The organism is Marinobacter sp. SS5-14b (genome assembly GCF_030541005.1).
In the GTDB taxonomy this organism is placed as follows: Bacteria; Pseudomonadota; Gammaproteobacteria; order Pseudomonadales; family Oleiphilaceae; genus Marinobacter.
This window is the reverse complement of the sequence record NZ_JASSVM010000001.1, coordinates 576249-633919: the sequence shown is the minus strand read 5'-3', so window position 1 is coordinate 633919 and position 57671 is coordinate 576249. Positions and strand designations below refer to the sequence as shown.

The 57671-nt window shown below is 56.4% G+C and carries 47 protein-coding genes and 1 other RNA gene (2 of these 48 cut by a window edge); 14 read left to right on the top strand and 34 right to left on the bottom strand.

From position 1 onward, the window contains the following. On the top strand, positions 1-762 hold the 3' portion of the coding sequence (pabB, locus tag QPL95_RS02915) for an aminodeoxychorismate synthase component I (RefSeq protein ID WP_303289497.1). Its footprint begins 600 nt before the window's first position; only the last 762 of its 1362 coding nucleotides appear in the window; its start codon lies beyond the left edge, outside the window; the stop codon is at positions 760-762. Positions 763-811: 49 nt separating this feature from the next. Here pabB and thrH read toward each other — a convergent pair whose 3' ends face one another. Next, positions 812-1426 carry a bifunctional phosphoserine phosphatase/homoserine phosphotransferase ThrH gene (thrH, locus tag QPL95_RS02910; protein WP_303289496.1) on the bottom strand — a complete coding sequence of 205 codons (615 nt, stop codon included), beginning with the start codon at positions 1424-1426 and terminating at the stop codon, positions 812-814. Positions 1427-1636: 210 nt separating this feature from the next. Here thrH and QPL95_RS02905 point away from each other — a divergent pair, with 210 nt between their 5' ends. After that, a complete protein-coding gene (locus QPL95_RS02905) occupies positions 1637-2362 on the top strand; it encodes a phosphoadenylyl-sulfate reductase (RefSeq protein WP_303289495.1) in 726 nt (241 codons plus the stop codon). A gap of 62 nt (positions 2363-2424) precedes the next feature. On the opposite strand, the gene cysB is transcribed toward QPL95_RS02905, so the two are convergent. Continuing rightward, the gene (gene cysB / locus QPL95_RS02900) at positions 2425-3402 is read right to left on the bottom strand and encodes an HTH-type transcriptional regulator CysB (protein ID WP_303289494.1); all 978 of its coding nucleotides are present in this window, start codon (positions 3400-3402) and stop codon (positions 2425-2427) included. 214 nt (positions 3403-3616) lie between these two features. Here cysB and QPL95_RS02895 point away from each other — a divergent pair, with 214 nt between their 5' ends. After that, entirely contained in the window at positions 3617-6361 is a 2745-nt protein-coding gene (locus QPL95_RS02895; RefSeq protein WP_303289493.1) for a LuxR C-terminal-related transcriptional regulator, read from the top strand. 242 nt (positions 6362-6603) lie between these two features. Here the strand turns inward: QPL95_RS02895 and dinG are convergent, their stop codons facing one another. From dinG to QPL95_RS02870, 5 genes are read right to left on the bottom strand one after another with little or no spacing between them, the layout of a single operon-like run. Continuing rightward, on the bottom strand, positions 6604-8781 hold the full coding sequence (gene dinG, locus QPL95_RS02890) for an ATP-dependent DNA helicase DinG (RefSeq protein WP_303289492.1): 2178 nt from the start codon (positions 8779-8781) through the stop codon (positions 6604-6606). Next, a complete protein-coding gene (locus QPL95_RS02885; protein ID WP_303289491.1) occupies positions 8781-9473 on the bottom strand; it encodes a general secretion pathway protein GspB in 693 nt (230 codons plus the stop codon). The genes dinG and QPL95_RS02885 overlap by 1 nt, the downstream gene beginning before the upstream one ends. 3 nt (positions 9474-9476) lie before the next feature. After that, positions 9477-11165: an ExeA family protein gene (locus QPL95_RS02880; protein WP_303289490.1), complete on the bottom strand. Its 1689-nt coding sequence runs from the start codon at positions 11163-11165 to the stop codon at positions 9477-9479. Between the two features lie 6 nt (positions 11166-11171). Further along, a complete protein-coding gene (locus QPL95_RS02875) occupies positions 11172-12659 on the bottom strand; it encodes a DUF3336 domain-containing protein (RefSeq protein WP_303289489.1) in 1488 nt (495 codons plus the stop codon). Positions 12660-12682: 23 nt separating this feature from the next. Then, complete coding sequence (locus QPL95_RS02870; protein ID WP_303289488.1) at positions 12683-13474, bottom strand: VacJ family lipoprotein; 792 nt, start codon at positions 13472-13474, stop codon at positions 12683-12685. Between the two features lie 83 nt (positions 13475-13557). On the opposite strand from QPL95_RS02870, the gene QPL95_RS02865 reads away from it, so the two are divergent. Next, positions 13558-13965 (top strand): thioesterase family protein, encoded by a 408-nt coding sequence (locus QPL95_RS02865; RefSeq protein WP_303289487.1) that lies wholly within the window; start codon positions 13558-13560, stop codon positions 13963-13965. 6 nt (positions 13966-13971) lie between these two features. Here the strand turns inward: QPL95_RS02865 and QPL95_RS02860 are convergent, their stop codons facing one another. The 3 genes from QPL95_RS02860 to QPL95_RS02850 form a co-directional block, all read right to left on the bottom strand. Further along, entirely contained in the window at positions 13972-15093 is a 1122-nt protein-coding gene (locus tag QPL95_RS02860; RefSeq protein ID WP_303289486.1) for a beta-ketoacyl-ACP synthase III, read from the bottom strand. Between the two features lie 139 nt (positions 15094-15232). Next, a complete protein-coding gene (gene hrpA, locus QPL95_RS02855; RefSeq protein WP_303289485.1) occupies positions 15233-19093 on the bottom strand; it encodes an ATP-dependent RNA helicase HrpA in 3861 nt (1286 codons plus the stop codon). Positions 19094-19300: 207 nt separating this feature from the next. Then, positions 19301-20977: a long-chain fatty acid--CoA ligase gene (locus tag QPL95_RS02850; RefSeq protein ID WP_303289484.1), complete on the bottom strand. Its 1677-nt coding sequence runs from the start codon at positions 20975-20977 to the stop codon at positions 19301-19303. Between the two features lie 166 nt (positions 20978-21143). On the opposite strand from QPL95_RS02850, the gene QPL95_RS02845 reads away from it, so the two are divergent. Next, complete coding sequence (locus QPL95_RS02845; protein WP_303289483.1) at positions 21144-21629, top strand: MaoC/PaaZ C-terminal domain-containing protein; 486 nt, start codon at positions 21144-21146, stop codon at positions 21627-21629. A 4-nt stretch (positions 21630-21633) separates the two neighbouring features. Here QPL95_RS02845 and QPL95_RS02840 read toward each other — a convergent pair whose 3' ends face one another. The 22 genes from QPL95_RS02840 to QPL95_RS02735 form a co-directional block, all read right to left on the bottom strand. Further along, positions 21634-22599: an AgmX/PglI C-terminal domain-containing protein gene (locus QPL95_RS02840; protein ID WP_303289482.1), complete on the bottom strand. Its 966-nt coding sequence runs from the start codon at positions 22597-22599 to the stop codon at positions 21634-21636. Further along, a complete protein-coding gene (locus tag QPL95_RS02835; protein ID WP_303289481.1) occupies positions 22592-23080 on the bottom strand; it encodes a biopolymer transporter ExbD in 489 nt (162 codons plus the stop codon). Before QPL95_RS02835 ends, QPL95_RS02840 begins: the two co-directional genes overlap by 8 nt. Further along, a complete protein-coding gene (locus tag QPL95_RS02830) occupies positions 23077-23607 on the bottom strand; it encodes a biopolymer transporter ExbD (RefSeq protein WP_303289480.1) in 531 nt (176 codons plus the stop codon). The genes QPL95_RS02835 and QPL95_RS02830 overlap by 4 nt, the downstream gene beginning before the upstream one ends. A 42-nt stretch (positions 23608-23649) precedes the next feature. Beyond that, positions 23650-24297 (bottom strand): MotA/TolQ/ExbB proton channel family protein, encoded by a 648-nt coding sequence (locus QPL95_RS02825; RefSeq protein WP_303289479.1) that lies wholly within the window; start codon positions 24295-24297, stop codon positions 23650-23652. 28 nt (positions 24298-24325) lie between these two features. Beyond that, complete coding sequence (locus QPL95_RS02820) at positions 24326-24682, bottom strand: hypothetical protein (RefSeq protein WP_303289478.1); 357 nt, start codon at positions 24680-24682, stop codon at positions 24326-24328. Then, a complete protein-coding gene (locus QPL95_RS02815; protein WP_303289477.1) occupies positions 24679-25173 on the bottom strand; it encodes a tetratricopeptide repeat protein in 495 nt (164 codons plus the stop codon). The genes QPL95_RS02820 and QPL95_RS02815 overlap by 4 nt, the downstream gene beginning before the upstream one ends. Then, positions 25166-27988: an outer membrane protein assembly factor BamD gene (gene bamD / locus QPL95_RS02810; protein ID WP_303289476.1), complete on the bottom strand. Its 2823-nt coding sequence runs from the start codon at positions 27986-27988 to the stop codon at positions 25166-25168. Before bamD ends, QPL95_RS02815 begins: the two co-directional genes overlap by 8 nt. Further along, positions 27985-29724, bottom strand: coding sequence for a lipopolysaccharide assembly protein LapB (locus QPL95_RS02805; protein WP_303289475.1), 1740 nt, complete (start codon positions 29722-29724; stop codon positions 27985-27987). Before QPL95_RS02805 ends, bamD begins: the two co-directional genes overlap by 4 nt. 361 nt (positions 29725-30085) lie before the next feature. Continuing rightward, a complete protein-coding gene (locus tag QPL95_RS02800; RefSeq protein WP_303289474.1) occupies positions 30086-31264 on the bottom strand; it encodes a VWA domain-containing protein in 1179 nt (392 codons plus the stop codon). 22 nt (positions 31265-31286) lie between these two features. Next, positions 31287-32129: a MoxR family ATPase gene (locus tag QPL95_RS02795; protein ID WP_303289473.1), complete on the bottom strand. Its 843-nt coding sequence runs from the start codon at positions 32127-32129 to the stop codon at positions 31287-31289. An 18-nt stretch (positions 32130-32147) separates the two neighbouring features. Beyond that, a complete protein-coding gene (locus QPL95_RS02790) occupies positions 32148-34229 on the bottom strand; it encodes a VWA domain-containing protein (protein WP_303289472.1) in 2082 nt (693 codons plus the stop codon). A 44-nt stretch (positions 34230-34273) separates the two neighbouring features. Continuing rightward, positions 34274-34618 carry a hypothetical protein gene (locus QPL95_RS02785; protein WP_303289471.1) on the bottom strand — a complete coding sequence of 115 codons (345 nt, stop codon included), beginning with the start codon at positions 34616-34618 and terminating at the stop codon, positions 34274-34276. Next, positions 34618-35064 (bottom strand): YcgN family cysteine cluster protein, encoded by a 447-nt coding sequence (locus QPL95_RS02780; RefSeq protein ID WP_303289470.1) that lies wholly within the window; start codon positions 35062-35064, stop codon positions 34618-34620. Before QPL95_RS02780 ends, QPL95_RS02785 begins: the two co-directional genes overlap by 1 nt. Next, positions 35061-35354, bottom strand: a complete 294-nt coding sequence (locus tag QPL95_RS02775) for a YcgL domain-containing protein (RefSeq protein WP_303289469.1) — start codon at positions 35352-35354, stop codon at positions 35061-35063. Before QPL95_RS02775 ends, QPL95_RS02780 begins: the two co-directional genes overlap by 4 nt. Then, a complete protein-coding gene (locus QPL95_RS02770; protein ID WP_303289468.1) occupies positions 35351-36502 on the bottom strand; it encodes an HRDC domain-containing protein in 1152 nt (383 codons plus the stop codon). The genes QPL95_RS02775 and QPL95_RS02770 overlap by 4 nt, the downstream gene beginning before the upstream one ends. Positions 36503-36517: 15 nt before the next feature. After that, positions 36518-37120 carry a recombination mediator RecR gene (gene recR / locus QPL95_RS02765; protein ID WP_303289467.1) on the bottom strand — a complete coding sequence of 201 codons (603 nt, stop codon included), beginning with the start codon at positions 37118-37120 and terminating at the stop codon, positions 36518-36520. Between the two features lie 37 nt (positions 37121-37157). Further along, positions 37158-37481: a YbaB/EbfC family nucleoid-associated protein gene (locus tag QPL95_RS02760; RefSeq protein WP_303289466.1), complete on the bottom strand. Its 324-nt coding sequence runs from the start codon at positions 37479-37481 to the stop codon at positions 37158-37160. Between the two features lie 4 nt (positions 37482-37485). Next, complete coding sequence (dnaX, locus tag QPL95_RS02755) at positions 37486-39366, bottom strand: DNA polymerase III subunit gamma/tau (protein ID WP_303289465.1); 1881 nt, start codon at positions 39364-39366, stop codon at positions 37486-37488. A gap of 63 nt (positions 39367-39429) precedes the next feature. After that, on the bottom strand, positions 39430-40488 hold the full coding sequence (locus tag QPL95_RS02750) for a lipase secretion chaperone (protein ID WP_303289464.1): 1059 nt from the start codon (positions 40486-40488) through the stop codon (positions 39430-39432). Positions 40489-40539: 51 nt separating this feature from the next. Continuing rightward, complete coding sequence (locus tag QPL95_RS02745; protein WP_303289463.1) at positions 40540-41484, bottom strand: triacylglycerol lipase; 945 nt, start codon at positions 41482-41484, stop codon at positions 40540-40542. 191 nt (positions 41485-41675) lie between these two features. After that, an RNA gene (gene ffs, locus QPL95_RS02740) (signal recognition particle sRNA small type) lies at positions 41676-41772 on the bottom strand. 80 nt (positions 41773-41852) lie between these two features. Further along, positions 41853-42611 carry a 2OG-Fe(II) oxygenase gene (locus tag QPL95_RS02735; protein WP_303289462.1) on the bottom strand — a complete coding sequence of 253 codons (759 nt, stop codon included), beginning with the start codon at positions 42609-42611 and terminating at the stop codon, positions 41853-41855. Between the two features lie 109 nt (positions 42612-42720). On the opposite strand from QPL95_RS02735, the gene QPL95_RS02730 reads away from it, so the two are divergent. The 9 genes from QPL95_RS02730 to QPL95_RS02690 all read left to right on the top strand — a co-directional run bounded on the left by QPL95_RS02730 (position 42721) and on the right by QPL95_RS02690 (position 56009). Then, entirely contained in the window at positions 42721-43641 is a 921-nt protein-coding gene (locus QPL95_RS02730) for a D-hexose-6-phosphate mutarotase (protein ID WP_303289461.1), read from the top strand. Between the two features lie 54 nt (positions 43642-43695). After that, on the top strand, positions 43696-44511 hold the full coding sequence (locus QPL95_RS02725; protein WP_303289460.1) for a lysophospholipid acyltransferase family protein: 816 nt from the start codon (positions 43696-43698) through the stop codon (positions 44509-44511). Further along, positions 44511-45458: an SDR family oxidoreductase gene (locus QPL95_RS02720; RefSeq protein ID WP_303289459.1), complete on the top strand. Its 948-nt coding sequence runs from the start codon at positions 44511-44513 to the stop codon at positions 45456-45458. The genes QPL95_RS02725 and QPL95_RS02720 overlap by 1 nt, the downstream gene beginning before the upstream one ends. A gap of 99 nt (positions 45459-45557) precedes the next feature. Next, on the top strand, positions 45558-47693 hold the full coding sequence (prsK, locus tag QPL95_RS02715; protein ID WP_303289458.1) for an XrtA/PEP-CTERM system histidine kinase PrsK: 2136 nt from the start codon (positions 45558-45560) through the stop codon (positions 47691-47693). A gap of 134 nt (positions 47694-47827) precedes the next feature. Then, positions 47828-49201: a PEP-CTERM-box response regulator transcription factor gene (gene prsR / locus QPL95_RS02710; RefSeq protein WP_303289457.1), complete on the top strand. Its 1374-nt coding sequence runs from the start codon at positions 47828-47830 to the stop codon at positions 49199-49201. Positions 49202-49250: 49 nt separating this feature from the next. After that, a complete protein-coding gene (locus QPL95_RS02705) occupies positions 49251-51953 on the top strand; it encodes a tetratricopeptide repeat protein (protein ID WP_303289456.1) in 2703 nt (900 codons plus the stop codon). A 112-nt stretch (positions 51954-52065) separates the two neighbouring features. Beyond that, positions 52066-54030, top strand: coding sequence for a PA14 domain-containing protein (locus tag QPL95_RS02700; RefSeq protein WP_303289455.1), 1965 nt, complete (start codon positions 52066-52068; stop codon positions 54028-54030). Positions 54031-54174: 144 nt separating this feature from the next. Next, the gene (locus QPL95_RS02695) at positions 54175-54843 is read left to right on the top strand and encodes a PEP-CTERM sorting domain-containing protein (protein WP_303289454.1); all 669 of its coding nucleotides are present in this window, start codon (positions 54175-54177) and stop codon (positions 54841-54843) included. 65 nt (positions 54844-54908) lie between these two features. Next, entirely contained in the window at positions 54909-56009 is a 1101-nt protein-coding gene (locus tag QPL95_RS02690; protein WP_303289453.1) for a glycosyltransferase, read from the top strand. On the opposite strand, the gene QPL95_RS02685 is transcribed toward QPL95_RS02690, so the two are convergent. Continuing rightward, positions 55927-57474 carry an exosortase/archaeosortase family protein gene (locus QPL95_RS02685; RefSeq protein WP_303289452.1) on the bottom strand — a complete coding sequence of 516 codons (1548 nt, stop codon included), beginning with the start codon at positions 57472-57474 and terminating at the stop codon, positions 55927-55929. The genes QPL95_RS02690 and QPL95_RS02685 overlap by 83 nt on opposite strands. Positions 57475-57486: 12 nt before the next feature. Beyond that, positions 57487-57671: the 3' end of a GNAT family N-acetyltransferase gene (locus tag QPL95_RS02680; RefSeq protein ID WP_303289451.1), read on the bottom strand. Its footprint extends 892 nt past the window's final position; the window shows 185 of its 1077 coding nt (coding positions 893-1077); its start codon lies beyond the right edge, outside the window; it ends in the stop codon at positions 57487-57489.

Here is a 57671-nt window from a genome sequence, read left to right as displayed (position 1 = left end):
CAGGCTGGCGATTGTTATCAGGCGAACCTGTCTCAGGCGTTTGAAGGTCACTTTAAAGGGGAACCATGGGAGGCCTTCACGGCATTAACCCGGGCCAACCCCACACCCTACGCAGCCTTCCTCAAGTTCGAAGGCCGCGCCGTTATGTCAGTCTCTCCGGAGCGTTTTCTGGATATCCGCAATGGTGAGATCCGCACTAGCCCCATCAAGGGCACCCGGCGCCGGGGCATGAATCCGGAGCAGGATTCTGCACTGGCTGATGAATTGCTGGGATCAGAGAAAGACCGCGCGGAAAACCTGATGATCGTTGACCTGCTTCGAAACGATCTCAGCGTTAACGCCAAGCCCGGCTCGGTTCAGGTTGAGGCGCTTTTTGCACTGGAATCCTATGAGAACGTTCACCATCTGGTAAGCCACATCCGCGCCCAATTGAAACCGGATGTAAGCCCGCTACAAGCCCTGTTTGACGCTTTCCCGGGAGGGTCCATTACCGGCGCCCCGAAAATCCGGGCCATGGAGATTATCAACGAACTGGAACCCCACTGGCGCGGACCCTATTGCGGGTCGGTATTCTATTACGGGCTGGATGGTCGGCTGGATAGCAATATCGCCATTCGCACCCTGCTCTGCGAGGCGGACGGCAGCATTCGGTGCTGGGGTGGCGGTGGGATTGTGGCGGATTCGGATCCCGAAGCGGAGTATCAGGAAACCCTGACCAAGGTAAAGCCGCTGATGGACTTTCTGGAGCAGCTGAAGGTGTAGTCTGTGCCGCTGGATTTAGAGCAGCGGCACAGACCGGAAAGCCTAAAAATCAGACGCTGTGAATGGCGCTGGCTTTCAGGAATTCCTGCCTCAGGTCATCAAAGGTGTGCACCGCCGGGAACTGCGGGAATTCATCGATCACGTTCTGGGGCGCGTGGAACAGTATACCGGCTTCGGCCTGGCCCAGCATGGTGGTGTCGTTATAGGAATCACCGGCCGCAATCACACGGTAGTTCAGCAACTGGAACGCGCGGACAGACTGGCGCTTGGGGTCGCGTTGGCGCAGCAGGTAGTTGGTGATCTGGCCGTTTTCGGCCACTTCAAGCTTGTGACACAGCAAGGCCGGGTAGCCCAGTTTCTTCATCAGCGGCATGGCGAATTCATAGAAAGTGTCAGACAGGATAACCACCTGAAAACGCTCACGCAGCCAGTCCAGAAACTCTCGGGCGCCAGGCAGCGGGTCCAGGGTGCCAATCACTTCCTGTATTTCCGGCAAACCGTAGCCATGCTCATCCAGAATGCGCAGGCGCTGCTTCATCAGCACGTCGTAGTCAGGAATATCCCGGGTGGTCGCCTTGAGCTCTTCAATGCCGGTTTTTTCTGCAAATGCGATCCAGATTTCCGGGATCAATACGCCCTCAAGGTCAAGACATGCGAGTTCCACAACGGTCTCCTGATAACTGTAAAATGGTAACGGCGCAACAAGTGGCCGGATGATCTGCCGCGTATGATATGAAAAACCGCGCGGGAATGCATCGTGAATCCCCCAGTAATTCCAGCCAACGAGGCATAAACATATAGTTGGTCATTCCTTCAGGTTATGAACAATTTGGTGTTAGCCTACCGGTAAATAGACAAGCCATACTGGAACAACATGACTGATATTGATGCCCTGCGCACTGAACTGGATGGCCAAAGCCCCCGAGCCATTATCAAGGCGGCCCTGGCGAAGTATGACAACATTGCCATTTCGTTCAGCGGTGCTGAAGACGTTGTGCTGATCGAGCTGGCCCACAAGCTGACGGACAACCTGCGGGTGTTCACCCTGGATACCGGAAGGCTGCACCCGGAAACCTACGAATTCATTGAGAAAGTCCGCCAGCATTACGGTATCACCATAGAAGTGCTGTTTCCGGAATCCGAGGCCGTGCAAAATCTGGTCAATCAAAAGGGCCTATTCAGCTTTTACGAAGACGGTCATTCCGAATGCTGTGGCATACGAAAGGTTGCGCCGCTTCGGAAGAAACTGGCCACCGTGGATGCCTGGATTACCGGCCAGCGGCGGGATCAAAGCCCTGGCACCCGCAACGACGTGCCGGTTGTTCAGGTCGATTCCGCCTTCTCAGGCGCTGACCACACCCTGGTAAAGTTCAATCCGCTGGCCAACTGGAGCTCAAAGGACGTCTGGGATTACATCCGAATGTCGGAAGCGCCATACAACAAGCTCCATGAGCAAGGCTTTATCAGCATTGGCTGCCAGCCTTGCACCCGGCCGGTTCTGCCAGGTCAGCATGAACGCGAAGGCCGCTGGTGGTGGGAAGAAGCTACCCACAAAGAATGTGGTTTGCATGCCGGAAACCTGATTGGCAAATCCGGTTGACCGGTTCAGAAGGTAAAAAGCCCGCCTGTCATCGCTGACGGCGGGCTTTTCTGTAGGCGGACTCAGTAAGTTGGCAGTTCGATATCCTTGAACAACGCCTGAATCTCACTGCGGCTGCCCTGATGCGCCACCACCCGATCAACCATTTCCTTGGTCAGGTGTGGAGCAAACCGGCGCATAAAGTCGTACATGTAACCCCGCAGGAAGGTTCCTTTACGGAAGCCAAGCCTCGTCACCGAGGCCCGGAACAGCTTGCTGGCATCCAACGCAACAAGGTCTGTATCGACTTTCGGGTCATAAGCCATGCTGGCAATGATCCCGACACCCAGGCCCAGCCTGACGTAGGTTTTGATGACATCCGCATCGGCTGCGGTAAACACCACTTTCGGCGTCAACCCACGGGACTGGAACGCTTCATCCAACTTGGAGCGGCCAGTGAAGCCAAACACATACGTGACCAGCTGGTACTCGGCCAGCTCTTCCAGCGTCAGGGGCTGGCCCTTGGCCAAAGGGTGATCTTTCGGGACCACCACACAGCGGTTCCATTTATAACAAGGCATCATGATCAGATCATTGAACAGATCCATGCCTTCCGTTGCAATGGCGAAGTCGACAGCACCGTTCGCCGCCATTTCCGAAATCTGCATGGGCGTACCCTGGTGCATGTGTAGGGAAACGTCCGGGTATTCCTCAATAAAGCCCTGAATCACCGGGGGCAACGCATAGCGTGCCTGAGTGTGGGTTGTCGCAATGCTCAGGTCGCCCTTGCGCTGGTTGCTGAATTCCTGAGCGATCTTCTTGATACCTTCCACCCGACGCAGAATTTCGCCCGCTTCGCGAATAATGATTTCTCCGCCGGGGGTAATACGGGTCAGGTGCTTGCCACTTCGGGCGAACACCTCCAGCCCAAGCTCATCTTCCAGCAAACGAATCTGTTTGGAGATCCCCGGCTGAGAGGTAAAAAGGCTCTGGGCAGTAGCGGACACGTTAAGATCATGGTGCGCAACTTCCCAGATATAACGCAGCTGTTGTAGTTTCATTAAATCTGTCGCTCCCTGAGTAAGCCTATAGCCGGATAATACGCATAAAAAACGTAATTTTCATTCTTTTAGGGCATACATCGATATATGTAATCAGTGTAGACCAAATCCTTGCTTTCGCTGCCAGGCCAAAGCGTTGCGTCACCACAGCCCTTGACTTGAGCGTGACAAAGCACACAATCGCTTATCTATATTGCTCCGAATCTGTGAAACCATGCTGTTAACCACAAAATTCCTCAGGCCCTCCCCCGACCCGCGAGCGGTCCGGCGCGAACGACTGGATACGTTGCTTGAGCCAGAAGCAAGCAAACGGCTCAACCTGGTGATTGCTCCGGCCGGCTTCGGCAAAACCACGCTGGTTAGCCAATGGTGCGCGCGCAACAGTACCCGCACAGCCTGGTTGTCACTTGACGAACACGATGACCAGCCCCGGCAATTCTGGCAGTACCTGATCGGGGCGTTTGAACATTCCGGGTTGATGGGCCTTGAGGATGCAAAAAAACATCTTTCCCGGGAAGCGGGTGATGACCTGACCGCAGCCATCACCAGCCTGATCAACGCGCTTACGGAAGAAGGCTCGCCCTGGTTCCTGGTTCTGGATGACTACCATGTTATCGCCAACGACACCATTCACCGGCAACTGGCCTGGTTTATGGATTATCTGCCGCCCGGCATGCTGGTAACCCTCGCCTCCCGTACTGAGCCCCCTTTGCCTCTGGCCCGATGGCGTGTTCGACGGCAGGTACAGGATGTGCACCCGGGCCTGCTCGCGTTTTCAGAAGACGAATGTCGATCGTTTTTCCGGGAAACCATGGCGATGGATCTGCCGGAACAGGAAATCCGCGCCATATGCCGGCGCACCGAGGGTTGGGTCGCAGCCATGCAGTTATCGGCCCTGTCAGGCAAAACCGTTGCCGGGCAACAGGGTCAGAGCACGCTGACACATCCCGTAGCGCCTGAAGGCAAACTGATCAGCGACTACGTACTGACGGAAGTGCTTCAGCAATTACCGGATGAGCTGACCGGATTCCTGCTGGAGACCGCCTGCTGCCCTCGGCTTTGCGCCTCCCTGTGCAATTCGATACGCGAGCGGGAAGACAGTCAGGACATGCTCACTACCCTGCTGGCCCAGAACCTGTTTCTGATCCCACTGGACAATCGCAATGAGTGGTTCCGCTATCACGATCTGTTCCGGGAAGCACTGCTGCAGCGCATGCGCACCCTTGACCCCGACAGGGCAGCAGTACTTCAGTCCAGAACCATTGACTGGCTGCTGAAACACGGCCATTTGCAGGAAGCCATTGCACAGATCGTCAGCAGCAAAGAGACCGACAAACTGGCGCGGGTGCTGGCTGAGCATGGCAATCACCTGATCCACGGGGGCTTTCATCTGCCGGTTCTGGAGTGGCTGAACGCCATTCCTGCAGACCGTGTTCAGGAAAGCCCCCAATTGATGATGCTGCGGATCTGGGGCCTGTACTTTGCCAACCGTGTCGACGGGCTTGAGCCACTGCTCACCGAAGTAGAGGATCTGCTGGATCGTCGCGTAGCAGACTCCCACCCGGATGCCGAGGGTGCCCTGGCGATACACAGCGAACTGTCCCTTGTCCGCTCCTACCTGGCTCGCACCCGAAACGATGAAAAGAATGCCTCAGATCTGACGCGCCAGGTTCTCAAAGACATTGACCAGATTCAGATCCCACTGAAATCGGTAACCTACTACGGCCTGGGCCTGGATTATTTTGGCAAAGGCGAACTGAACGAAGCCCAGGAAGCCCTGGAAACCGCGGTTCATTATGGCCAGATTGAACGCAAGCCAAGTACCGTACTGTCGTCGGGCGGGCTGCTGTCGTGGATTCAGTACAACCGGGGCGACACCGAGCTGGCGCTGGAAACCACGACGCGAATTCGGCGCTGGGTGGATGAACACTATTCCGATCCCAGCCAACCCCGGTTGATTTCCTGCTGGCAGAATTCGGCTCTTACACAGATTTACCGGGAGCGAAATGAGCCAGAGGTTGCCGCCGGTTACCTCTCCCCCTTACTTGAGCATGTCGAAAATGGCACAGAGCCCGGCCAGCATGTCGTAATCCAGTATGTGCGGGGACATCTGGCCTTCAGCGAGGGGCGGTACGAGGAAGCTATCGAAGCACTGGAAGATGCTGTCGCCGTGGGCCGCAAGCGGCGGGAACATATTGTCTTCGAGCCACCGGCTGTTTCAGCTTTGCTTGCGCGTTGTTATCTGGCCACGGGCCACCAGGGCAAAGCGATGCACAGCCTGCAGCCAGAGCTTGAACAACCGGCAACCAATCCGTTGAACCGCGAACAGAACCAGATTGCCCTGGCCAGAGTGCAGATGGCCAACGGGCACTATCGGCAGGCTCAGGATACGCTCTCAGCGCTGATTCCTGTCGCTGAGCGCAACGCCCATAACCGTCATCTGGTTGAGATTTTGCTGGTTTATGCCGAAGCACTTGCCGCGGAAGATCGTTGTGACGAATCCGCAGCCATGCTGGAGCGGGCTCTGGACAAAGCCGAGAGCGCCGGTTTCCTGCGTTTGTTTGCCGAGGAAAGCGAAGCCATCCGGGACACACTGCTCGATTTGCCCCGGCTCAGAACCCCCGGCCGCTGGAATCGTGAGCTTCTGACGATGTTAAGGCACAAGCGAGCCGGAAACCCGAACCCAAAGGTCGCTGTTGCCGCACCTACGCCCGACGCCTTGGTTGAAAAAACGAACGCTCCTGAAGCAGATACTTTGCTGGAACCCCTGAGCCTCAGGGAGCAGGAAGTGTTGCAACTGATTAATCAGGGGCTGGCGAACAAAGATATTGCCGCGCAGATGTCGGTTGCGCCCGCCACGGTGAAAGCCCACATTCGTAATCTCTATGGCAAGCTGGGCGTGGGTCGCCGAACCGAGGCTCTGGCAAGGGCCCGGGAGCTTGGGCTGCTGGCAGACTGACCATAAATGTGACGGCGGTCTCATTTTTCCTGAATTAAGCCTTCCCTCTACGCCCTTTGGACGATCCGCTTACGCCCCCTTAAGCCCTATTATTTAACCATCGTGAGGTTAACGCCTTACGCGAATTCTGAAATTCAGGCCTTCAGACTTCTTGTTCCGCGTTGTTTCGACGCCCGGGTTCGATTAGAACCCTTTCTACAAGAGCCACCCCTCTGGGGCTGGCTCTTTTTTTTGGGCCAGGATCAATGTTCGATGAGTCTTCGGAACGGCGGCAGTGCATCCAGCAGCAGCTGGCCATAACGGCGGGCAACAATACGACGATCCAGAATGGTCACCCTGCCGGTGTCTTCCTCCGTTCTCAGCAGCCTGCCCACCGCCTGCACCAGCTTCACCGAGGCATCCGGCACCGTTATTTCCATAAACGGATTACCCCCGCGCTGGGTCACCCACTCCGCCAGACTGGCCTCAATGGGATCGTCCGGCACCGAGAAGGGCAAGCGGGTGATCACCACGTGGTGCAGATACTTACCGGGCAGATCGATACCCTCGGCAAAGCTGGCGACGCCGAACAGAACACTCGGCCGGCCCGCATCAACCCGGCTGCAATGGGTGCGCAACACCTCATTCTTCGCCATGTCATCCTGTGTCAGTATCAACTCCGGGTAGTCGGGAGCCAGCGCGTCACGTACCAGCTGCATCTGCCGGCGGGAGGTAAACAACACCAGGGTGGCTATTTCACCGGCCCACAAGCCAGGAAGTCTTTCGATCAAGGCATCCCCGAAGCCGTCGTCTGAGGGCATGGCGGCCATCGCCGGCACTTCCACAGTGGCCATGTCCGCATAACGGAACGAACTGGGCACCACCAGATAGCGACTGGCCTCCGGCAGCCCCGCCCGGGACCGAAGGCGGTCAAACCGCCCAAGTGCGGTCAGGGTGGCACTGGTCAGCACGGCACCGTAAACCCGGGACCACAAACGCGAGTACAGCAGGTTATCCGCCAGTACCGGGGAGCTGAACAGAGTGATGTCCTCAGCGTGCTCCCAGCGTTGACGCACCGCCCATCGGGCCGCCGGGGGACCTTTCCGGGACACAGGCTCGGTGTTGCCCTCTTGTTCGGACTTGGCGGGAAGCCCGGGTTCACACCACGCCGTCCACAAACGCAGCTGCTCTTCTGCCCGGCTGTGAAAGGCACCGACCACCGGGTACCAGGAATCGGCGGTGTCACGATCCAGTTCGGGGTCCTTGCGCTCATCAAAGGCGCTCTGTAACTCCTCGACCAGAGTACCCAGTAGTCGGCACAGGCCAGCGGTGACAATTCGGGTTTCAGCCGCCAGTTCGGCCAGGCTCTCCGGCAGCTCGCCCTCCGGATAACGCCACTGAGCACTGCGCCGCTCTTCGTTGAAGTCCCAGCCGGTATTCTGCTCAACGTCTTCGTAAACTTTACTCAGCGCAAGATCGAGATCACGGCCTGACAGGCTGATTTTTTCGACCGCTTTTGCCGCCTGGGACCCACCCGGCAACCAGGGCTGCATTTTGACCAACGCCTGGGAGAGCTGTTTCAACCACTGGCGGGTTGAGTTCAGAGGTACCGATGCCGCGAAATGGTTCAGTGCCTTATCCGGCAGGTGATGTGCTTCGTCAAAGATAAACAGGGCGTTCTCGGGTTCGGGCAGGATCGCGCCTCCTCCCAAAGCAAGATCAGCCAGCACCAGGTCATGGTTGGCGACAACGATATCGGCATCGTCCAGATCTTTGCGGGCCTCGAAAAAGGCACAACTGTCAAAGTAGGCACAATGGCGGTTGGTGCATTGCCTGTGATCCGTGGTGACCTGGCGCCAGATCTCATCAGGTATCTGCTCCGGCCAGTGGTCCCGGTCACCGTCCCATTCCCGGGAGCCATAGGTACCCAGCATTTTCTCAAACATCGCCCGGCTGGTCGCCTCATCGTCAACCGGCTTATCCAGGAGAAACAGCGGCATGGTATCGCTGTCGCCGTGGCCTTCGTCATGCAGCCGCGCTTCCAGACGTGACATGCACAGATAGCGGCCACGCCCTTTGGCAAGCGTCCAGTTAAAATCCAGTTTGCTGTGCTTACGCAGATCCGGCAGATCTTTCAGCACAATCTGATCCTGCAGCGCGACAGTTGCAGTGGAAATCACCAGGGTTTTACCAAGGGCTTTGGCCACTGGAATGGCTGCAATCAAATAGGCGAGTGTTTTTCCCGTACCCGTACCGGCCTCTACCACGCAGGCTGCGGGTGGAGAGGTGCGCTGGCCGTCATTATCGGTAATCTCACCCATGTAGCGGGCAATTTCCGCAATCATCAGGCGTTGGCCGTAGCGGGCACGCACGCCCTTGCCGGCCAGCACATCCCGGTACGCCTTCTGTATCTGCTGTTTTACCTCGTCCGTCAGCGCCATTACCGGGGGCTCACCCAGTCACGCACTATCCCGACCCGGAATCGCTGGCCATTTTTACTCAGAACCACGCCATCTTGTGTGATGCGTTCCACCGTCAACTGGCCGAAACTCTGGCCGGCACTGAGGTAGCGATTATTGATCATCACCCGGCTTGCCGAGGGGTCTGAGGAGTAAATATGGCTGTTGAAGGTCAAATCAGGAACACTCTTTTGAAACGAAAGGGGCAATTCTACCAGATGTGGCACCCTGCCCTGGGGCTGGGATTGCACCGGGGCTGCGGTATCTCTTGGCGCAGTCTGGCTGGGCACAATCACGACGGGCTGCTCGTACAGAGGCTCCTCGGAGCCGGAGGCTGGCAAAGCCTGCGCCGCCTCATCGGGCACGCCTGGGCCGGGTGTTATTACTTCGGGCTCGGGCCGCGCAACAGCCGCGGCTTCACTGGGTGCCTGCTGCGGCTGCGGCTCCGCCACCGGCTGTCGGGTTTCAAGCGGAGCCTGAGCTTGCCGGACCGGCCACATGACATAGGCCACAACACCGGCATTGACCAACAGCGCAAGAGCAACCCAGACTACCGCCGGTACCGGCTTCTTCTTTGGCCGGTACACCATCTGCACCTGCTGACCAAGATCCGGCGCTTTACCCTGGCGCCGCTCTGTTTCGGATTTTCTCAATGCATCAAGTATGTACGACATAACCTACCTGCTTCCGGCTGTCGACGTCTTCACCAGCCGGGGCACATTCACCGCCAGGTCATTATTCATCTGGATGATGGTCATCGCACCCGGTATGCCGTCTACGGTCAGGCCACGCAGTTCTTGATACCAGCGAACCTGCTGTTCCATATCAAGCCGTTTGACCCGTGCGGCTTCCGATGAATGGTCAGCAAGCCGTTCGGCCAGCTCCATCATTCTGGAGCCCATCCAGAGCTGCTCTCCGGAAGCATCACCGTAAAAGCCATCACCGGTTTTGTATTCAGGCACCCGCCACAACACACGGAACTCGCCAAACCAGTGCGGCTCGATTTCCCGAAAGGGCACGTTCACCACGCCCCGGGGCGTTCTCAAGCTCGCAACCTCCCCTTCCAGAGATTCCAGTACCAGCTGCGTTTCCCGACCACGGCTGTCCTGCACAACAAGAATCGCCGGGCGATTCAGGAACTCCATACTTCTTCGGGTGCCCTGACGCTGCAAACAGCCCAGCCCAACCGTGGCTGCGTGCTCACAGGCGTAGGGGGACGTAGCCGGGTTCCACGACTTGCCCCAGATCTGGAACAGCTCGCCATAGGCCTGCACCTGGGTGAGCGTGTGTTCAGTGAGGGAAAACGGCGTTGTCGCTGCCAGCTTCGGCCCAATGACCGCCGCCGGCTCGCCGCCTGCAGCAACCACCGGCTCAGCCGTACGCTCAATGACACCGGCGGCGGGCAGACCGCTGTTATCATCCGCCATCACTGGCATCGCAGAGCCCGGGCGACCCAGAACCCAGACCGTAGCCAACACCGAAACCAGCAAAACGGCCACGAACAACCCCAGATAGCCTGCCTTGACACCGAACTGCCGAGACTTCCTGGAACCCGCCTGCAAATCACCGGTAACCTCCCGGGCAGCACGTTTGATGTGCAGTGCCGATATCTGATGCTCACCCTCGGCGTAAGCGCCCAGTAACGCCCGGTCGCTGATCAGGTTGATCAACCTCGGCACGCCGTGGCTGGCTTTATACAGTTTGCGAATGGCGCCAGGCGTGAACAAATCTCCCCGTAACCCGGCAACGCCGACCCGGTACTGCAGATAAGCCGGCAGTTCCGTATTGTCGATGGCATCCAGGTGGTAGCGGGCGGTAACGCGCTGGTTGAGCTGACGCAGTTCCGGCAACGCCAGAATGTCCTGCAACTCGGGCTGGCCCAGAAGCACAATCTGCAGCAGCTTTTTCTCTGCGGTTTCCAGGTTGGTCAACAAGCGAAGTTGTTCAAGCACCTCCGCTGACAGGTTCTGGGCTTCATCAATGATCAATACCTTGTGACGGCCGGCCGCATGGGCTTTCAGCAAATCCTGGTTGATGGCATCCACCAGAACCTTGATGGAGGCATCCGGCGCGTGGGGAATTTCCAGCTCGTCACAGACAGCAGACAGTAACTCCCGGGCGGAAAGCCGGGGATTCAGGATCAGTGCGATATCTACGTGTTCGGGTGCGTTTTCAATGAAGCACCGACACACCGTAGTTTTACCCGTGCCCACCTCTCCGGTAATCACGATGAAACCACCCTGCCCCTGAACGCCGTACATCAGATGTGCGAGGGCTTCCTTGTGGCGATCACTCAGGTAAAGGTAGCGCGGATCCGGAGCAATGGAGAACGGCGGTTCCCGAAAGCCAAAAAAGTCGTAGTACATGTTTCCTCAGGGCCTGGCCGAGTCGGCACCGCTGACCAGTTTCAGTTCCGCGGCACGCCGGTTTTGCTGTTTGAGCCGGCGAACACAGCGCTCCAGGGTTTTCGATATGCGGGCGTGAGATCGGATCATGGAGATCTTTGGCCAGGTGGCCCTTTCGCCCTGGAGAATCATCTCGCGCACATACTCCGGGCTGGGATTCGACAGCATATGCCGGTAGTGGCGAATCGAGTAATCCGGTGCAATGGTAACATCCCCGGAATAGCGCTGCGCCATAATGGTATGCAGCTGACCAGAGACCTGCCTGAGCAGCTCCGGCCGAACTCGCTTGCGCAGATAGTCAAACACGCCCTGGCCGTGAAACAACACTTCGGATTTCAACAGGTGCATTGGCAGGCGCGCCAGGGAGAGCTTCTCATCATGGCCACGGTCGCTCAGAAACGGTATGACGTGAGGGTTGGTCTGGCTGACGATGGTAAAATTGACATCGTACAGATGCATCAGTCGCTCTATCGGCAGATCACTCACCACAGAGCCATCCACGAACTTCAGCCTGGGCATATAGGGCAAGGTGTTACCGTACAGATCCTTTTTCATCAGCGTCACCGGCGGGAAGACGCCCGGCACGGCCGCACTGGCGAGTGCCGCACTCCACACCATCAGGTAGGGTGAGGTGTAACCGCACAACAAACGGGCTTTCTGGTGCGCCTGCACCGGCGAAACGCTGATATTGATGCTACGACCGGTACGCTGGTAGGCCTCCTCGAAGGTATACTCGCCAATATTTTCACGCAAACACTGCTTGAGCACCGACTGATCCATTAACCCGTCACCACGCATGGCGCTGAGCAGGCCCCGCCACTTCCAGGCGTTCAGGTTGTGGTTTTCAGGAACCAGCATATCGGGAATCTCGGCATCGGTGTGCACCCCCAGAATGCCCGCAATAATCGCCCCGACGCTGGAGCCTGCAATCACCTGCGGCAGCAGCCCTTTTTCCCACAGAGCTTTGATCACACCGAAGTGGAACATGCCCAGCCCCGCTCCCCCACTGAGCAACAGTGTTGGCCGGCCGTAGCTGGTCAGCGTGTCCCGGAAGAATTGCAGCTTGTCGTAAACCGGAAAGCCGGAAACCGGGTGGTCGCAAAGGAAATCGAGCGATTCGCAAACCTGCGTGATGTATTCTTCGATCAGGTGCTTGGTGCCCACCCGTGAGCGGGTGTACAGCGCCGGGTTACCCATATTCCCCAGATCGTGGTGCAAACCCTCGCGCAGGGCCCGCTTCAGGCGTTCAAAATCGTTTTGCTGCCGGTACTGCTTGAGGTTGCTGAGCCGATCGTAAATCAGCTCATAGTGATAAAGGTCTGAGGCAAAATCTTCCTTCCATTCCGCACTGCCCTCGAGAAAGTCCAGCTCCAGCGCGGCGGCTTTCCACTGCTCGTAGTTCTGAGCTTCTGCCAGCAATTTGCGGAATCTGGTAATTCTCGGATCCTTGATCACCTGCGGCCTCCCGGTAGTGATGCTCAGAAGTCTTCAAGCATCAGGTCTTCTTCGTCATCACTGGCGAAGGGGTCTTCCATGATCTTACCATCGTTAATCATGAATTCACGACGTTGCAGAAAGGCATTTCTCACAAACGTGTACCGGTCACCGGAAATGAAGCTTTCTGCCGGTATCAGGTCGGCTCTTTTATCGACGACCTGCAATCCGCGCAAGTAATACCACTCCGGGCTTTCAACCGAATCCCAGGCGGAAGGCAGCATGAAACTGTCGCTCGCAAGGCCGGTAAAATGCCGAGGCGTTGAAGGCCCCAGCAGCGGCAACATCAGATAGGGGCCAGAACCCACTCCCCAATAGCCCAGCGTCTGGCCAAAATCTTCAGGACGCTCGGGCAGATCGAACGCCGTTGCCACATCGATCAGGCCACCCAGACCAAACACCGTGTTATAGGTAAACCGCCCGAAAGCAACAACGGCTGATTCACCTTTCAACTGCAGCAGACTGTTGGTGAAGTTGCGAATTTCGGTCAGGTTGTTGAAAAAGTTCGTGACGCCGCGGTCAACGAGATCCGGCGTGACCGTTCGGTACGCCTGGGCCACCGGGCGCAGAAACCATTGGTCGACCGTATCGTTAAAAACAAAAATGTTACGATTCCACTTTTCGTAAGGATCGCTGGCATTCACCGCCGGTGCGCCATATTCCGGAGGTTCCTGGACATTCTGGGCAAAGGCAGGAGTGCCGGCTACCAAGGCCAGAAGCAGCAGCCCCGAAGCCGCATTTGACCAATACCGGATATTGGATTTTCTCATTTTCATCTCTTGGGTTGTTTAATCTGTTTCTGTTCGTCGACAATACAGGCGTTTTGTTATTTTAATGAAAGCCTTCCGGAGGAAATCAGATGTCAGTACCGGGCAATCTCGTCAGTTCCCTTGCCATGGCCCTGCGTTGGGGCGACATGGATGCATACGGCCACGCAAACAACACGGTTTACTTCCGCTTCTATGAGGAAGCCCGCATTGTCTGGCTGGCAGAACTGGGGCTCGGCAAAACCGACGATCCCACAGGACCGGTCATTATAAAGACCAGCGCCACGTTTCTGAAGGAATTGACGCACCCGGCCAGCGTTGTGGTTGAAACATACGCGGACAAGGCAGGAAATACCAGCCTGGATACTTACCACCTGCTTAAGGATGCGGAGACTGGCGACGTCTACGCGGAGGGCTATGCAAAGATTGTCTGGATGGACCGGACTACCCGGAAATCCACCCCGCTGCCAGATACCCTCAGGGCACTGGCAGCGAAGTAGACAGGCTTAGCGGTGGCGAACGACAACGCTGCCAATGGAATAGCCGGCGCCGAATGAGCAGATAACGCCCAGGTCGCCGGCTTTCAGGTCATCCTTGTGCTGATGGAACGCAATGATCGAGCCAGCGGAACTGGTGTTGGCGTATTCATCCAGTATGACCGGAGCCTCTTCCAGGGTGGCATCTCGCCCCAAAACCTTGCGGGAAATCAGCTGATTCATGTTCAGGTTGGCCTGATGCAACCACATGCGGGTGAGGTTATCCGGTGCCAGTTGCAGCGATTCCAGATGGCTCTGAATGGTTTCCGCCACCAGCGGTGACACTTCCTTGAACACCTTGCGGCCCTGCTGAATGAACAGCTTGTCTGGCTGGCCAATCCCTGATTCGTCGGCACGATTCAGAAACCCGAAGTTGTTACGGATATTATTGGAAAATTTGGTTTTCAGGCGCGTTCCGAGAATCTCGAAGCCCTGTCCCGGTTTGGTATCCTGCTCGCGCTCGACCAAAATCGCGGTGCATGCATCACCAAAGATGAAGTGGCTGTCGCGGTCCCGGAAATTCAGGTGGCCCGAACAGATTTCCGGGCTAACGACCAATACAGCCCGGGCGGTCCCGTTTTCCACCGCATTAACCGCCGCCTGCAACCCAAAGGTGGCAGAACTGCAAGCCACGTTCATATCGTAGGCAAAGCCCTCAATGCCCAGGGCCTCCTGAACTTCGATCGAAACCGCCGGATAAGCACGCTGAAGATTTGAGCAGGCCACAATAACCGCATCCACATCGGCGGCGGACTTGCCGGCTTGGGCCAGCGCTTCTTTACAGGCGTCCACCGCCATATCGCACTGTACCGAGGGCTCATCATTACTTCGCTCGGGAATGTAGGGGGCCATCCGCCTGGGGTCGAGAATGCCTTCCCGATCAATAACGTGCCGGCGTTTGATGCCGGAGGCCTTTTCTATAAAAGCAGAGGACGACGGTTGAAGTTCGGCCAACTCACCGCGGGCTATTTCTTCCGCATGCTCATTGTTATAGAGCTCTACATACTGGTTGAACGCTTCAACCAACTCGTCGTTTTCAATGATGGCGGGCGGCGTATACAGGCCGGTTCCGCTGATGACGGCTTTGATCACAATAACCCCACGTCATGGTTATAAAAACAGTTTTTGACAACACGCTGTCGGAAATACTAACACAGTCCGTCAAAATTGCCCGTGGGACGATCGTCCAGTCTCCGGAAACGCACCATCAGTGTGCAATCAGAGAGCGCAATCAGATCCGGGTTTGCTGCCATTGTTTGTCGAGCCGCTTGGCGGAGACCGTCATGGCTGTGCCCAGTTGTTGGGCAAAAAATGACACCCGGTATTCCTCCAGCATCCAACGGTACAACTCCAGCTCCGGATCGCGCACGCCCTGACGCTTTTGTTGTTCGAGCTTAGTCGCGTAACGGGCCCACAGCGGCTCGATACTGTGCAGGAACTCCCGCTCCTTGCCCATTTCCCTTGGCATTTTCTCCAGTCGAACAAGGGCCGCCTCGAAATAAACGCCGAACCGCGCCAGCCACTGAGAGGGTGTCGATACAAGAAACCCTGGGTATACAAGGTGTTGTAGCTGGAACTTAAGGTCAGACATACTATTAGCCATCGCCAGGCTGATCTTACCTTTAAGCTGTTTTGCAACCTTCTGGTAACCACTCATTGCCTGAAACAGGCGCTCATCGGCCTGCTCCAGTGCCGGGATAAAGTCGCCCCGGTGCGCATTGAACACCTGATCAAAGCTAGCTTCATCCCTTGGCAGAGCAGCCGTCAGAAAATGCTCCATAACCGCCGCCAGCAACAAATCATCCAGCAACACTTTGGCCTGGCCTACCGGTGCGAACATCAAAGCCGACTGTTTGAACCTGGGCAACTTGCGCTCAAGATCAGACAAGGTGCTGCCGAAGCGGTTGATGATCAAGCGGGCAACACCCCTGCGTGTCGTATTTTCTGCCGTCAGGCGGTCGAGGCAACGAATCGCACGCACTCGCTTACCCAGGTCTTCAAGTGCCGGATACACCGTTACCTGCATGCCGCCCTTTTCCGTCTGCACCTGCTCCGGCAGAGAACCAAACTGCCAGTCGGTATGGTCGCCGGCGGGTTGCTTACCGGTATCTTCACTTGCCGCGGTTGCCAGGGCTTCTTCCGCCCTGCCTTCGAGTGTTGCCTGTAACTCGTCGGCGTTTCGGCTTTCTGCGATCAACTTCCCTTTATTGCCGGTGACCCTGAGATTCATTCGCAGATGCCGCGGCAGGTCAGCCTCAGGCCAGGCTTCGGGGTCTATCTGTACGCCGGTCATGCGCCGCAACTGATCCGCCAGCTTGATCGCCAGTGGCTCGTTGCCCGGCTGCATGTTCGCCAGAGCCGCATCGACAAAATCGGGAACAGGCACAAAATTTCGCCGCAGGGCTTTCGGCAAGCCTTTGATCAGCGCGATGCATTTTTCTCTAAGCAGCCCCGGCACCAGCCACTCAAGACGCCGGGACGGTATCTGCCGCACTGCCATCAGTGGCACGTTAAGGGTCACACCGTCACGCTCGCTGGTCGGTTCAAACTCATAGCTGAGCGGGTACTTCACCCCTTCCCACTCCAGGTAATCGGGGTACTGTTCGGCAGCAGCCTGGTCCAGAGGACGCTGAAGAACGTCTGCTTCGGTCAGCTCCAGTTTGCTCAGGGCCTCTGGCGACAAGCCTTTCCACCAGGTCTCGAAGTGCCGGCCACTGACGATATCGGACGGCAAGCGTGCATCGTAAAAAGCCACCAGCACTTCGTCGTCCACCAGCAGATCCCGCCTGCGTGTTTTCTTTTCCAGGTTTTCGACGGTATCCAGCATGTCCCGGTTACGGGCAATGAACGGCGCTTTCGACTGGTAGTCACCTTCCACGAGCGCTCGGCGGATAAACAGATTACGACACTCGACCGGGTCCACCTTGGCATAGGGAATACGGCGCTTTGCCACGACATCCAGGCCGTAGAGCGTGACCTTCTCATAGCCCATGACCTGGGCGCGCTTCTGCTCCCAGTGGGGCTCAAAAAAGTGGTGCTTGACGATATGGCCTGCCAGCGGCTCCACCCATTCAGGCTGAATGCTTGCCACCATCCGGGCGAACACTTTGCTGGTTTCCACAATCTCCGCTGCCACAATCCATTTGGGGCCGGATTTCGCCACTTTGGAACCCGGGAAAATCATGACCTTGCGATTGCGGGTGGCCAGATATTCACGTTTCTCTACCTTCACGGCCACCTGGCCAAGCAAGCCTGCAAGAATCGCTTGATGAATGGCATCGTAACTGGCCGGCTCACGATTCATGGTGAGTTTTTGTTCCCGGCAGATCAGTGTGAGCTGCCGGTGAATATCGCGCCACTCCCGCATACGCATCCAGCTCAGGAAGGTTTTCTGGCACAACTTCTTGAGCTGGTTCTGGGACAGTTCCTGACGTTGCTCTTCAAACCAGTTCCAGATATTCAGGAGCGTGGCAAAATCCGACTCTTTGTCGTTGAACGGTGCATGGGCCTGATCGGAAGCCTGTTGCTTGTCCTGGGGCCTTTCACGGGGGTCCTGAACACTCAAGCCGGCGATCACGATAAGCACTTCTGCGAGGCTGCCATGGTCCGCCGATGTAACCAGCATTCTGGCCAGGCGCGGGTCCAGCGGAAGCCGGGACATGGTGCGGCCGAGCTTGGTTACCCGGCGTTTATCATCCACCGCGCTGAGCTCTTCCAGAAGCTTGTAGCCATCATTGACCTGGCGGCGGTCCGGGGCTTCCAGAAACGGGAACTGGCGAATTTCACCGAGGCCCGAGGTCGCCATCTGGAGAATGACCGATGCGAGATTGGTTCGCAGAATCTCCGGATCGGTGTACTCAGGCCGGTTCAGAAAATCGGTTTCGTCATACAGCCGGAAGCAGATGCCCGGTGCCACCCGACCACACCGCCCGGCCCGCTGGTTGGCACTGGCCTGAGAAATGGGCTCAATGGGCAGGCGCTGGATCTTGGAGCGAACACTGTAGCGGCTGATACGGGCGACGCCGGTATCGATAACATAGCGAATACCCGGCACCGTGAGCGAGGTTTCTGCCACGTTGGTCGACAGCACGATGCGCCGACCCTTGTGGGCCTGGAACACCCGATTCTGTTCCTGGTTGCTCAACCGGGAATACAGGGGCAGCACATCAGTGTGGCGTAGCTCGGCATGGCGAAGCACTTTACTCAGGGCCCGTATTTCCCTCTCGCCGGGCAGGAAAACCAGAACATCGCCTGGCGGCTGCTTTTCGCTGCGCTCGTGCTGTTCGATCTCGTCCAAAGCAGACAGAATGCCATCGGTCCAGCCCTGATCCCGATCATCTTCATCACCGGCCAGTGGCCGATAACGAACGTCTACCGGATAGGTACGGCCGCTGACTTCTATAACCGGTGCCTGATTGAAGAATTCGCTGAAGCGCTCTACTTCAATGGTGGCAGACGTGATGACCACCTTAAGATCCGGACGCTTGGGCAACAGTTGTTTCAGGTAGCCCAGCAGGAAATCAATGTTCAGGCTGCGTTCGTGGGCTTCATCAATAATCAGGGTGTCGTAACGATCCAAAAACCGGTCGTGCTGCACTTCTGCCAGCAGAATACCGTCGGTCATCACTTTGACCCTGGAATCTTCCGAGGTGTTGTCGGTGAATCGCACCTGATAACCGATCTGCCGACCGACCGGTTCACCTAACTCCTCTGCAATGCGACTGGATACGCTGCGTGCGGCAATTCGCCGTGGCTGAGTGTGACCAATCAAACCACGAATACCGCGACCGAGATTCAGGCAGATTTTTGGGATCTGCGTGGTTTTACCAGACCCGGTTTCACCCGCGACAATCACCACCTGATGCTGACGAATGGCGTCACTGATGTCATCAACCCGGGAGCTGACCGGTAAACCTTCCGGGAAGCTGGCAGGCTTGTGCAATGCCTGGCGTCGGCGAACTTTTTCCAGCCCCTGCTCCAGCCAGTGCGCCATGGTCTCCAGATCCTTCTGCCCGGGCACGCCCTTGTGGCGGCTGACGCGCCGAATAATACGCGCAGCTTCGGTCTGGTTGCAGGCGTCAAGCTGGCTCATAAACGCCTTTACCGCGGCCTTTGGGTCAGCAGGTTCTGGCGCCGGGTTGTGTGTCCGGGTTGTGTCGGTCATTAACGGGCTGTGGGCTCTTCAGATCATGGGTTAGGATTGCAGGCGTAACAGTCTATCGAGAAAACCGGGGCTTATAAACACAAAGACCCTGCCGAAGCAGGGTCTTTGTAAGCCTGGAGTTGCCTCCTGCCAGTGTTACTTGGCGTTTGCCTCGTCCCGCAGTTCGCGGCGAAGAATCTTGCCCACGTTACTCTTGGGCAGTTCGTCCCGGAACTCGAAATGCTTCGGCACTTTATAAGCCGTCAGGCGCTCACGGCAGAATTCCTTCAGTTCGTTTGCGGTTACGCCTTCTTTCGTTGGCACAACGTAAACCTTGACCGCCTCGCCACTCTTGGCGTCGTCGATACCCACGGCAGCACACTCAATCACCTTCGGGTGGCTGGTTACTACGTCTTCGATTTCATTCGGGAACACGTTGAAGCCCGACACGATGATCATGTCTTTCTTGCGATCAACGATGCGAATGTAGCCATCTTCCTGGATCAAGGCGATGTCGCCAGTCTTCAGGAATCCGTTCTCGGTGAACGACTTCTGGGTGTCTTCCGGGCGCTGCCAGTAGCCACGCATAACCTGAGGACCCTTCACACACAGCTCACCGGGCTCGCCGATCGGCGTTTCATTTCCTTCATCATCGATGGTTGTCACGATGGTAGAGGGAATCGGCAGGCCGATGGTGCCAATCTGGATCGCGCTGCGCGGATTGAAGGTCACCACCGGAGAGGTTTCTGTCATGCCGTAACCTTCGCTGATTTCACAGCCGGTTACTCGCTCCCACATCTTGGCGGTGTCGCTGTTCAATGCCATGCCGCCAGACGCCGTCAACTTCAGGCCGGAGAAATCCAGGTCCTGGAAGTCTTCGTTGTTGCACAAGGCGACAAACAGGGTGTTCAGGCCGATGAATGCGGAGAATTTCTGCTTCTGAAGCTCTTTCACAAAGCCCGGAATATCACGGGGGTTCGGGATCAGGATGTTGTGAGCACCGGCTTCCAGCATGATGCCGCAGTTCAGCGTAAAGGAGTAAATATGGTACAGCGGCAACGGCGCGATGACCACTTCCTGGCCTTCAGCCACCTGATCTTCCAGCATCGGGCGAACCTGAGTCAGGTTGGCCACGAGGTTGGCGTGCGTCAGCATGGCACCTTTCGCCACACCGGTAGTACCACCGGTATACTGCAGCGCGGCCAGATCATCCAGCTTGATGTCGACCGGTGTAAACTTCTCACGGGCACCGGCGCTGAGTACCGCCGGCAGTTTGTGGGCACCGGGAATATTGAACGCGGGCACCATCTTTTTGACGTGCTTCACCACCGCATTCATCAAGGTGCGCTTGACGGTTGAATGCATGTCGGCCACTTCGGTCACGATAACGTGTTCAATACCGGTGTGGGGCAACACTTTCTCGGCGTTATCAGCCATGTTGGCAAGAACCACCAACGCTTTGGCGCCGGAGTCATTGAACTGATGCTCCATCTCGCGCGTGGTGTAAAGCGGATTGGTGTTTACCACAATCAGGCCCGCACGCATGGCGCCAAACACAACCACCGGGTATTGGGTTACGTTGGGCATCTGCACGGCAATGCGATCGCCGGGCTTCAGATCGGTTTTGTTTTGCAGCCAGGCCGCAAAGTTCCGGCTCTGGGTATCAAGATCCCTGTAAGTCAGGGTCACGCCAACGGCGGTAAAAGCTGGTTTATCAGCGTATTTTTTTACCGCTTGATCAAAAACATCCACCATGTTTTTGTATTTTTTGAGATCCACCTCACGGGGAATGCCGGCGGGGTATTTGTCTTGATAGAACTGCTCAAAATCCATCACCATCTCCTGTCTGATTGGCGCTATTCTGGAGGAAAATCAACCCGACAAAGGTCTCAGCCTCAAAAAAAGTGGAGAGAGAATAGCAGTTTTGTAATCAATGAGGTAGTTTTCAGAACATCAATCGGTACAACTGTACCCGACACGTTAGCCGCCGGAGTTTGTAATGAGCGACACCCTGGATACCCTTGAAAACATCACCTATGACGAACTGAATGAAGGCGACTCCGCCACCTTTGCCCGAACCCTCACCGAGGATGAACTGGTTCTGTTCGCAGCGGTGTCTGGCGATGTAAACCCTGTCCATCTGGATTCGGAATTCGCCGCAGAATCGATGTTCAGGGAGCGCATTGCGCACGGCATGTGGAGTGGTTCACTGATCTCCGCGGCTCTGGCCACCGTCATCCCCGGCCCCGGCACGATCTATCTTGAACAGAGCCTGTCGTTCAAGCGTCCGGTGAAGCTTGAGGATACTCTGACGGTTACCCTGACAGTCCTTCGCAAAGAGCCAAAAAACCGTGTCGTGCTTTCCTGCGACGTGCGAAACCAGAATGACGACCAGGTAGTGTTCGGCGAAGCCAAGGTGATTGCGCCTACCGAGAAAATTTCTCTGCGCAAACCCCGGCTGCCGAAGATCACCATCGAGAGCTGAAGCTTTAGCCCGGCAGGAAATCGATCGGGAATCGAACCTTCCGGGCTTCCACATTGGCCGCACCAAAGTTGAACATCTGTACTCTCATCGCAATGCGCTGCTCCAGCGCCGGGTTGCTCAGCTCCGAGCCCACCACGTTGCAGACAGAGACCGAACCATCGGGTTCGATCACCAGTTCCAGTGTCACCTTCCCCTCCAGGGTCGGATCTTTGCGCAGTTCACGCTGATACAGTGAATAAAGCACGCTCTTCTGGGTGTCGAACACCTGGCGAATGTTACTCATGGCACGTTCACCGACCGTTGAACGTGCCGGTTTCTGCACTTTGGCAACCTGAGGCGCTGCTTCTTTCGGTGCCTGAACCTCACTGACGTTATGGCCTGCCACATCCACCTCTCCGGCCGGACCTTCGCGACTGGCAACGCCACCACTGCCTGCAAGCACTGTGTCGTTGGGCGACCGTGCAGACAACCCGTCGACCTCTGCACCACTGACATTGGCTTTGAGCGTTCGATCCGCTTTTGCAGGCTCGGGGGTGGTCAATGCGGCCAGCCGGTCTTTCATTGCAAACAAGCCTGAGCGGGAAGCCGTTTCCCGCGCCTGTTCCGTCGTCTGCGCCGGCGGCTCTGCAACCTCCGGGGCAGGCTCAGGCTTGCTCAAGGGCGGCTCGGGTTCTGGCTTGGGCTCCTGTTTGACCACTTCTGGTTCAGGTTCGGGTTCGGGCTCTTTGACAGGTTCCGGCTCCGGAAGCTTGACCGGCTTTGGCGGCTCAACCAGCTTCGCCAGCCGGGGCGGCACTTTTTCCGCTTCCGCCCGGTCTATTTCGGGCACCTCCAGCCAGGGGATCAGTACTGCCGGAACCAGAAAAACAGCCAGTACCAACGAGACTATTAAACCAAAACGGACACTCTCCGCCCGGTCACGACTCCACGGTAATCGGGAGCTGAAATTCGACGGATGACGCTCAGCCATTGCGCACCTCCGCCTCAACCGCCAACCGGACCTGACGGAACTGTTCGTCTACGCAGGTTTGCATGATTTTCCGAAGCAACCGGTAATCGGTGTCTTTGGCCGCCATGATGGTAACTTCCAGACCCTGCTCCGGCACGTCGCTCCAGCGGCTTCGGCGGTAGGCCAGCTCCTCTGAGAGGCCGGCAATACGGGTGTCCGCATCTTCTATTCCGTCAAGCCTGGCAACCTCTCTGCCTTGAACCAGAATGGACTGACCGCTGACCTGAACCGTCAAGTTCTCAACCGCTTCCTGTTCCGCGCTGGAGGTCGGCAGCGGCACATCGGCGTTGTTCTGCATCACTTTGACATCGGATGAATTCACCATCAGGAAGAACACCAGAATGGTAAAGATGTCCATCAGGGAAACCAGGTTCAGGCCTCCCGCCTTGTGCATCCGGCCATAGTGTCGCTGTCGCAACCGGGATCTGCGGGATGTTTTCATGCGCCCTCCCCCGTGTCACTTGCCGGTCGGGATGCCAGCGCCCGGCCTTCATCGGCATCCATCAGGGATACGTCGGGAAACAGCTCCGCCTCGACCACACTGGCGGCCACAACGGCGGGATAGGAACGCACCGCGTCCATGACGGAAACCAGTGTCTGGTAATCGACATCCGGCCCGACTTCGAGAATAACGTCGGTTTTGTCGGGCACCTGGCTTTTGATCTGTTGCAGAACCGTGCGCAGGCCCTCGAAGTCCTGAGCGTTGTTATTCACCGGCAGCACTTCAATCAGCCCTCGCTCGCTGTCGGCCACTTCCAGCCCGGCCGGGATGACGGTAACCACCAGTCGAAAGTCTTGTGCTGAGGGGGCCTGCCCGGCTTCCATACCGGGAAAGTTCAGTTCGATCATTCGAATCTGGCTGAACACCATACCAAGCAGCAGCACCGGTACCAGTACAATCATCAGATTGAGAAAGGCCGTGATATCCAGATCTGCCGAGGTGGTGAGCCTGCGGTGTCGGCGTCTCATATCGCCATACTCCTGTTTAAACTGGCTTAAAGACTGACGGCATCAGGCCGTTACACTCCGGGCTTCCGGATCGGAAACAATATTCAGCAGTTTCACACCGGCCATCTCGAAACTGTCGACGATCTCGTTGGTGCGGGTTTGCAGCAAGGCATGGAACAACAGCAGTGGAATCGCCGAAATCAGGCCGAAGGCCGTGGTGTTCATCGCTACCGAAATACTTTCCGATAACAGGCTCGCCTTCTGGGCCGGGTCTGCGGCCGCGACGGCGGTAAACGCCGCGATCAAACCAATGATGGTGCCCAGCAGCCCAAGTAGCGTCGCGACATTGGCCAGAGTGGCAAGATACTGAGTACGCTTTTCCAGGCGCGGCAGCACTTCCATCAACCCTTCCTCCATGGCGTACTCGATATCCTCCCGACGGCTGTTGTTCAGCAGGCGGGCAATACCGGCACCCAAAACCGAGGCAATGGCACTGTCCGAACTGGTCGCAGCTTTCATGGCGCGCTGATAATCCCGCTTCTGCAGTGCCGGTAAAATACCCCGCTCAAAGGCCAGCCGGTTTCTGCGTCGAACCGAGCCCAGGTAGAGAAAACGCTCCAGCGTGATCGCAAGGCCGACCGCCAACACAATGGCGATGGGGTACATGAAAGGGCCGCCTTCCTGGAAGAATCGGATGATGGTGTCGAGCATGATGTCAGTCTCCGTTGTTACTGCTGAGTCACGGTTTATCGAGGGCCGGAACAACCAGGGTTGGCTCCAGCACCAGCGGGTTCAGGGTTTCCCGAAACTGGCGGTGATTCTCCAGTGCGGTGGTTGAAACGGGTTGCAGGAGCTCCGGTGCGGCCTGGTTCAGTTCGGTCCGGGGCCTGCGGGGCAAACTGGGTGTCTGCCAGGGCAAGATATAGAGAATCCGTGGGTCGTCTTCTCCGACACTGGCGGAGAGGCCGGCAACCTCCAGAGCGCGTTGCGTTCGCTGTGTTTGCGCGCCCGATTCGTCAACACTGGCCAGTGCAGGCATTACGACCGTGAAAGCCAGCAGCAGGGTCCGAAAAGCTCTTACCGGTATCCGCATCATTGCAGCCTCCGTTCGAGATCGGCGATCCAGCCGGCAACCATCGTGTCTTCTTCGGGTGCGAGTGCCTGATAACGCTGGTAATGGACCAGGGCACTCTCAAGATCAAGCAGATAGAGCTCGGAAATCACCGCCAGGTTGTAATGCAATTCGGCGGTCCCCGGGGAGGCTTCTACGCCTTGCTTCAGTACCCTTGCGGCTTCGCTAAAGCGATGCTGCTGCTGCAGTACCAGGGCAAGGTTATTCACGGTTACGGCATCCGCCGGGTTGAACTTCACGGCTTGCTGCCAGGCGTCAACGGCGCCGGCAATATCCCCCTGCTCATGAGCCAGTTTGCCCTTGCTGGACCACTGCGCTGCCTGTTCCGGTGAGTACACGCGAGGTGTTTCCTCAACCTCTGAACCTGGGGCTATCCCCGTACTGGCACAGGCGCTGAGGCCGGCAGCGGCAATCAGTATCAAGCAGCGACCGTACTGGCGTATGGAATCAGGCACCGTCGTTCTCCTTCATAGTCCAGCTCATCCACCGCAGGTCCCGGTTGTAGCGTCCCGGATGTAAAGCCGCCAGAACGTCCAGGCTCTGGCCGATCCACTGATCAAAACCACGGGTGATGATGCGTTGATGGTTTTGTGCGTGCAACGCCAACGCTCGCTCCTCCAGCGGATAGGCTTCTTCTTCCAGCAACATCTGATACTGCATGGTTTCCATGTCGTTCAGTTCGGCTGGCACTTCGGATGCCATCAGATCTTTCGCCAGTGTCCGGTAGAGCTCCGCTCTGCGATAGAGCACCTCGGAGGCCACCCGCTCACCCGCGAAGGTTTCCGCTTCCAGGAAGTAGTTCTGCGCTTGCTCGAGCGCTTGTTGTTTGCGGGCCAGGGAATCTTCCAGCGGATGAACGAGGGCTATGGCCGAAAACCTCTCTGCGGCCCGAGTGCCGAGTTCTAGCGCGGCCTCACCGGCCCAGGAAAGCGTTTCGTCAGAGTGCCACTGGCTCCCGGACTCAATGGTTACAAGCGCCTGCAGTGTTGCACCGTCGGTGGCTCCGGATTCAATCAACCGCTGGCGCATGGTTTGTTGCTGCACATGGTCGGTGGCGTTGCGGGGCGCTGGCGCCGTTACCAGCCAATCCCGGTAGAGCGTATTGCGAGCTTCGTTTTCACCGGCTTCATGATAAATCGCGGCAGCGCGCAGCCTCAGAGGCCAGGGGTCGGAAGATCCTGCGGCGGCACCCAACAATTCGTTGGCCGCTTTCAGCGGTTGGCCCGATTTCTGATACGCCAGCACCAGCTTCTCACCGGTTTCAGCTGTAAGCTGGTGGTTCGGATAATCAGACCGGAACCGGTTAAGCTCGTTAACGGCAGTCAACCAGTCGGATGCTTTAAGCAGGGTATTGGCGGCATCAAATCGGGCTTTGATCGCCAATTCCGAGCCAGGCACAACACTGCTCACTCTTTGGAAGTGCGCCACCGCGAGGGTCGCATTGCCCGCGGCTGCAGCCGTCTCTCCCTGCCGGTAAATGGCTGTAGCCAACTGCTCCCGGATATCGGCCTGCTGTTGCTTTGATACGGCCAGTATCGATTCTTTCTCGGCAAGCCCCAGTGCCTGGCGCCAGGCCCGTTCAGCCAGGCCAAACTCACCGCTTCGGTGCTGAACTCTGGCAATAACCAGCCAGGCGGCGTAGCGTTCGTCCGGCTGGGCCCCCTGCCAGTCGATGGTGGTTTTCGCATAGGCAAGTGCCTGCTCGAATTGACCGGCGTCGTACCAGTGATTAGCCAGATCAGCTCGCAGGCCGGACAACCGTGCATCCACCCCGAAGGCCTCACTGTATCGCTGTTCTTCTTCGCTCACAGCGTTGAGGCGCTGTAGATTCTGAGCCGTTCCCTTAGCGGCGACGAAATCTTCCCGAAGCAATGTGATTGCGGCCCATGCTGCCTCCGATGCCCGCTTATAGTCCTGGCCGTAGCCGGCAAGCCGGAAGTTCTCAAGTGCTTTTAAGCGGTTGCCGGACAGCAACCTGGCATCACCGGCCAGATGAAGAAGCTCACCCTCGGTGCCGGAGCGCGATGCCAGAGCCTCGTAGTAACCCGCTGCAGCACGCCAGGCGTCCCGGGCAGCGGCAGTATCACCACGGCCATCAAAGTCAGCTCCGGTCGCATAATAATGATCGGCAAGAAAGCGGCTGTAGTTCTGCCAGTTCTGTTGCTGGTTGGCGGCCAGCGCCTGATATCGGTGATCGGCACGAAACCGGGCCACAAAACCTTCCTTGGCTGCCCTGGCTTGTTCGGTGTCACCCGCCATCTGCCAGAAGCCCACACTCTGAGCCATAAACGCCGCATCAGACGGGTGTTCAGGATAAGCGGCTACAAAGGCATCATTAACCGCCACCGCCCTTGCATAACGGCCTTCAACTGCATGCAAGTCGGCCAGCCTGTCATAAAGAATGTGCCGCCATACGGATCCGGGCCGCTCGGCTACCCACCGTGCCAGGCTCCGGTGATCATCCGTACGCGATGCCATCAGCGCCAAAACCCGGAAGCTGTCCTCAATCATATCCAGGCCAGACTCGGGCGGCGCGAGCAGTTGCTGAGCCCCGGGCAGTTGCTGATCAAGCAATTCCATGAAGTTTTCCGCTGCGCGGTTCCAGGCCTGCTCGCCCTGCTTGAACTGACTCCAGCCAAGCATGTACCTGGCCTTGGTCGCCAACTCCTGCCGATTATCAGTATCCAGCAAGGCACGGTATCCGGTTTCGGCCTCCTGATAATTGCCAGCGGAAAATGCTGCTTCGGCAATTCGGAATCTGGCCTCTGGAACCAGGTCGGATGTCGGATACAGGCCCACCAACTGTCGCAGGCGTTGAATGGACTCCTTGTGCTGGCCGGTCAGCGCGTGAGCCTTGGCCATCTGATACAAGAGTTCGTCGAGGCGCCCGGAAAAGGAACCCCGGGCGAGTATGTTCTCGTAGCTATCAAGAACCTCACGATAAATTTCCGCCTCACGCTCTTCGGAAAAACCAATATTCTGGCCCGAGCGATCCCGGATGTTGTTGAGGCGATTCAGCGCATCAATGCGCACTTCCGGTTCATCTGAGCCTTCAAACAACTTCTGATACCGTCGCGCAACTTCCGCTGGAGAAATGGCCGGAAGCGGGCGAGATTCAAACTTGAGAAACACCGGCCGCATATCACCGAGAGTTTCACCGTCTTTACCGAGCTCTACCCGGAACGCCTCCTGAGCCTGAGCCAATCCGTGGTGAAGCGTAACCGCAACCAGCAGCGGCAACAGGCCTGTGCGAACGAAACGATGGGTCATTGGGCGCCCTCCCCGAGGTTTTCCAGGGCAAGGTATTCGTACAGATGGGCAATTTGCTGTTCGGTCCTGTCGACGGCATGGGCCATCCTTCGGTCTTCCCCGACCACAAACGCCAGGGCCAGTTCATCGAGTGCTTTGGCAGCGACCACCCGGGCTTCGTGCACCTTCGCCAACAGCTGACCAGCCTGCGATTTCAGTTTTCGGGCTTCTGCCAACTGCGGGTTAATCTTCCGGGGAATGCTGGCTGACGACGGGTTTCCTGCCTTGAGGTTATTCAGTGCGTCTATGAATACGCCCAGATTATGATCGTTGTTGACCAGGGTCGTCGCCATGTTGTCGAGCATGGCAACGCGGCGCACTGCGGCCTGGGCCGGGGGCTGCTCGAGAAACAAAAACAGGTAGGCCATTCGGGGTTGGGTCAGCGTGCGGCTGTCTGCCAGAAACCACTGTGTATCCGGCCCCCTTGCGTCCTCAACCAATGCTTTATACGCGCCGTCTTCACGAATTCGCTCTGCAAGCTTGTTCAGAGTAACCCGTTCACCCTGATAGGCGGCGTTTGCGGCCAGCCAGGACTCACCCGCCTGACCGGGGTAACCCGCAAGATCATAGCCACGCCCCATGCCAATCCAGGCATCGGACACGCCGGGAAACGCAAGCGGAAATTTTTTAGCGCGATGCCAGCTCTGCATAGCTGCGCGGTGGTTGTCTTTCTCTGCGAGGGCCAAACCGTGGAGGTAAAGAGCATGCGGGGCGTAATAGCTGTCCAGAGTAACTTTCTCAAGAAAGTCGACGGCCTTGTCATACTCTTCATTCGTCAGGGCCAGGTAGCCGGCACGAAGGTGCAGCTGATTCAGCAGGTTTTTACTGCGCGCTGTGTTGGTGTCTTTTGCCGCCATGGCCATGGCAACCCGCAAGGACACCAGGGCCCGGGAAGGGTTGAGGTCGTCCCTTGCGAAGTCCCCGGCCAGGTTCATGTAGCCCAATGCAGCCCAGTAGCCTTCGTCCATAGCCGCAAGGTGTCGGCCCGCGGCATCGGTCCTGCCCTGAAGGCGTTCGCGCTCCGCCAGCCTGAACTTTTCCTGCTGCCGGGCATCACCGTAGCCCTTACGTTGAACAGCCTTGTCACCAGGCTCCGCAGCCGAGACAAACTGCTTAACTCCGTCTGCAAGTTTGGTGAACTCTGACGCAGATACACTAAAAAATGAAACGTCCGGCTCGAACTCTGGCGCTCTGGCATCCAGAGCCATTTTGAGCCCAACCCTATCGGACTGCTTGCGGAATGGATGGCTTATCTCACGGCGCACAAAACGGTTATTGTCAGCGCGGGCATTAACCACGACCTTAAGTTGATGGCTACCGGCGGCCAGATTACCGGTATAAATCTGATGCACACCACCTTGTCCCAGGGATTCCCGTTCGCGGTCATTGTAGAGGTGGGAACTGACCGGCTCACCGTCGAGATAAAGCTCTACAGAGTCCAGCTCCAATGCCTGACGATCACCAAGTGACAGGAACACCGCCACACGGGTATCGGTGAGCGGCAACACAGCCTGTTCCACCGCCTTCACGCCGTCGCTGTGACGGACAACCTCAGTACTCAGGTGATCAATTTCCGAGTCGAGCGATGCAGCCTGTGCACTGGCAACCAGATTTACGGCCAGTAGTAATCCGGATATCCAACGCCCCGGCTTCCGTGGGGCAATCCGGCAGTCTTGTGTTTGTTGTTTGCCGAACATACGTGTCCTGTCATGCGTGGCCGCGCTATCGCTGGCGCGCGGCTGGGTAACAAATCGCAATAAAGAGTAACACCCGCTAACAACCAAGAACGGTATCTGCTTCACCAAATGAAACTTTGACGCGGTTTACACAGTGAAAAGTGTCGATCTATTTGACAGGTCGGGAATTCAAGGCACAGCGGAAAGTAGATAGGACAAAGCGGAATTGAACTTAACTCATTGAATCTATAACTTTTTAATGGACTCCGGCTTAATCTTTGCAGATACAGTAGCGGCGGGGCACCGTAATGGCTGCGCCCGCTTGTATATGCCGAGCTTTGCCGATGCCCTCAACCGCATCGGCTTTTTTTCTGCAGCCGGGTTATTTGGTGAGCTGCTTCATTGCCGACTCAAGCCCTTCAATGGTGAGCGGGTACATATGGTTGTTGACCAATTGCCGGGTAATGCCTAACGAACCGCCAGACCCCCAATAGCTTTCCGGCAACGGGTTCAACCAAACCACTTTGCGGAAATGCTCGGTAATACGTTGCATCCAGGTGCCACCCGCCTCTTCGTTCCAGTGCTCTATGGAACCACCGGGGTGCGTGATTTCATAGGGCGCCATGGTGGCGTCCCCCACAAAGATCACTTTATAGTCCGGGGTATACTTGTTCAGGATATCCCAGGTGCTTGAGGTTTCGTTCATCCGGCGAATATTGTTCTTCCACACACTCTCGTAAACGAAGTTATGGAAGTAAAAATACTCCATGTGCTTGAACTCAAGCCGCGCTGCAGAAAACAGCTCTTCGCACACCCGGATGTGAGGGTCCATTGATCCACCCACATCGAAGAAGATCAGTACCTTCACAGCATTGTGCCGCTCCGGCACCATTTTCAGGTCAAGATAACCTGCGTTTCGGGCGGTAGAGCGAATGGTGTCATCCATATCGAGTTGATCCGCCGCGCCCTGGCGAGCAAACTTCCGCAAGCGACGCAACGCAACTTTGATGTTACGAATGCCCAGGGTAATGCTGTCGTCCAGATCTTTGTAATCCCGCTTTTCCCAGACTTTTACCGCCCTTCCCTGGCGACCGTTTTTCTGACCAATACGGAAACCTTCCGGGTTGTAGCCATTAGCGCCGAATGGAGAGGTGCCACCGGTGCCCACCCACTTGTTACCCCCTGCATGGCGCTCCTTTTGCTCTTCCATGCGCTTTTTGAAGGTTTCAATCAGCTCTTCCAGCCCACCCAGGGACTCGATTTTGGCTTTTTCTTCCTCAGACAAATGCTTTTCGAACTCAGCCCGCAGCCACTCATCCGGAATCAACGCCTGCAGCAGGTCGTCCAGGTTCTCGATGCCATCAAAATAGGCCTTGAAGGCACGGTCAAACTTGTCGAAGTGTCGCTCATCCTTCACCAGGCACACCCGGGCCAGGTAATAGAACTCCTCCATGTCGGCAAAAGCCAGTCGCTGCTGAATCGCTTCCAGCAGGTCCAGAAACTCCCGCAGACTGGCCGGCACTTTCGCACGGCGAACTTCGAGGAAAAAATCGATCAACATAAAGCGAAACTCTTGCCAGAGATCAGTTTCGGCGACGTGCCATAAACGCCAGCTTCTGCAACAGGTGAACGTCTTGCTCGTTCTTCACCAGCGCCCCGTACAACGGAGGCAATGCGGAACTGCTGTCTTTTTCCTGAAGCGCTTTGGCGGACAGCTCGTCGGCCATCAACAGCTTCAGCCAGTCGATGAGTTCGGAGGTAGAAGGCTTTTTCTTAATGCCAGGCACCTTCCGCACATCAAAAAACACTTCAAGCGCATCCCGTACCACCTGCTGCTGAAGGCCCGGAAAATGCACGTCCACGATCTCTTTCATGGTGTCATGGTCCGGAAAGCTGATGTAGTGGAAGAAGCAGCGGCGCAGGAAGGCGTCCGGCAGTTCTTTTTCATTGTTACTGGTGATGACCACGATGGGGCGTTTCCGGGCCTTCACGAACTCCTGAGTCTCATAGACATAGAATTCCATGCGATCCAGCTCAAGCAGCAGGTCGTTAGGAAATTCGATGTCGGCCTTGTCGATCTCATCAATCAACAGCACCACTTGCTCGTCTGCATCAAAGGCTTCCCAAAGCTTGCCTTTGATAATGTAGTTGCGAATATCTTTGACCTTTTCATCACCCAGCTGGGAGTCCCGCAATCGGGAAACCGCATCGTACTCGTAGAGGCCTTGCTGCGCCTTGGTGGTGGACTTGATATGCCAGGGAATCAGCTTCATTCCCAAGGCTGCCGCCATTTCTTCCGCCAGCAAGGTTTTACCGGTGCCAGGCTCGCCTTTGATCAGCAACGGGCGCTGGAGCGCAATCGCTGCGTTAACAGCCATCTGCAGGTCATCGGTGGCTACGTATTTTTCGGTGCCGGTAAACTTCATGTGTCTGTTTCCTGTCGGTTACTTTTTAGCGTTCTGATCTTTTTTGGCCTTATCCTGAGTACTCTGCGCGGACTCATCAGCCTCTGACGGATCGTCGTCGAAATCGGGCAAATCATCGAATTCCGAGAGATCGAAATCTTCCAGCGCGAACTCGTCCAGATCGTCATCCAGGCCTTCAGCGGGCTCATCTTCTGGCAAGTCGTCGACGCCCTCAACCACCTCGTCAACGGCCATCGGAAACTCATCTTCTTCGATCTCATCCACCGATTCTACGGTTTCGGTGACTTCCGGGATCTCTTCATCCTCGGCCAGTTCTGGCTCTGGCTCTGGCTCTGGCTCTGGCTCAGGCTCCGCTGCAGCCTCTTCCAGCACCGGTGGCGCGGCTTCTTCTGGCAAGTCGTCAACGGTTTCGCGGGCCGAGGCCGCCGCCTGGGCCTGCTCTGCCCTCGCTTTTTTCTGGCGAACAGCAAACACGCCAAGGCCAACAACGATCACCACAACCGCAGCAATCGCACCATAGAGCCAGACTGGGATACCCCAAAGGGTTCCATTTTCAGGCTCATGAATGGGCGTGCTCTCTGGCTCCGGCTCCGCGACTGGATCGGCGGGCTCGGGTTCAGCCTCAACAACCTGAGGTTCACTGACAGACGGCTCTGCCGACTGCTCTACCGCATCAGGTACGGAGGTTTGTACAGGTTCAATGCCTGGCTCAGGCGCTTCAGCGGTCTCTGATTCTGGCTCGACCGGCGCCTCGGCTCCTTCAAACGGGAGGTGTTCAATCTGCTCGCTGAGATCCGGCACCAAAGGCTCCGAAACCACGGCGACCGGCGCTTCCTCTCCCGGCACGACAAAACTGGTCATGGCACTGAATTTACGGGCGAAAGTCCCGCCATCAGCAACAACGTCTATTTGATAACGCCCTACAACGGGCAGTTTTTCAACGGTGTCCCGGTATATGCCATCTTCCGGCGGCTGATCTGCCGAGAGAACCTTGGTACCCCGGCGCCCGTCTGCGGCAGTAATGGAGACTTTTACATCCATCACACCGAGGAAGTCTGCATCCTGGATCGCGTTAGCGCCTTCAAAAAAGGCCACTTCCAGATTCACCGGCGTCTCGGCAGAGAACTCTGGCGGGATGGGACTCACCACCATGCGCAGATTACTGACCACGGTTACCCTGCTACCCTGCCCCAGATCGCCAACAATCCGCCAGGCGCCTGCCATGGGCTCGGTGACTGTGATCAGGTCATAGCCGGGCTCTGCAGCCCAGCGCACATTTTCAGGCAGGTTTTCAGGGGTGAACAACTCACCACCAGGCTTTGCCAACTGCAAACTGGAAGGCTCGGACGACGCGCCGCCCGAGAAAATCAACGCCGTAAATTCGGTGACACCGTCATCTACCGAGAACTCGTCGCCCTCGATGGGCACTTGTTCCTGCGGTACAGCGGTATTCAGAGCATCGGCGAACGCCAGGTTCAACGCTTCGGCCGACTGGGCCAGCCTGAAGCTACCACCGGTTGCCTTCGCCAATTGGCGCAAGAACTCAATATCGGCACGTTCAGACAGGCCGACCGTATGGATGGTTGCGCCCTTGGCTTGCAGGACAGGCAGAAGAGTCTCAAGAATCCGCGACTCCTCCGCACGACTCGCCGACTCGCCACCCGGAATGTCGACCTTGCCATCGCTGAGTAAAATCAGATGGGTATTCTCAAGGGTACCGCCAGACAACCAGTCGTTACTGGCTTTTTCAATGGCAAGTCCCAGATTGGTATGAAGCGCTACCGAGTTGATTTGCTCCGACCGCTCGATAGCCGTGTTACGCCATGCCTCATTGACGGTGCCATGGGGCACCAGCATGTTGACGTACTGGCCGAACGTCCACAGCCCGGCTTCGGCGTTTTCGGGTAGCATGCGGGCCAGCAAACGCACCGCAGGGCGACGCAAGTTGTCCGGGTCGGTTTCCTTCATGGACCCGGACATATCAACAACAATGCGAACGTCAGCCCCCGCCGGCAACGCCAGAGCCGCCTCTTGTGCTGTCGCCTGCCACGGCAAAAAAACCACCAAAAGGACTGCAAAAAACCACTGAATTCGCTTCATAATCACGGTCGCCCACCCATTATTTTTTTGATTCGTTGTGCAGGTTACTTGCGCACCAGCCGGTAACGGACCAGGTCAAGAATCCACACCAGCAGCATGATCAGACCCGCAACGCCAAAATTGAACAGCGCCGCACCCGCTGCATCGACATCCCCGAGGATCAGTTCATAGCCCGCAAACAGCCAGGCTGGTATCCACCAACCGGCCAGATCCGGAGACTCAACAGGCGTGAGTATCAGCACCATCAGAGCCGACAAGAGCAGCGTGCGGAAGCCGTAGAGCGGCAAAATCCGGAACAGCGCCTTCATCATGTAAAACAGCACCACGAAAGCGACGGCGTAGGCGGCCCAGAATATTCCATAGGCCAGGGAGGCGTTAGCATCGATCATTACAGAACCCAGTGAATTATATGTTCTTCCCAATCCTCTTCCGGCACAGAGCTTTCAGAGACGACTCTGCCCCGAACCGAAACACCCGCACGATGGACGGATTCAGGATCCCCTGAACGCAGCGGATGCCAGTCCGCCAATGGCCGGCTCTCGGCCAGGGTACGATAGGCACAGGTATACGGCAGCCAGGAATACGAGGCGACGGTTTCCGGTGTCAGTACCGTACACTCGGGAACTTTTTCCAGCCGCTGTGAATACACCGTACACTGGCCAGATTGCACATCCATATACCGGCAAACCAGGTCGGTATGGTAAACCTCTCCGGTATCTTCGTCTTCCAGCTTCTGCAGACAGCACTGCCCACAGCCATCGCACAGGGACTCCCATTCCGGCTGTGTCATTTCGTCCAGGCGCTTCCGCTGCCAGAAGGGAATCTGAGCACTCATTTTTTGCGCTGCTCGACCTTGCGTTTGAAATCGACGATATAGGTATCTTGCTCTTCCGGCATTTGCAGATAAAAATCCTTCTCCGCCAACGCGTCCATAACCTCCTTGCCGGAGGTTCGAGCCAGTTGTTTGTCCGGTGTCAGCAGCAAGTCCATGGCGTGAACCGGCTGGCCAAAGATGGACCTCAGTGGCTCCGGCAGTTCATCCCAGTTCTGGCCGCGACGGACGTACAGGTAGGTGTCGCTTTTTTTGCTGCTGCGAAACACCGAAACAAATTCGCGGTTTGTCATGATCGGAGAAGTTCCTCAATGTCAGCGGCTACGGGAGCAAGCAGTGCTTCGCGCCAGCCTTCAAAAAATGCGTGACCCTCCAGAGACTGGTCCTGGAGAATTCTTTCAATGCGCTTTCTCGGTGCAAGAATTTCTATTGGAATATCATGCTGTTCTGCCACCCGGTTAAAGCATCGCTTTACTTTTTTGTAGAGCGCCTGCTGATCTCGCGTCAGTGGCCTTGGGATCAACTCCAGTGACGAAGTATCAGCCTCTCTGCCGGCACGAACAAGTTCCAGCAGGTGATCCCCGTAACGCTTAACAATACCGCCCGGCACGCCCTGAATATCATTCAATACCCGGAGTGACCCCGGACAACGCTCGGCAATAGCAATCAACAGTGCATCACTCAACACTCGGTTACGGGGCCTGTCGACGCGGTGGCACTCCTGCTCACGCCAGGATACCAGGCGCTGGAGTACGGCTTGTTGCTCCGGGGTGAGCCCCCAGCCACCGCGTAGCTTCAGGTAGTGCAGGCCGGGATCTTCCTGGTTCGCGGCTTCCTCCGCAAACCGGCGGGACTCATCGGCCAGAGCATGTTCAAGCCCCCGCTCTTTCAGCTTATCTGATACCCAGTTGGACAGGGGCTCCAGAAACCGGATGTCGTCGACTGCGTAACGCTCCTGCTCGGGCGTCAGGGGCCGTGAAACCCAGTCAGAGCGAGTCACAGATTTATCGAGCACTTCACCGAACAGGGATTCTACCAGCCTGGCATAGCCCACTGAAAAACCCGCACCCGCAAGCGCAGCGCCAATCTGCAAATCCAGCACTCCGGCTGGCGCTACATTCAGCCAGTGCCGGAACAACTCGAGATCCTCGCTCATGGCATAGAGCAACTTCGGTCGCTGGGCATCGGCCATCATTGCCCGGAAGCCTGCCGATGCCTCGGCCACACCCGGATCAACCAGCCAGTATTCGCCGTTACCGCCCAACTGAACCAGCCCGGGGATCGGATAGAAGGTGGAAACGCGCTCGAACTCGGTATCCAGCGCCACCGGACAACCGGGCGGCAGGCTTGCCAGCCATTGATCCAGCTCTTCCAGCGTGGCCAGCCAGCGAATGTTCTCCGGGGCCGGGGGAACCGGTATGGCGGTTGGCGTTTCAGTCATAAAAAAACCTGGGGGTTATTCTGAAAGGGGTTTACGGCCCCGAAAGGCGTGCGTGAGGGTAAAGCCATCCACATAACCAAGCTCGCCACCTACGGGAATACCATGGGCCAGACGGGTAATCAGGATGCTCTGGTCATCAAGACGGTCTGCAATGTAGTGGGCTGTGGCTTCCCCTTCAACCGTCGGATTGGTCGCCAGTATCAGTTCACTGACGCCCTCTTCGCGCACCCGCCTCAGCAGGCGCTCAATGCCGATCTCCTCGGGACCCACACCGTCAATCGGCGACAGATGCCCCATCAGCACAAAGTAACTGCCCCGGTAATCTCCGGCCTGCTCGATCGCCAGAAGATCGGACGGGCTCTCAACCACACAAAGCGTGCCCGTGCGGCGTTCGGGCTTATCACAGATCCGGCAGATTTCAGTATCTGAGAAGTTCTGACAGCTGTCACACCGGCGCACATTGTCCATAGCCTGGCCAAGGGCACTAGCCAGCCGGGCACCTCCGGAACGGCCTCGTTCCAGCAGGTGAAACGCCATGCGCTGCGCGGTCTTCTGGCCAACTCCCGGCAAACACCGGAGAGACTCGACCAACTCATCAACCAAGGGGCTGAATGCCATGAACACTCCTCAAAGAAAACGGCAAACCTGAGCAGGCTCAGAATGGCATTTTGAATCCGGGCGGCATACCCATTCCAGACATCATGCCCGACATTTTATCCTTCTGGTTCGCTTCGACACGACGCACAGCATCGTTGACGGCGGCGGCCAAAAGATCTTCCAGAATCTCTTTGTCTTCCGACATCATGGAAGGGTCTATCTCGACCTTGCGGACATCGTGCCTGCCATTCATGGTCACTTTGACCAGCCCAGCACCGGACTCGCCGGTCACTTCTGCCTTGGCAATTTCTTCCTGGGCCTTCTGCATCTGCTCTTGCATCTGCTGGGCCTTTTTCATCAGATCGCCCATGTTGTTCATCATTCGGTTATCTCCTGCCTGTCTCTGCGGGTCGGATGCTTTCTTCGACTACCCGGCCCTCAAATCGTTCAACGATGCTTTGTACCAACGGGTCCTGCCGAATCGACGCTTCCGCCGATTTCTGGCGGGCCACCCGCTGCCGCTCCTCAAACGCGGCCGGGGTATGCTCACCCGGCTCACCCTGCTCTATTTTTAACTGTGTGGCGTCACCAAAGCGGGATCTCAAGGCGGCGACGATTTTTTCTTCGTGGCGTTCGTTCAAAAGTCGTGCATGGCCTTCGTCCAGGGTCAGCACAACGGTATCACCGACCATAGCCATGGAACTGTAACTGGCCAGATTGCCCGGCATGCCATTAATGTCCAACTGCCTGAAGTCACGCTCCCACACAAAACCGTCTGCGGTCACCGGTTCCTGTGGCTCAACCGCCGGCGCTGCCTCGGCGACCAGGGGCTCTGGCTCTGGCTCCGGCTCCGGCTGTTGCTCTGGTTCATTGACCGGCACCGGGGCGTTCTCCCGGGTGGCCGGGCGTTCATCCTCAGGCTCGCTGCCAAAAGGCTGATCGCCGGGGTCCGGGTCCCAGGGTGGCGCATCGATCACGGGCGGTTGTGGTTCGGGCTCGGATTGTGGCTCAGGTTCTGCTACAGAAACGCTCTCCGGCTCCGGCTGAGCATGGGCACTCTCGATAGCCGGCTCAGCGACCGCTGGCGCTGCTTGAGGCTGGAGGCCAGGCTCGGGCTCCAGATCAGCACGACCGGCCGTTTCGCGAGTGCCCGACGATAACGCCGGAGGCTCGCGGCGGTCTGCGCCAGGCCGGAACGCCAGCATACGCAACAACGTCATTTCGAAACCCATACGGGCATCCGGCGTTACTGCAAGGTCTTTCCTGCCCATCAGCGCCGTCTGGTAAAACAGCTGGGCGTCTTCCGCACTCAGTTTGCGGGCCAGCGCCTGCGCCTGAGCCGCATCCCCCATGGCGTTGTCTGCGCTGCCGGGTACAACCTGTTCCATCGTGACCCGGTGGAACAAGGAAAGCAGGTCGGCAAGGATAACGCTGTAGTCTGGCGCAAAATCCGCAATGCGATTGATCTCCGCCAGCAATCCCGGGCCATCCCGATCAACCAGCGTGTCGACAATACGCTCAATATCCCTCTGGTCGATGGTGCCCAGCATGGTACTGACATCACTGGCCGCCAGATTCTGATTCCCGAATGCAATGGCCTGATCCGTCAGGCTCAAGGCATCCCGCATGCTGCCATCCGCTGCGCGGGCAAGCAGCCAAAGAGCCGGGTCTTCAAAGGGGACCTGCTCCTCGGTCAACACATGCTTCAGGTGACCCACAATATGCTCGGGTGTCATCCGCTTGAGGTTGAACTGCAGACAGCGGGACAGCACGGTCACCGGCAGTTTTTGCGGATCGGTCGTGGCCAGCAGGAACTTGACGTGTTCGGGGGGCTCTTCCAGCGTTTTCAGAAACGCATTGAATGACTGATTGGTGAGCATGTGCACCTCGTCGATGAGGTACACCTTATATCGACCGCGACTCGGCGAGTACTGAACGTTGTCTGTCAGCTCCCGCATGTCGTCAACGCCGGTGCGCGAAGCCGCGTCAATTTCGATCAGGTCAACAAACCGGCCTTCAAGAATTTCCTTACAGCTGCCGCACTCACCACAGGGATTGGCTGTAATACCGGTTTCACAGTTCAAACAACGGGCCAGCAAACGGCCAATGGTGGTTTTACCAACACCCCGGGTGCCGGTAAACAGGTAGGCGTGGTGCAGGCGCTGGTGCTCCAACGCATGAACAAGTGCTTGCAGCACATGCTCTTGCCCCACCATATCCTCAAAGGTGCGGGGGCGCCATTTTCGGGCTAAAACCTGGTAGCTCATGATCCGTCAACTGCTCTGAAATCAGGGCCCAACAATACCATGGACCCGGTTTCATAAGAAGGATCATGTGCTCAAACCACTGCTTCCGGAGGTGTTATCCAACGCCCGGATGCGACGCCGTTCGTGCTCTTCCTGAAATATTTCCTGCCTCAGTGCTTCAAGAGCTTCTTCACGCTCCTTTTGGGCCAGGCCTTCGCTTTGCAGCACCTGCTGCTTACGCTGCTCATAGTCATTCACCCGGGCTTGCCACCGTTGCCGCTGCTGATCAAGCCCTTCAAGACGGGCGGTTGCCTCTGCACCATAGTGTTGCAGCCGAAGCGCCCGAACTTCTGCCTCACTGGCGCCAGAGGCCCTTAACTTCTGCACCTTCTGAACCATCGACACCACCGTTTCAGAGGTCTCCCGGGTTTCCCGGACATGGTCTGGCAATAACTGGTTCAGTTGCGCCAATGCACGGTCCCTTTCGGCCTCACTCATGCTGTCATCAGCCAGAATCCGCTGCCTGTCGAGCATCAGCCGAAGCCGATGCTCTTCCTGACCATAGAACCCCTCAGCCACATCCGCCCCAAGGTGCTCTCTGCGCAGGCTGTACAAGGCATCAAACGTCGCTTGAATGTTCGTCGAATCGAGGCTGCCATGCTGTTCCATCGCCGTCGCGGCCTCGCGGTACGCCAGATAGTGCTCAAGGATCTCCAGCACTTCCTGCTGGATTGCGAATGGAATTCCGTTATTCGTCATGACGGCCTGCATACGCTGTCGCATCGCCTCTTCGTAACGACGATCCGGCGCCAGGCCAATAAAGAAATCCATAAAACGGCGAAGATCACGGTCGAGGACCAGATTACCGTTCATGTCCACTCGCACTGCACCGTCTACGTCGATATCCGCTACGCGATCGTCTCTGGGTAAGGCAGGCAGCGAGGCGTCAGATTCGGAGGGTAGCGTTCCCGGGCTGACCGAAACGGGGTTGTGAGCCGCAACCGGGCTGGAATCAGCCGGTTTGAGTACAGAGGTATCAAGCGGACTGTCCGATCGATCGCCCATTCCCCACTGGCTATAGTTAAAAATGGAAGCACCAAGGACAGCGATGCCAATACAAACAACGAAGTGACTGCGTTTCATGAACAACCTCTGCGGCGGGCCGTTTGGGCCCGCCTTTCCTGAAAAGCCAGATCAGAGACCGAGGTTCTTGAGGCGGTTCGCCTGCTGCCGATACAGCTCGACTGGATCTGCCGTATTACGTCCGACCAGACCAAACAGCTGATTCACCTGGTCCAGGTGATTGTGGGCGTAATCCACACCCAACACCTTACCGACTTTCATGCTGCACGCGGGCACAAGCCCATCGGAAGGCTCATCAAAACTTGATTTAAGGACCAACAGCAAGGCATCACTCACGTCCAGAAGGTTGGTAGAGATCTTGTTGCCACCCCAGGAGTAATAGCGAACCCCATCCACCACTTCCGCACCATCATCGCCACAGTAGGCAGAAGGCATGCCTGCCGGGAACTGCGCATTGAACTGAACGGAGCCGTCGGTGCTCAGGGAAGCAATAGCCGCACCGGTATCCTGAGGCAGACCACCGCCACCGGAGAACGTATCGACCAACCCGAAAAAGAAGTTGCCGAGACCGTCCAGAGCACCGTTATTGGCCGCATCCGCCACCGGAGTACCCCAGTTCACACCGCCAACACTGGACACCGAGGCGATCAGATCAGGCCTTACGCCCGCCACATAGCGAATGGTAGGGCCGCCGTGACTGTGACCGATAAGATGAACCTTCTCGGCACCCGTCACCGCCATATACTCCTCGATCTGAGCCAGCAGCTGTTCACCACGGACTTCTGTTGAGTTGGCCGCGGAAACCTGGGGAACAAACACTTCAGCCCCACTCTCGGTCAGCGCTTCGGGAACGCCATTGAAATACTCGATCACACCGAACAGCTTGTTGAATCCGGACAAACCATGAACGAGCACAATGGGGTGTTTTGTTTGGGTGTAGGTGTCAGTACTTTTGCCGAACAGCCAGTCGAACCAGCCGGCAGATGCAGGTTGAGCAGCCAGCCCCATGGCAAGGGCACCGGCCGCAAAAGCCATTTTTCTATTCGTCTTTTTCATGTCATTACCTTTTTTGTATTTATTTGGCAATTTGAAAGTAATGAACATTGCGAATGAAGTAAACAGGCAGAACAGGCCGAAGTTCGCAGCAAAACGAACCGGAAAGTCAAAAAACGGTCATTGCAGAGGAGCTGAGTGGGCTCAGGATTCGTTCAAGAATGGGGCAAAACGAGAGGAAAATATGGGGGTGACCCCACCAGCAATTCTCCGGCACACACATCCACCGCTTCGGCTGCTCCCTTCCGGGCCTGACCGGGTTCACGGTTTCATGTTGCGGAGGCACCAATGGGGCCACCATAACGGCGTTCCGGGACATTTCCCCGAAAGCGGCGCGCATAGTATCAGAAGGGTTTTCTGACTACAACGGCTTAAAGCGGCAAAGGCACCTCATCCTGCCTGAACCAACATGCAACACTGTAGCGGGTGCGACGGGCCTGCAGAACCTCATGGGGCACCTCTTCACTCAAGAAAAGCACTGCCCGCCCGGCCTGGGGCCTCACCAGACCAACAGCAGAGGTACCCTCCGGACTGTAAACCCGCAGCTCACCGCCATCCTCAAGGCCCCAGTCTTCATTCAGATACAGCACCAGGCTGACCACCCTGGAAGCCCTGCCCCGAAAGCTGTCGAGGTGATTCTTATAGAAATCCCCCGGCTGATAAGTGGCGTAGTGAGCCTCATAACGCTTGAGCCCCAGAAACAGGCGCTGATTCAAGCCCTCACGAAGCCTGTCAAAGAAGCCAAAAAGTTCCGCCTGCGGTGCACTGAACCCTGCCAGCCAAGCTATTTTATCCCGCCGAATGCTGCGATCCTTCACAAGGTCGGCGCCGCGCCCTACCCCTGCACGCTTCATCGCCTCGGTTTTATGCAGAATTTCAACCTCATGGCGCAAGGCATCGATCAGCCCGACCGGAAGCCGGGCAGATAAATCCATTTCCACCCAGGCCGGCCCGGCAAGGCCATCCGCCAGCTCGTCCAGCCATGCATCATCGATGAGGTCAGCAACAGCATCGCCAACTGAGGCTACCGCCAGCTCATCTCCGGCCAACCTGTCGAGCAGCCCTGCCGCAGGCTCAAGACGGGGTTCCGGCAGCGGGACAACAACCGCGCCAGCATTTTCAGCATCCATTAGAAAGCCTCCAGATAATTGCGCTATTGTATGATCAAACTCGCCCGCGAAGCGCTTTTAATTTAGGCTTTGCTGCAGGCAAATACACTTATGGAAGAATGTACCCAAAATGTCAGAAAGCAGTGACAAGCCGCCGATTTCTGTGAACCCCGGGCAGTGGTCGTTTACCCGATGGAAGACCATTGGCCAGCTGGAGGCACTGGAGGTACACCACCCGCTGTTTCAGGCGACTGTTTTTCTTCAGGGTGCTCACCTCAGCCACTTCTCACCCAGAGACGAAGCCAACTGGCTCTGGCTGAGCGACCTGGCAAAATTTCAGCCCGGCCGCGCCATCCGGGGCGGCATTCCCATTTGCTGGCCGTGGTTTGGTGACCCCGCCCGAAATCCGCCGGCCATCCGTTCTCACATCAAAACAACATCAGCCCATGGCTTTGCGCGAACAGCACTTTGGCGCCTGGAAGATGTCCGCGAGAGCGCCCACGAAGTAGAGATCAGCCTGTCCCTGAATGCTAATGACGACTTTGCCGAGCATTGGACTGGCCATGCGCTGGCCCTGGCAACCTTCAGCTTTTCGGTAAAAAGCTGTCAGATAGCGCTGACCACCACCAACCTGTCCAGAAACCCAATGTCCATCAGCCAGGCACTGCACACCTACCTGCCCACCCAGGACATAGCACGAACCCGCCTGCTTGGCCTGGGCAACAGTCAGTACGTAGACACCCTCCGAGACTGGGAGTATTTCAATCAAGAGGGGCCGGTCTATTTTGAGGGTGAAACAGACAGAATCTACGAAACCGGTGAGCCGCTGATCGTGGTCACCCCCTCCGGTAAACGAAAACTGACATCGGTAGGCAGTGACTCAACGGTGGTATGGAATCCCGGCCTGGAAAAGTCCAGGCGGCTGTCAGATTTTCCAGACACTGGCTGGCAAAAAATGCTGTGTGTCGAAACGGCCAATGCCGCCGCAGATTATCGAGTGTTAAATGATGGTCAGAGCCACACTCTGGGCGTAGTGATCGGCCGGGCATGAACACACAGAACACTGCAGTTCCAGCAAACACCAACCACGACAATGGGAGCCATCATGGGCCTGGCAGCGTTTCTTAAATCCAGACTGGTTCCTGCCGATCTGGATGCACAGGTAGACAAGATTAAAAAACCTATTGGCTCCCTTGGGTATGATCCCTGGGGCTACAACAATGAAGTCATCAAATACGGCTTCGGCATTACCCGCCAGATTTACGAAAAATATTTCCGCGTTCAGGCCAGTGGTGTTGAAAACATCCCGGCCGAAGGCCCAGTGCTGATTATTGCCAACCACTCGGGCCAACTGCCCCTTGACGGCCTGCTGATCGGCTATGCCATTGCCACCCGCAAGGAAAAACCACGCATCCCCCGAGCCATGATCGAGCGCTTTTTCCCGACAGTACCCTGGCTTGGCAACCTGCTGAACGAAGTTGGCGCCGTGCTGGGCGACCCGGTTAACTGCGCAAAAATGCTCGAGAACGACGAAGCGGTCATTGTGTTTCCCGAAGGCGTTCGCGGCTCAGGCAAGCTCTACCGGGATCGTTACCAACTAAAGCGCTTCGGTAACGGATTCATGCACCTGGCCATGAAATACAACGCACCCATTATTCCTGTTGGCGTTGTCGGCTGCGAAGAAACCATTCCCGCCATAGCCAATATCAAACCCCTGGCCAACGCCCTCGGCGTGCCTTATGTACCCGTTGCCTTACCGATTATTTTTCCGGCCAAAGTACACCTGAATTTCGGCAAACCGATGTATTTTGATGGCACCGACATTCCCGAAAAACAAGTGACCGACCGGGTAGAGGCCGTGAAGGCCGAAATAAGCCGGCTGATCGACAAAGGTCTGAGCGAGAGGAAAAGGCTGTTCTGATGACACAAAAACGCAGACCACAGATTCTGGTAACCGGTGCAGCCGGCGCGCTGGCCCAACAGGTCATCAAAAAGCTCAGAGATACATGCGACCTGGTCGCCGTGGATTTCCGCGAACAGGTATACCTGGGCGACGACATCCCCAGCTACTGCATCGATTTCAACAAGCGCGTATTTGAAGATCTGTTTCGCCGATATCACTTCGACGGTGTGATCCACCTGGGCCGCGTTCAGTCCAGCGAACTCACCCGAATGCGCCGCTATAACGCCAACGTACTGGGTACGCAGAAGCTACTGGACCTGTCTCACAAATACGGAATACGCCGGGTGATTGTTCTGTCCACTTACCACGTGTATGGCGCAGTGGCTTACAACCCGGCGCTGATTGACGAGTCCGCCCCCCTGAAAAGTGCCGGCCTGAGTGCCGACCTGATCGATTCGGTAGAGCTCGAAAACCTCGCCAACATTTACCTTTGGCGTTACCCGGAACTGCACATTACCATCCTGCGGGCCTGCAATATCGTTGGGCCAGGCGTGCGCAACACCATGAGCAAGCTGCTCAGCAGTGACCGGGCACCGGTGCTGGCCGGTTTTTCCCCGATGATGCAGTTCATCCACATTGATGACATGGCAGACGCCATCGTGCTGACCTGGAACAAATCCGTAAAAGGCATCTTCAACGTCGCCCCACACGACTGGGTGGCCTACCAACAAGCGCTAAAACTGTGTGGATGCAAACGCATCCCAATCCCGTCCATCCCGCCGACCGTACCGAAAATAATTGCCACTCTACTGAAACTACGCAGCTTTCCTCCTTACCTGATGGCGTTTTTCAAATATCCGGTTGTGATAGATGGACGGAGTTTCGCCAAGGAGTTCAAGTTCACCCCCAAGCGCCCGTTAAAAGAAATTTTCAGCTATTACCGGGATAACAAGAAGCCCGTGTGACCCCTGCACGGAATTCTTGAATTGAAATGGACGTAAACGGGCTTTCAAGGCTACCCTGTACAAGTTAAGTACAGACCGACGGTTCAAGGGAAAGACCGAATGTTCAGGGACCTCAGCGTAATCAGTTACGGCGCGTCAGCGGCTGTCTTTGCCGTGCTGTCGGTTATGGTCGCCACGCGTTACCTTCGGCGTGACCTGGACAGAGCCCTGTTTCTCGCGTCTTTTGTCACCACACTCTGGGCCTCCGTGCTGGTCACCCAAAGTCTTTGGGGCCACCCGGGATTTTTCACCCGCTACCTGCTGGAACTGCTGCGCGACACGGCCTGGCTTTTACTCCTGTTCGCCATACTTCGTGACTCCTTCCGCCAGGCCCGGTTTGCCAGCCAGATCCGGAAAATGCTCGGGATCGCGACCTTTGCACTCATTGTCACACTGATTGCCCTTGGCACCCTTGAGTTCGTGTTCAACGCAGACATTGTTAACGGAAAAACCAAACTGATCGGGCAGATTGCGTTGTCGCTTCTGGGACTTTCACTGGTTGAACAGATCTGGCGTAACTCTCCGGCGCTCGGCCGCTCAAGCATGAAATACCTGTGCATCGGCACCGCCACCCTTTTCGCCTACGACTTCTTCATGTACGCAGACGCCCTGCTATTCGGGCAAGTCGCAGACTCGTTCTGGAACGCCAGAGGGTTCGTCAATGCCGCCCTGGTCCCTCTGTTCGCCATCAACGTCATCAACACTCGCAAACAGCCGGTCGACTTCCAGTTATCACGCTCAGCGGTTTTTCATGCCGGCACCCTGATGATTGCCGGCGCCTACCTGATATTACTCGCCGTCGGTGGGTATTACGTGCGCACGCTGGGCGGTGAGTGGGGAGAAGCCCTGCAGGTACTGTTTATTTCCGTCTCACTCGCGTTCCTTGTGGCGCTGCTGATGTCCCGGCGAATTCGCGCCCGGTTGATGGTGTTCATCAGCCAGAATTTTTTCGACTACAAATACGACTACCGGGAAGAATGGCTGAGAATGACCCGTGAACTCGCCAACCTGAGCAACGACCCCCCCCTTCCAGAACGGGTTGTACGCATACTTGCAGGGCTGGTTGAAAGTAATGCGGGCGCCATCTGGGTCAAAGCCGAACAAAGTGGATACGAGCTTAAAGGCAGCGTAAACCTGGCGTCCCCCAAATACACCGCCATCGACAGCGACTCGGAACTGGTGCGCTTTTTCCAGGAAAAGGAATGGATCATTGACCTATCCGAGTACCGGGAAGACCCGCTCAGCTACAACCTGCTGGAACTGCCGGACTCGATAACCAACACACCCGATGCCTGGCTCGTTATCCCGCTGTTTCTTGGCAACGAGCTTTACGGCATCGCCTTAGTCGGCACACCCTACGCCAGGGTTGAGCTGAACTGGGAAAATTTCGACCTGATTAAAGTCGTCGCCCGGCAAACCTGTAACCTGCTCGCCCAGGCCGATGCCCAGAACCGGCTTTCCCGCGCCATGCAGTTTGAAGCCGTCAGCAAAGCCTCAGCCTTTATGGTTCACGATCTCAAGACCCTGATAGCCCAGCTTTCCCTGCTGGTGAAAAATGCGCCCAAACACCGCAACAACCCGGCCTTTATCGACGACATGATAGCCACGACAGACCATGCCGTGCGCAAAATGTCCAACCTGGTAGACCATATTCGCAAGCCCGCGGACCCACACGAAGAGCAACGCAGCGCCGTAGACCTGACCACCGTTGTGCGGGAACTCGCCGAACACAACAGCCGGCGCACACCCGCCCCCCAGCTTCTGGGGGCGCCACCCCCCATATTAGTCTGCGCGGACAAAGAACAACTCCGAAATGTGCTGGGGCATCTGATACAGAATGCCCAGGATGCAACGCCACCCGACGGCGAGCTCACCCTCAATCTGAAAACCGCCAAAGGCAAGGTAGTCCTGTTTATTCAGGACACCGGTACCGGTATGACCGAAGAATTCATCCGAACCCAACTGTTCAAACCCTTTGAAAGCACCAAGGGCCTCACGGGCATGGGGATTGGCGCCTACCAGGCCAGGGAGTACATCCAGGAACTGGGCGGCAGCATAGACGTCACCAGTGAGCCGGGCGTTGGCTCCTGCTTTTCGGTAAGAATCCCTCTCGCACAGGTGAGTGCCAGCGAAGCAGGCAAAACCCCGAAAGCGCCGGATTATGATGAGCAACCAACGCTGAAAACCGTCAACTAAACGACGCGAACAACCTTTTTGTTGACCCGGCATTGCAAAGTGTCAATGTTCAGTTAAGAATCGTACACATGGAACAGGTTAAGGCTTAGAGCCAACCAGCCGACAGAACACGGAACAAAGGACTGATTGTTGTTGTGAAGCAGCTACTGATTGTAGAGGATGACCCAGGCCTTCAAAGCCAGATGCGCTGGTGCTTTAGCGATGATGTTGAAGTATCGATAGCGGCTGACCGCGAAACTGCCCTGGCTTTACTTCGCCGCCTGGAGCCCCAGGTTGTTACACTGGACCTTGGGCTTCCGCCCGACCCGGGTGGGGCCACCCAGGGTTTTGCCTTGCTCGAAGATATCCTCCGCCTGGCCCCGCAAACCAAAGTCGTCGTGGTCACCGGTAGAGAAGACAAAGAAAATGCCGTGAAGGCCATTGGCATGGGCGCCTGCGATTTCTACCAGAAGCCTCTGGATGGCGACATTCTCACCTTCGTAGTCAACCGCGCCTTTCGCCTCGCCGAGCTTGAAAAAGAAAACCGCGAGCTGGCCAGCCAGAGCACCGGCAACAACATCAAGGGCATTGTCGCCGCCAGCCCCGAAATGCTCGCCATTTGTCGCACGGTCGAGAAAGTTGCGCCCACCGACGTCACCACACTGATTACTGGTGAAACCGGTACCGGCAAGGAACTGCTGGCACAGGCCCTGCACGACCGCAGCCACCGGGCCGACAAACCGTTTGCTGCGATTAACTGTGCTGCTATCCCTGAAAACCTGCTGGAAAGCGAATTGTTCGGCTTTGAAAAGGGCTCCTTCACCGGTGCCACCCAAAGCAAAAAAGGCAAAATTGAAAGCGCCAATGGCGGCACCCTGTTTCTCGATGAGATTGGCGACATGCCAATGGCGTTACAGGCCAAACTTCTGCGTTTCCTGCAGGAACGGATGGTCGATCGCGTGGGCTCCGTTAAACCCATTCCCGTCGATGTCCGAGTGGTTTGTGCCACCCACCGCAATGTTCAGGAACTCATCAGTCAGGGCAGTTTCCGCGAAGACCTTTACTATCGCATCAGCGAAATCACACTTGATGTACCGGCGCTGCGTGACCGGGACGGTGACGCCATTGTCATTGCCCAGTCCTTGCTGAAAAGCCTGGGCAAGCAAATGGAACGGCCCAATCTCAGCTTCTCGGAAGACGCCGCACAAGCCATCAGCAGTTACAGCTGGCCGGGCAACGTTCGTGAAATGATCAACAAGGTGAAACGGGCCATCATTATGGCAGACGGCAAGCGAATCACTGCCGATGACCTTGTTCTGCCGGTAGAGGAAAGCTGCGACACCGACTACCAGCTGAACCTTCGCCAGGTGCGGGAGGGGGCCGAGCGCAAAGCCATCGTTCAGGCGCTCACCACATGCAACTACAACATGGCGCAGGCCTCAAGGTTGCTGGGCATCACCCGCCCCACCCTGTACAACCTGACCGACAAATACCGAATTGAAACATCGACCGCGTCCAGCGGTGCCTGACACATGTTTTTGGGAACAGAACAAGACCCGATATAAAAAGGAACAGGGCATGAACATTCACACCATTATGCGCGCGTCATTACTTTCAGCCGCCATTGCTGCCGGGCTTGCCGGCTGTAGCAATGAGCCGGACATGACTCAGGAAGACATTCAGTACATCAGCCACGTAGATCAGGCCCGGTTTTTCCAGCGCCAGGGTGAGCTCAAAGCCAGCACCATTGAGGCCAGAAGCGCCATACAGCTTCAGCCAGAGCGCGTAGCGCCCTACTTCGTCATCATCGACAACCTGCTAACCGCAGGGGATGCAGTGAACGCCGAGCGCCAGCTTGACCAGCTACTCGACAACATCGATGCCACCAATCTGAGCCAGTCAGACCAGAACGAGGCAGCATTGATTCGCGCAGAATCTCGAATTCTTCAGGGCAAAACCAACGAAGCCATTGAGGCGCTTAACCAGATCAACACACCGTCCAGAGACCAGGAACTTCAGGCAGACAACCTGAGAGCACGCGCCTGGCTTGTCAGCGCCAACCTCGACAACGCCGAGAAAGCCTATCGGGAAGCCGTTGAGAAACACACCAACAACGCGGTCGCCATGGTCGGGCTATCGAGAATTGCCGCCGCCCGAGAACAATTCGAAGTTGCCGCTGAGCAGCTCGCCCAAGCGGAACAAATGGACGCCGAGCACGAAGAGGTCTGGCTCTGGAAAGCCCAGCTCGCGCACCTTCAAGGCCAATGGCCACAAGCCGAGCAAGCCTATATTCGCGCGCTGGAGAGCATCGGCCAATACGATGTCATGACCTACCGCAAGTACCAGACCATCTCCGCACTGGTCACCGTACTTCGCCAGCAAGGCAAATCTGCTGAGGCTTTTGTTTACGAAGAGATCCTTGCCAAATCGGCGCCCGGCACTGTCAAAAGTAACCTGGAAGCCGCCACGGCCGCATACAATGAGGGCGACCTGGACACCGCCGCACGCTACCTGCAGGAAGTGCTCAACCAGGCTCCCGGCCACCAGCAAAGTGCACTGATGCTTGGAGTCATTCGCTTCCGCCAGGGTCGCGCGGAGGAAGCGGAGAAGCTGCTTGAACCCCTATCAAACATGGATGATGCAGATGGCGTTCGAAAGCTTCTGGCCGCGACCCGTATCTCTATGCAAGACCCCCAAGGTGCAAAGTCCATCCTCGAAAACGTCGATAATAAAGAATCTGACCCACAAACTCTCGCACTCGTGGGCATTGCAGCCTTAGCCTCCGGCGACGACCAAAGCGGCCGGCAATTGCTCGAAAAGGCACTGGAACTGGCCCCTGGAAACCACAATCTTCGGCTCAGGTACGCGGCCTACCTGACGCAAGTCCGAGACTACGACAAAGCCCTTGAACAGGCACGCAAGATACCGGACGACGCAGCTGAAGCCGAACAGGCCCAGCTACTGACATCACAAGTACAAGCGTTCTCCGGCAACACCAACGCCGCACGTGAAACACTGGACGCCTGGCTCAAGAAAAACCCGGACAATGTGCCCGCCCTGATTGCCCGTGGAAATCTGGCGAGCAGTCTTAACGACCGTGCAGGCGCCCAAACGTTCTACAACAAAGCTCGTGAACAGGCCCCTGAAGACCCGGCCCCACTTGTTGCTTTGGGCAATCTTGCGCGCAACAACAATGATTCGAGCAAAGCCCTGGCCCTGTACAAAGAGGCTATCGCCCTCAACCCGGATCACGCCGGCGCCATCCAGGCCGCGGCTCGCATCATGGGCCGCGAAGACCTGACCAAGCTGATGGAAGACATGCGCACCCTGCACCCACAGGCCAACGGCCCACGCCTGGTCTTGCTTGAATCCGCGCTCATCAACAACGATACCTCTCAAGCTGACGAACTGACGGCCCAGTTGATGGAACGCGAACAGGAAGATAAACCCAGTGCGGCAGAACCGATGGTGGCAGCCGTGTACGAGAGCATCGCCACCCAGATGGCCCAGCGCAACAACTTCGAACGCGCCCTGGAAATTCTGAACCGAGGCCGAATTCTGTTCCCCCAGGATGAAAGCATCACCCTCAAACTGGCGGCCATCGAGTTCAGCCAAGGCAACACCGCAAACGCAAGAAATGCGCTGCAGGATGCCAAACAGCACCATCCGGACTCCCCCGCCCCCTATCAGGTGGAGGCGAGCTACTACGAAAACGCCGGTGAACATCAACAAGCAGCCGAACTGTACCAGCTGGCACTCAGCAAGCGCAGTTCAGCCGATCTTGAAGTCGCCCACGCACGAGCCCTCGCCAGAGCCGGCCGCGGCCAGCAAGCCATTGAAGCACTGAAGGACGCGGCCAACCGCTTCCCTAATAACCAGCCCATACTGCTCAGCCTGGCGATGAACCACCAGCAAGCAGGCCAGCCCGAAGAAGCGATCAGGCACTATCAGAAACTGACCGAACTCGCCCCCGACAACCCGCTGGTGCTCAACAACCTGGCCTGGTTGTACTACGAAAACGGCAATGAACAAGCTTCAGAGCTGGCCCGAAAAGCCTACGAACTGGCGCCTGAAAATGCCGCCATCGCAGATACCTATGGCTGGATACTGTTTGAATCCGGAAAGCAGGCTGAAAGCCTGGACGTCCTGAAAAAAGCGCACGAGCTGGCACCGGACTCACAGGAAATTGCCATGCATTTGGTTGAAGCCTACCGCGCCAATGGCCAGACAGAAGCAGCAAGGCAGGTCATGGCCAAATTTGAGGGCACCACCAACGGCTAACCTGCTATAACCGGCACGGTGACATAACTAAACGTTCCTACCTGCCGGTGGCGGCCATCACCTACTGCAACAATACTTTACGTATTGTTTCAAATCGCAAGGAAGGTGAATTATGGCTGCTATCAAAGCGTTAGGGCTTGGCACGATTGTCGTAGTCGTCAGCGGCTGCCAAAGCTGGCAATACCGTGATATTGGCGATTTACCGGCTACGGCTGCCGTGCCAGAAGTCAGTGAACCAGGGAAGGTCGATGTCTGGTACTTTGATGCCATCACCGGCAACAATGTTCAAAGTATGCTGGATGCCGAAAAATACCCAGACTCGCCCGATCAGATCGCAGAATTCTCCGAACTCCGACAGGCCGTCAGCCGGGGCAATAACTACGGCACACTCATCCGCGGATTTGTTGCGCCTCCCACAACTGGCGAATACACCTTCTACATCAGCGGTGATGACGAAACCCAGCTCTGGCTGTCCGATTCTCAAAGCCCTGACACCGCAGTCCAGATTGCCATGACTATGTCCACACCGGTGGACAACTTCAGCCGTTACAGCTCGCAGACCTCCGGCGTCCATTACCTGGAAGCTGGGAAAAAATACTACTTTGAACTCAGGCACAAGGAAGGGGGTTGGGACGATCATTTCACCGTTGCCTGGTCCGGACCCGGACTTTCCCAGCAAGTCATCAAAGGCGAGCACCTCTTCAGCTGGGCGACCAAAGGCCCAGATACCAAGCCGGAAATGAGCGCAGAGGACGCCTACGTCCTGGGCTACAAAATCGGCTATTTCGATGCAGAGCAGGGCCTGAGTTTTAGTGGAACCTACCCCCCTCTTGATGAAGACGGTGACAATCTTTATGACAACTGGGAGACGCTGTACGGACTAGACCCGAAAAACCCCGGTGATGCTACGTCCGACACCGATGATGACCTTTTAACGGCCCTGGACGAGTTCTGGGCAAGGACCAATCCACAGCTTGAAGACAGCGACGGGGACGGCCTGCCCGATGGGTATGAGTACGCCTACGGCCTGAACCCGACTGATCCCGGCGATGCCAGCGTTGATACGGATGGCGATGGTTACAGCGCGCTCGAGGAATATCAGGCCGGCACAAATCCTGACGACCCGGCAGAATTCCCGGTAGCCGAACCCATATACGCTGCCGGTTTTGCCGGTCAGTATTTTACCGGCATCAACTTTGACAACTTTATTTACACACGCAAGGACAACGAGGTCAATTTCAGTTGGGGCAACGGTAGCCCATCAGCAGATATTCCCAACGACAGGTACAGCGTTCGCTGGCAAGGCTGGTTCACCCCACCTCACGCGGAAGGCACAAGAGACTACGTTTTCTCCACCACCACTGATGACGGCACAAGGCTCCTACTGAACGGGGCGACCGTGATTGATCAATGGAAAAATCAATCCCCGACCACATACACGGCCACCGCTAACCTGCCAGCCGGAACCCCGGTTGCGGTTACCATGGAGTACTTTGAATCGGGCTGGGGAGCCACCGCCAGGCTCACCATTACCGACTCAACAACCGGTATCGTTCTGCCCGCACTGGATGTGGTTCAGCACCTTGCCCTGGATAGCGAAGTCGCCGAAAGCAGCCTGGGCGACGGCATTGATGACCTCTACAAGCTTCGTTACGGCCTGCCAATCATGCAACCTTCAGCAACCCGCATCCTCAACAACAGCGGCGTAACTGTCTTTGACGCCTATCAGTCCGGCTTGCATCCCTATACCCTGGAAACCGTCTCCGAACCTGAGGCACCCGTAACCAGCGCTCCGGATAACAACGGCGACGCTCTCGGCACCGTCACGCTTTCCTGGACTCCACCGGGCACCCGAGTGGATGGAAGCAGCATCTCGCTGAGCGAAATCAGCGTCTACCGAATCAGTTACGGACAAGACAGCAACAACCTGAGCCAGTCCGTTGATGTGCCCGCGGGAACGACCCAAACCACCATCAACGATCTGCCGACCGGGAGCTGGTTTTTTACTATCAGGGTCATTGACACCAACGGTTTGAGCAGCGAGCCCTCAGACCCTGTTGCATATACCGTCCAGTAATTGGACAGGTCGTCAGATTACTTTACATGAGCGTCTACCAGGAGACATTTTAGTCTTACATTTCAGCAACTTAAAACTTGGCACGACACCTGCTTGAATAGAAGTGAAGTACAACATAGAACACTCACTGGAGGAGTGACTAAAATGAACAAATTGACTCAAGGCTTGGCACTTGCAGCGGCAGTTGGATTCGCTGGTGTAGCACAAGCTGCCTATATCGACACGGTTGCTAACACCAACCCGGCCCAGGCACCTTCTGCGGTTCCAACAAATAACGATTACGCGAACGGCGTTGGAATCCCGGCTGGAGATTTTACTGGTCCGCAGTATTACAACACCACTGACTCCGTTCTTCTGTCCCATTCAATCGAATCGGTGTCAAACGATCCATTTAAACTGACATTTACCTATCTGGGTAAAGAGGCTGGTTACACCGGTTCCTTCCTGTATGAAGGTTCTGAAGTATTTAATACTGGAACTAGCCCACTGGGTGACACATTCAGTGCCATCTACGCTGGCGGGATGGGTAAACTCGACTTCGGCTTCTCATCTTTAGCATGGGGAAATCCAGTCGGTTCCGTATCCAACCAAGGAACTGGAAACCTTGCCGTTGGATATAATTTCTCAATCTTCGAAGCTGGAGAAGACTGGTTCATTCTCAGCCTTGATGACAACAACCAGGTTGACGACAACCACGACGACATGCTCGTAATGGTGAGGGCCTCTGAAGTGCCTGAGCCGGGCACACTCGCCCTGCTTGGCCTCGGTTTGGCCGGCATTGCGGTGCGCATGAGAGGCCGTAAAAAAGCCTGATCGCACATTTTGTGGTATTGTTTAAAGCCCTGCAATTGCAGGGCTTTTTTATTGGTTGCCGCTGAATGAACATCCAGATTATCTACGCAAGCAGTGGGCTCGGGCTAAGAAAAGATGCCCACATCCTCGACTCGGCCCTGACGGTCATGGGACACACTTGTCACCAAGTTCAGCTTCGCCCTACCCCCGAATGGCGGAACAGGCTCTCGCACTTTCGTTATAGAGTCGTCACACGGTACTTCCCGGAACCCGCCAAGCGCCTTTACTACCAATTAAACCGGTGGATGAAGGTTTCTGTATGTAAAGGGCCCAAAGCGGACCTGGTGATACACCTCGAAAACATTCGCCCATCTCATCTCAGCGCTGGCACGATACATTGGCTCATACCTAACCAGGAATGGTTCATTGAGTCTCGAACTCCGTATCTGAACTTTATTGACAGTGTTCTTTGCAAAACCAGGCTAGCAGAAGCGATTTTTTCCAGCAGGCATCCAAGCACTTACTTTTTAGGCTTTACAGGCTCAGCAAACACAGAAGTCATGCTCAGCCTGAATAAGAATTTCAAACTTGCACTCCACGTAGCCGGCAATAGCAGATTCAAGGGAACAGAAGCCTTGCTAGCCTGTTGGCAAAAGCACCCGGAATGGCCAACCCTTGTGGTAGCCTCACAACATATTGACGACCAAAAGACATATCCACACAACCTGACCGTACGAAAAAGCCTAAGCGACAAGGAACTGTCCAATCTTTGGGCGAGGGCTGGGTTTGCAATCATTCCATCGGAAGTCGAAGGCTACGGACAGGCACTTGCGGAAGCCATGAGTTTCGGGTGCGTGCCTATTACAACCGATGCCGCACCCATGAACGAACTGATTAATAAACATCGAGGCTATCTTGTACCTGCCCCTCTCTCGCAGCCATTCAGGCTAGGCACGCGTTACTTTGTGTCGGAAAAAGAGCTGGAGAAGGTCATTTCAGAAGCACTGGAAACAAGTGAAAGCACCCTCCAAAAGATGTCCGAGGCCTCCGCGGAGTGGTATCGACACAACCACGCTGATTTTCTTGTCCGCCTTGAAAATCAGATCAATCAGATGACCGAACAACCTCACGGTCAATCGATGCAAGGGCCGACGGAAACACCGAATCAGCAAATCCCGCCAAACTAGCCCTTGGGTCGCAGTCATCACAACTTAATGCCGCAATTAACAAACTGGCATCATCCCGGTTATTGAAAAATCCTGAGACCTGAGCAAGCTTGGCACGCCATTGATCGGTTTCCCAACGACCCTCAACCAGATAGCTGTACGCAATATGGACTCGCGCTCCAGTCACCCTACTTTTCAAAGTCATACCTTGCACAGGAATATCCAGCCGGTTATCGACACTGAAAAACTGCTCTGGTATCCAAAATTCTCGGTCATAAAGGGAGTTACTGTATTGAATCAGTTCAGCACGGTGACGCTGGAATTCGTAGGTAAAGACGCCAAGGTAAAAGGTTTCATCGATCTCCCCACCTGAATTCACATGCTGACGATCAAATAGGGTTTGTACATACACGCGGTCAGCATTGCGCAACTGGGGACGCCAACCCGTCAGTTGAGCGCCAAACACCGGCGCATATTGACCGCCTAGGTCGATCGAATAGCCTGCGGGATTTTCAGCAATCATCGCGCGCTTTTCCGGCAGCATTGCCCAAGCAGCAGCAACCAAAACAATAATCGAGCTCACAGAGACAACCGTAAGAGCTGAATTGGGGGTTGGTTCCCGAGCCTCAAAAGCTGCCGGCTGCGCTGCATCATCGCGAATTTCCAGTCGACGAGCGAGGAAATAGAGCGGCACTAAGGTTCCAGCAAACACCCACCAGCCGAAGTTATCGTGATCTTCAATAAGACTGGACTGCATGTTGGTTTCATAACCCATATAGATGATCACAAAAACGCGAATCCAGTTAGCGACAAGAGCAAAAGCGACCCCAAGCAAAAACAACATCACCCGAGAACGAACACGAGAAAGATACATCTCGCCATAGATCAGCACCAAGGCCTGCCCCACCAAAAGGTACCGAAGTCCAGAGCAGCCGTTAGCCACCTCAAACGTGCCAACACCAATCAGATAGACAAAAACACCTTCAACCTCAAAGTCTATATCGAGAAGGCCGAGCAAGAATTTGTTGACCGCAACGGTGATCAGCTGAAGATTCCAGGACAAGAAATCCCAAACTGGTATCGTTAGAAAAACAAGCCCAATAGGCACCAGAAAGAACTGGATCTGGCGCCAGCCCATCATTACCGCCAATGCACTGAGCAACATAGGAATCAGCATTAGCTGCTGCAATGCTTGCAGGCGAATCAGCTCCCCAAGCCAGTAGCCGACAAGACAAAAACCCAACGGGATTAGCCAGAAAGGATAAAAAGCAGACACAACGGAATGGCGCACTGAAGTTCGTGCTATGAGGAATAATGAAACCGCCAGAAGCAAAAAACCATGCGAGTAGGACTCATCAAGCTTCAACCAGCGCGTAACGACACCTTCAATTGTCGGGAACGTTAACAGACCAAGTGCGCAAATGGTTGCCAGGTAAGGAAGCAACTGCCTGAATATGGCGGGGGACGGAATCCATTCCCTGTTCATAAATAAACCTGTTTACAGCCTGAAAAAACGGTTAACAGAAGAAACAAGCCCTTGAGGCAAGTAACCCCGGGCGCCGTACGCCAGCTTTAGCAGCGGCGAACGCACATACTCCACCGTAGTGAATCGCACAACACTGCCCTTGAAGTGACTTTTGTAAAAGGTATTTTTGCCAGCCCCCGCCAAGAGATCATACTCTA

Coding starts and splice junctions, on each gene's coding strand:
- QPL95_RS02905 (WP_303289495.1), top strand. CDS start 1,637: ATGACTGATATTGATGCCCTGCGCACTGAACTGGATGGCCAAAGCCCC.
- cysB (WP_303289494.1), bottom strand. CDS start 3,402: ATGAAACTACAACAGCTGCGTTATATCTGGGAAGTTGCGCACCATGAT.
- QPL95_RS02895 (WP_303289493.1), top strand. CDS start 3,617: ATGCTGTTAACCACAAAATTCCTCAGGCCCTCCCCCGACCCGCGAGCG.
- dinG (WP_303289492.1), bottom strand. CDS start 8,781: ATGGCGCTGACGGACGAGGTAAAACAGCAGATACAGAAGGCGTACCGG.
- QPL95_RS02885 (WP_303289491.1), bottom strand. CDS start 9,473: ATGTCGTACATACTTGATGCATTGAGAAAATCCGAAACAGAGCGGCGC.
- QPL95_RS02880 (WP_303289490.1), bottom strand. CDS start 11,165: ATGTACTACGACTTTTTTGGCTTTCGGGAACCGCCGTTCTCCATTGCT.
- QPL95_RS02870 (WP_303289488.1), bottom strand. CDS start 13,474: ATGAAAATGAGAAAATCCAATATCCGGTATTGGTCAAATGCGGCTTCG.
- QPL95_RS02865 (WP_303289487.1), top strand. CDS start 13,558: ATGTCAGTACCGGGCAATCTCGTCAGTTCCCTTGCCATGGCCCTGCGT.
- hrpA (WP_303289485.1), bottom strand. CDS start 19,093: ATGAGCCAGCTTGACGCCTGCAACCAGACCGAAGCTGCGCGTATTATT.
- QPL95_RS02850 (WP_303289484.1), bottom strand. CDS start 20,977: ATGGATTTTGAGCAGTTCTATCAAGACAAATACCCCGCCGGCATTCCC.
- QPL95_RS02845 (WP_303289483.1), top strand. CDS start 21,144: ATGAGCGACACCCTGGATACCCTTGAAAACATCACCTATGACGAACTG.
- QPL95_RS02840 (WP_303289482.1), bottom strand. CDS start 22,599: ATGGCTGAGCGTCATCCGTCGAATTTCAGCTCCCGATTACCGTGGAGT.
- QPL95_RS02835 (WP_303289481.1), bottom strand. CDS start 23,080: ATGAAAACATCCCGCAGATCCCGGTTGCGACAGCGACACTATGGCCGG.
- QPL95_RS02830 (WP_303289480.1), bottom strand. CDS start 23,607: ATGAGACGCCGACACCGCAGGCTCACCACCTCGGCAGATCTGGATATC.
- QPL95_RS02825 (WP_303289479.1), bottom strand. CDS start 24,297: ATGCTCGACACCATCATCCGATTCTTCCAGGAAGGCGGCCCTTTCATG.
- QPL95_RS02820 (WP_303289478.1), bottom strand. CDS start 24,682: ATGATGCGGATACCGGTAAGAGCTTTTCGGACCCTGCTGCTGGCTTTC.
- bamD (WP_303289476.1), bottom strand. CDS start 27,988: ATGACCCATCGTTTCGTTCGCACAGGCCTGTTGCCGCTGCTGGTTGCG.
- QPL95_RS02805 (WP_303289475.1), bottom strand. CDS start 29,724: ATGTTCGGCAAACAACAAACACAAGACTGCCGGATTGCCCCACGGAAG.
- QPL95_RS02800 (WP_303289474.1), bottom strand. CDS start 31,264: ATGTTGATCGATTTTTTCCTCGAAGTTCGCCGTGCGAAAGTGCCGGCC.
- QPL95_RS02795 (WP_303289473.1), bottom strand. CDS start 32,129: ATGAAGTTTACCGGCACCGAAAAATACGTAGCCACCGATGACCTGCAG.
- QPL95_RS02790 (WP_303289472.1), bottom strand. CDS start 34,229: ATGAAGCGAATTCAGTGGTTTTTTGCAGTCCTTTTGGTGGTTTTTTTG.
- QPL95_RS02785 (WP_303289471.1), bottom strand. CDS start 34,618: ATGATCGATGCTAACGCCTCCCTGGCCTATGGAATATTCTGGGCCGCC.
- QPL95_RS02780 (WP_303289470.1), bottom strand. CDS start 35,064: ATGAGTGCTCAGATTCCCTTCTGGCAGCGGAAGCGCCTGGACGAAATG.
- QPL95_RS02775 (WP_303289469.1), bottom strand. CDS start 35,354: ATGACAAACCGCGAATTTGTTTCGGTGTTTCGCAGCAGCAAAAAAAGC.
- QPL95_RS02770 (WP_303289468.1), bottom strand. CDS start 36,502: ATGACTGAAACGCCAACCGCCATACCGGTTCCCCCGGCCCCGGAGAAC.
- recR (WP_303289467.1), bottom strand. CDS start 37,120: ATGGCATTCAGCCCCTTGGTTGATGAGTTGGTCGAGTCTCTCCGGTGT.
- QPL95_RS02760 (WP_303289466.1), bottom strand. CDS start 37,481: ATGATGAACAACATGGGCGATCTGATGAAAAAGGCCCAGCAGATGCAA.
- dnaX (WP_303289465.1), bottom strand. CDS start 39,366: ATGAGCTACCAGGTTTTAGCCCGAAAATGGCGCCCCCGCACCTTTGAG.
- QPL95_RS02750 (WP_303289464.1), bottom strand. CDS start 40,488: ATGAAACGCAGTCACTTCGTTGTTTGTATTGGCATCGCTGTCCTTGGT.
- QPL95_RS02745 (WP_303289463.1), bottom strand. CDS start 41,484: ATGAAAAAGACGAATAGAAAAATGGCTTTTGCGGCCGGTGCCCTTGCC.
- QPL95_RS02735 (WP_303289462.1), bottom strand. CDS start 42,611: ATGGATGCTGAAAATGCTGGCGCGGTTGTTGTCCCGCTGCCGGAACCC.
- QPL95_RS02730 (WP_303289461.1), top strand. CDS start 42,721: ATGTCAGAAAGCAGTGACAAGCCGCCGATTTCTGTGAACCCCGGGCAG.
- QPL95_RS02725 (WP_303289460.1), top strand. CDS start 43,696: ATGGGCCTGGCAGCGTTTCTTAAATCCAGACTGGTTCCTGCCGATCTG.
- QPL95_RS02720 (WP_303289459.1), top strand. CDS start 44,511: ATGACACAAAAACGCAGACCACAGATTCTGGTAACCGGTGCAGCCGGC.
- prsK (WP_303289458.1), top strand. CDS start 45,558: ATGTTCAGGGACCTCAGCGTAATCAGTTACGGCGCGTCAGCGGCTGTC.
- QPL95_RS02705 (WP_303289456.1), top strand. CDS start 49,251: ATGAACATTCACACCATTATGCGCGCGTCATTACTTTCAGCCGCCATT.
- QPL95_RS02700 (WP_303289455.1), top strand. CDS start 52,066: ATGGCTGCTATCAAAGCGTTAGGGCTTGGCACGATTGTCGTAGTCGTC.
- QPL95_RS02695 (WP_303289454.1), top strand. CDS start 54,175: ATGAACAAATTGACTCAAGGCTTGGCACTTGCAGCGGCAGTTGGATTC.
- QPL95_RS02690 (WP_303289453.1), top strand. CDS start 54,909: ATGAACATCCAGATTATCTACGCAAGCAGTGGGCTCGGGCTAAGAAAA.
- QPL95_RS02685 (WP_303289452.1), bottom strand. CDS start 57,474: ATGAACAGGGAATGGATTCCGTCCCCCGCCATATTCAGGCAGTTGCTT.